We start from the raw sequence: 56,304 nt of genomic DNA on the forward strand, positions 1-56,304 counted from the left end.
GCCTGCTGCTGGCGACCGGCAACGTGGCGTGGAACTACGGGCTGGCGGCGGCGGGGACCTTTATCACCACGCTGACGCTGCTGCGCCTGCCGCTGCTGCCACCTCCGCCGCAGCCGCGCGAGCATCCGCTAAAATCGCTGATGGCCGCGATTCGTTTCCTGTTCAGCAACCCGCTGATTGGCGGGATTGCGCTGCTCGGCGGCCTGCTGACGATGGCGAGCGCCGTGCGCGTGCTCTACCCGGCATTAGCGGGAGAGTGGCAGATGAGCGCCTCGGAGATTGGCATTCTCTACGCCGCCATTCCGCTCGGCGCGGCGTGCGGGGCGCTGACCAGCGGGAACCTGGCGCAGAGCGCGCGTCCGGGGCTGATTATGCTGCTTGCCACGCTGGCGTCGTTTATCGCCATCGGCTTCTTCAGCCTGATGCCGGTGTGGGCGCTGGGCGTGTTGTGCCTGGTGATTTTCGGCTGGCTGAGCGCTATCAGCTCGCTGCTGCAGTACACCCTGATCCAGACCCAGACGCCGGAAGGCATGCTCGGGCGCATTAACGGCCTGTGGACGGCGCAGAACGTCACGGGGGATGCAATTGGCGCGGCGATCCTCGGTGGGCTGGGGGCGATGATGACCCCGGCGGCCTCGGCGAGCAGCAGCGGGTTTGTACTGGCAATTATTGGCGTGGTTTTATTAATGTCGTTGGCAGAATTGCGCCGATTCAGGCAGGAGAGCGTCTTGACCTTGTAGGTCGGGTAAGGCGTAGCCGCCACCCGACAAAACGCCCGGTGGCGCTGCGCTTACCGGGCCTACGGGGAACGTGCCGCTTATTTAAAAATTGAATTTAAACGCTGCAACACCAACATCGCGCTGTAATAATCCAGGCGGAAAGTCTCGGTTCCCAATGCCCAGACCCGTTTGTTTTTCACCGACGGCAAATGCGCCAGCAGCGGGTTGGCGTAAATTGCATCCACGTCTTTCTGGTCGCCGGCAAACACAAACAGCCCTTCGCCGTTCAGCCCCGTCGCCAGGTTTTCCCCTCCCAGCTGAATAATGTCGTGGCGTTTGCCCTGGCTTTTGGAGGTCTGCAGCCCGGCGGGCATCTCCGCCAGCGTAAAGCCCAGCTGGTGCAGCAGCTTGCCCTGTGCGGATTCCGCGGTCCACAGGTTGGCGCTGTGCGCGGCGGCGGTGTAGACGATGGCGTTCACCGGCTGCGGCGGCAGCTTCATCTGCTCTTTCACCTGCGCGAGCTGTTTATCAAACGCGGCAATGCGCTCTGCGGCCTGTTTTTCCTGCCCGGTGAGGGTGCCCAGCTGCGTCAGCAGTTCCTGCCAGCTCTTGTCGTCGTAGTTGATGATAAGCGTTGGGGCGATGGCGGAGAGCTGATCGTAAAGCGCCAGCGCGGAATCCCCGCCGGTGGCGCTAATCAAAATCAGATCCGGCATCTGGGCGGCAACCGCTTCGGCGCTCGGCTCGCCTATGTACAGTCGTACAACCTTGCGCTGTTTCGCAATATCACCCCACTGACGCAAAAAGCCCTGCGCATCCGCCACGCGGTTGTTCGGCGTGGTCGCGCCGCTGGCAACGACCGGTGCGTCAATCGCCAGCAGGGAGCCGGTTAAGGTCACGCTGGTGGAGACAATGCGCGTCGGTTTGCTCTCAAGCGTGTGAACGCCGCGGCTGTCGGTCACCTGACGCGGCCAGTCGGCGGCAGCGGCTGAGGCAAGTCCTAAAACAAAAAGTCCAGGTAAAAGCAGGGTATTACGGAATAGGGCAGGGAATTTCACAGCGCGACATCCTGTTTTTGTTGAAGATAATGCTTCTCATTTTCATAGCTACCGCGAAGGGATGCAAGCTTTTGTCGCATAAGTTATTTGTCCGACGGTTGACAGCGAAGCGATGTGGGATTAGGTTAGCCGACGAAAATATAAATGATAATCATTATTGCTTCTTTTATCATTTTGAGGAGGATGATATGGATACGTCCCTGGCTGAGGAAGTTCAGCACACCGCAACCACGCTCGAATCAGACCGCTTTTTCTTTATGTCGCCCTACCGCAGCTTTACCACGTCCGGCTGCTTTGCCCGCTTCAGTGAGCCCGCCGTTGGCGGCGACGATCCGGCGGGACACTTCCAGCAGAAATTAGCCCAGGCGTTCCGGAATGCAAAAGCCAGCGGCATCGCCCATCCGGTGATGGTAGGGGCTATCCCGTTCGATACCCGCAAGCCGTCTTCGCTGTTTATTCCCGAACGCTGGCAGACGTTTTCTCGCCCGGCGCGTCAGCAGTCTTCACGCTATTTTTCCGGCTTGCAGGCGCTGAAGGTGGAACAACGCACCGAGATCCCGCCGCAGCCCGTGTTCGAAGAGATGGTCGCCCGCGCCGCGTCGCTCACCGCCACGCCGCAGGTGAACAAGGTCGTGCTGTCGCGCCTGATTGATATCGCGACCGACAAACACATCGATAGCGGTGCGCTGATGGAGCGGCTGATCGCCCAGAACCCGGCAAGCTTTAACTTCCACGTGCCGCTGGAAGACGGTGGGGTGCTGCTCGGCGCAAGTCCGGAACTGCTGCTTCGCAAAGAGGGCGCGCACTTTAGCTCGCTGCCGCTGGCAGGCTCGGCGCGCCGTCAGCCGGACAACGTGCTGGATCGCGAAGCGGGCAATAAGCTGCTGGCCTCCGAAAAAGACCGTCACGAGCACGACCTGGTGACCCAGGCGATGAAGGCCATTCTGGCACCGCGCAGCCACCGTCTCAGCATGCCGGATTCTCCTCAGCTGATTACCACGCCGACGCTGTGGCATCTGGCAACGCCGGTAGAAGGCGAGGCGCGTGAAAATGAAAACGCCCTGACGCTGGCCTGCCTGCTGCACCCGACGCCTGCGCTGAGCGGCTTCCCGCATGAGGCGGCGAAAGAACTGATCGCCGAGCTGGAGCCGTTCGATCGCGAGCTGTTCGGCGGCATCGTCGGCTGGTGCGACAGCGAAGGCAACGGCGAGTGGGTGGTGACCATCCGCTGCGCGCGTCTGCAAAAAAATACCGTTCGCCTGTTTGCCGGCGCGGGCATTGTGCCTGCCTCTTCGCCGGTGGGCGAGTGGCGCGAAACGGGCGTGAAGCTCTCCACCATGCTCAACGTGTTTGGCTTGCACTAAGGATCGCTCATGACCATTCCCTTTACCCGCTGGCCTGAGGAATTCGCCCGCCGCTACCGCGAAAAAGGCTACTGGCAGGATCTGCCGCTGACCCACATCCTGACGGATCGCGCTGATAGCGATGCCGTGGCGATTATCGACGGCGAGCGGCACATCACCTACCGCGCGTTTAATCAGGCGGTGAACAACCTGGCTTCGGCCCTTCAGGCACGCGGGCTGCAGCGCGGCGAGACGGCGCTGGTGCAGCTTGGCAACGTGGCCGAGTTCTACATCACCTTCTTCGCGCTGCTGCAAATCGGCGTCGCGCCGGTGAACGCGCTCTTTAGCCATCAGCGCAGCGAGCTGAACGCCTACGCCCTACAAATTAAACCCGCCGTGCTGATTGCCGATCGCGACCACGCGCTGTTTGCGGGCGATGATTTCCTCAACGCCTTTGTGGATGCGCACCGCTCGGTTCGCGTCGTGCTCCTGCGCGGCGATAAGGACGAACACGCCCTGGAAGCGGCGATTGCGCGTCGGGCGGACAACTTCATCCCGAACCCGACGCCCGCTGACGAAGTGGCGTTTTTCCAGCTTTCCGGCGGCAGCACCGGCACGCCGAAGCTGATCCCGCGCACGCACAACGATTACGACTACAGCATTCGCCGCAGCAACGAGATTTGCGGCATCACCGCCGAAACGCGTTACCTGAACGCGCTGCCCGCGGCGCATAACTACGCCATGAGCTCGCCGGGATCGTTAGGCGTCTTCACCGCGGGCGGCTGCGTGGTGCTGGCGAACGATCCGAGCGCGACCCTCTGCTTCCCGCTGATTGCACAGCATCAGATCAACGTCACCTCGCTGGTTCCTCCGACGGTGAGCCTCTGGCTGCAGGCGATTGCCGACGGCGCGGGCAACGCGCAGCTCACATCCCTCAGGCTGCTGCAGGTGGGGGGCGCACGCCTCTCCGCCACGCTCGCGGCGCGCATTCCGGCGGAAATCGGCTGCCAGCTTCAGCAGGTGTTCGGCATGGCGGAAGGGCTGGTGAACTACACCGCGCTCGACGACGCGCCGGAGCGCATCATCAACACCCAGGGCCGCCCGATGTGCCCGGACGACGAAGTGTGGGTAGCGGACGAGCACGGTAACCCGCTGCCGCGCGGTGAGGTCGGGCGTCTGATGACGCGCGGGCCGTATACCTTCCGCGGCTATTTCAACAGCCCGGAACACAACGCCAGCGCCTTTGACGCCAACGGCTTTTACTGCTCCGGCGATCTGATTGCCATTGACGAGCAGGGCTACATCACCGTGCAGGGGCGCGAGAAAGATCAGATCAACCGCGGCGGCGAGAAGATTGCCGCCGAAGAGATCGAAAACCTGCTGCTGCGCCACGAGGCGGTGATCCACGCCGCGCTGGTGAGCATGGAGGACAGCCTGCTGGGCGAAAAAAGCTGCGCGTATCTGGTGGTGAAACAGCCTCTGCGCGCGGTTGAAGTGCGTCGCTTCCTGCGCGAGCAGGGCGTTGCCGAATTCAAGCTACCGGACCGCGTGGAGAGCGTGGATGCGCTCCCGCTGACGCCGGTCGGCAAAGTCGATAAAAAACAGTTGCGCCTGTGGCTTGCTAAACGCGCCCGGGGCTGAGGAACAGAGTATGGCCATTCCAAAATTAACCGCTTACGCGCTGCCGACCGCCGAAGAGCTGCCGACCAGTAAAGTGAACTGGGCGTTTGAGCCTGAACGTGCCGCGCTGTTGATCCACGATATGCAGGAGTATTTCCTGAACTTCTGGGGTGAAAACAGCGCGATGATGCAGCAGGTGGTGGCGAATATCGCTAAACTGCGCGCTTACTGCAAAGCGCACAATATCCCGGTGTACTACACCGCGCAGCCCAAAGACCAGAGCGACGAAGACCGCGCCCTGCTGAACGACATGTGGGGACCGGGCCTGACCCGCTCGCCGGAGCAGCAGCGTATCGTCGCTGAACTGACGCCGGACGAAGCGGACACGGTGCTGGTGAAGTGGCGCTACAGCGCGTTTCACCGCTCGCCGCTGGAGCAGATGCTGAAAGAGACGGGCCGCAACCAGCTGCTGATTACCGGCGTGTACGCCCACATCGGCTGCATGACCACCGCTACCGATGCCTTTATGCGCGACATCAAGCCGTTCTTTATTGCCGACGCGCTGGCGGATTTCACCCGCGACGAGCACCTGATGTCGCTCAACTACGTGGCCGGACGCTCGGGCCGCGTGGTGATGACCGACGAGCTGCTGCCGTCCGTTCCGGCGACTAAAGCCGCGCTGCGCGAGCTGATCCTGCCGCTGCTGGACGAGTCCGACGAGCCGATGGATGACGAAAACCTGATCGACTACGGCCTGGACTCGGTGCGCATGATGGCGCTGGCCGCCCGCTGGCGCAAAGTGCACGGCGATATCGACTTCGTGATGCTGGCAAAAAATCCAACCATCGACGCCTGGTGGGCGCTGCTCTCCCGCGAGGTGAAGTGATGGCTCTGGATTTTACCGGTAAAACCGTCTGGGTGACGGGCGCGGGTAAGGGGATTGGCTACGCGACGGCGCTGGCCTTTGTGGAGGCAGGCGCGCAGGTGACCGGCTTCGATCTGGCGTTTCCGCTGGGGGATTATCCGTTCGCCACTGAAACCCTGGACGTGGCGGATGCCGCGCAGGTGCATGAAGTGTGCGGGCGCGCGCTGGCGTCGCTTGAGCGGCTGGACGTGCTGGTCAACGCGGCGGGCATTCTGCGCATGGGGGCGACGGAACAGCTTTCGCAGGAGGACTGGCAGCAGACCTTCGCGGTCAACGTCGGCGGCGCGTTCAACCTGTTCCAGCAGACGATGGGCCAGTTCCGCCGTCAGCAGGGTGGGGCGATAGTCACCGTGGCGTCCGACGCGGCGCACACGCCGCGCATCGGCATGAGCGCCTACGGTGCCTCGAAGGCGGCGCTGAAAAGCCTGGCTATGACCGTCGGGCTGGAGCTGGCGGGCAGCGGCGTGCGCTGTAACCTGGTGTCGCCGGGCTCAACGGACACCGACATGCAGCGCACCCTGTGGAAAAGCGACGACGCGGAGCAGCAGCGCATTCGCGGCTTTGGCGAGCAGTTCAAGCTCGGCATTCCGCTGGGCAAAATCGCTCGTCCGCAGGAGATAGCCAGCACGGTGCTGTTCCTGGCGTCCGATGCCGCCAGCCATATCACCCTGCAGGATATCGTGGTGGACGGCGGCTCCACGCTGGGAGCGTAAGATGATCTGGAAACGTCATTTACCGCTCGAGGAGCTGAACGCAACCAGCCTGAACACCCTGGTGGCGCATCTCGGCATTGTCTATACCCGTATCGGTGACGACACGCTGGAAGCGGAGATGCCGGTGGATGCGCGCACCCATCAGCCGTTTGGCCTGCTGCACGGCGGCGCGTCTGCGGCGCTGGCGGAAACGCTGGGCTCAATGGCAGGTTTTCTGATGACCCGCGACGGGCAGAGCGTGGTGGGGACGGAGCTTAACGCCACGCACCATCGTGCGGTCTCTCACGGTAAGGTGCGCGGCGTTTGCCAGCCGCTGCATCTGGGGCGGTCGAGCCAGAGCTGGGAGATTGTGGTATTCGACGAGCAGGGGCGGCGGTGCTGTACCTGTCGGTTGAGTACGATGGTGCTGGGCTAAGCCAGGCAGATCAAAGTGATCGGCTTAACACTGTGGTGTAAATCTCTGGTTTGACCACGCATTATTGCGTTTCAAAGTTGTTAAATTTTTCCGGTTGTTCTAGAAACAAAATGTAACATCTCACTGTTTCACAACAACGGACAACAACTATGAACAACTCAGGGAAATACCTTATATGGGCAGGGCTCTCCGTTGTGGGAGCCTTTGCCCTGGGCTATATCGCCCTCAACCGGGGGGAACAGATCAATGCGCTCTGGATCGTCGTCGCCTCCGTCTGCATTTATCTGATCGCGTACCGTTTTTATGGCCGCTATATCGCGAAGAACGTTCTGGGCGTTGACGCTACGCGCATGACGCCTGCCGTCCGCCATAACGACGGGCTGGACTACGTGCCGACCGACAAAAAAGTGCTGTTCGGTCACCATTTTGCGGCGATTGCCGGAGCGGGGCCGCTGGTGGGGCCGGTGCTGGCGGCGCAGATGGGCTACCTGCCGGGGATGATCTGGATCCTCGCAGGCGTGGTGCTGGCGGGCGCGGTGCAGGACTTTATGGTGCTGTTCGTGTCGACCCGCCGCGACGGGCGTTCGCTGGGCGAGCTGGTGAAAGAGGAGATGGGGGCAACCGCCGGGGTGATTGCGCTGGTGGCGACCTTTATGATCATGGTGATCATCCTCGCGGTGCTGGCGATGATCGTGGTGAAAGCGCTGACCCACAGCCCGTGGGGGACCTATACCGTTGCCTTCACCATTCCGCTGGCGCTGTTTATGGGGATCTATATTCGCTACCTGCGCCCCGGCCGCATTGGTGAGGTGTCGGTAATTGGCCTGGTATTCCTGGTGTTCGCCATTATTTCCGGCGGCTGGGTGGCGGAAAGCCCGACCTGGGCGCCGTTCTTCGACTTTACCGGCGTGCAGCTGACCTGGATGCTGGTGGGCTACGGCTTTGTGGCGGCGGTGCTGCCGGTATGGCTGCTGCTGGCTCCGCGTGACTATCTTTCTACGTTTCTGAAAATCGGCACCATCGTCGGGCTGGCGATCGGTATTCTGATTATGCGTCCGACCCTGACCATGCCTGCGTTAACCAAATTCATCGACGGTACCGGCCCGGTCTGGACCGGCAATCTGTTCCCGTTCCTGTTTATCACCATTGCCTGCGGCGCGGTGTCGGGCTTCCACGCGCTGATTGCCTCGGGGACCACGCCGAAGATGCTGGCGAACGAAAATCAGGCCTGCCTGATCGGCTACGGCGGCATGCTGATGGAATCCTTTGTCGCCATCATGGCGCTGGTCTCTGCCTGTATCATCGACCCGGGCGTGTATTTCGCGATGAACAGCCCGATGGCGGTACTGGCACCGGCTGGCACCGTTGACGTGGTGGCGTCCGCCGCGCAGGTGGTGAGCGGCTGGGGCTTTGCGATAACCCCTGATACGCTGACGAGCATCGCCAGTGAAGTGGGCGAGCAGTCGATTATCTCCCGTGCGGGCGGTGCGCCGACGCTGGCGGTCGGCATGGCGTATATTCTTCACGGCGCGCTGGGCGGGCTGATGGACGTCTCCTTCTGGTATCACTTCGCCATCCTGTTCGAGGCGCTGTTTATCCTGACGGCGGTGGATGCGGGAACCCGTGCGGCGCGCTTTATGCTGCAGGACCTGCTGGGGGTGATCTCCCCGCACCTGAAGCGTACCGATTCGCTCCCGGCTAACCTGCTGGCGACGGCGCTGTGCGTGCTGGCGTGGGGCTACTTCCTGCACCAGGGCGTGGTCGATCCGCTGGGCGGGATTAACACCCTGTGGCCGCTGTTCGGTATCGCCAACCAGATGCTGGCAGGCATGGCGCTGATGCTCTGCGCGGTGGTGCTGTTCAAGATGAAGCGCCAGCGTTACGCGTGGGTGGCATTAGTGCCAACCGCGTGGCTGCTGATCTGTACCCTGACGGCGGGCTGGCAGAAGGCCTTCAGCCCGGACAACAAGGTGGGCTTCCTGGCAATCGCCAACAAGTTCCAGGCGATGATCGACAGCGGCAAGATCCCGGCGCAGTACACGGAGTCCCAGCTGTCGCAGCTGGTGTTTAACAACCGTCTGGACGCCGGGCTGACCATCTTCTTTATGGTGGTGGTCGTGGTGCTGGCGTTGTATTCTCTCAAGACCGCGCTGGCGGCGTTGAAAAACGATCAGCCAACGGCGAAAGAGACGCCGTACGAGCCAATGCCTGAAAACCTGGAAGAGATTGTGACCCAGGCGAAAGGGGCGCATTAACCTGTGTGCCGGGTGGCGGCTTCGCCTTACCCGGCCTACATTTCTTATCCGGCCTCTCCCTCCGGGAGAGAGCCGGAGACAAACGAGAAACTGATTATGTTCGACACCCTTTCCAAAGCAGGTAAGTACCTGGGCCAGGCCGCCAAAATGATGATTGGCGTGCCGGACTACGACAACTACGTCGAGCATATGCGCGTCAACCATCCGGACCAGACGCCCATGACCTATGAAGAATTTTTCCGCGACCGCCAGGACGCCCGCTACGGTGGCAAGGGCGGGGCGAAGTGCTGTTAACCCTCTTTCGGTAAATAGAGGCTGATCTGCTCCTGCTTGCAGCCGTAGATAGCTGCCAGCTTTTCGCGGGTGCGCTTTTGCGGACGGGAGTCGAGCGCTTCCAGCTGTGACACGGCGGACTGGGTGATGCCGAGTTTCTCCGCCACCTCCTGCTGGGACATGCCGCGCAGGATACGCCACGCGGCCTGCAGGCTGACGTTCTCGTTATGCATGACGTCGCATACTTCTCCAGGTAATCCTACGTCATCATAACAATCGTGTTCGACTTCAATATCCTCTAGATCATCATCGGTTTCGTCGTCGATTTCTGCCATCTGTAAGCACATACGAAAGTATTCATCATAGGGAATAACGACGTACTGCGCTTTTCCGTCATCGTCCTTAATTAGCTGAACAGCCATAGGGGGCTTTCTCCTCGTGAAGGTAGGTCGTTGATGTTCTGCGCTTGACGGCCAAAACATAACAATGGTTATCGGGATCGTCCCGAAGTGTAATCAGAATGCGGTAATCGCCAACGCGTAGCCGGAAATGATTTTCTGTTGCCGATATTTTTTTGATATCGGGCCGGGGAGCTGAGCGATCGTCCAGCTCAGCAAGTTTTGCTTTGATCCTTCGCTGATATCGGCCATCGATTTTGGAAAACTCTTTCTTTGCATTCTTTGACCAGACAATCTTCATCCGTACCTCCACTGTACGCCCACACAAAGTATAAGGAAATAATAAGGCTATTAGATAAATTCCGAATTTCTAATGGGATACTGTAGAGCGGAGAAAAAACGGGAGAAAGCGGCAAAACGCGAACCGTCGAGGGCGCTCGGAAACGCCTCTGCCGGACGACAGAGGCTTGCAGGGAGATTGCGATCAGGCGTTCAAACCGCCGTCCACGTCGAGGCCGGTACCGGAGATCTGTCCGGCCGCCGGGCTGGCAAGAAACGTGACCGCCGCCGCGACGTCTTCCGGCTGACCGTAATGACCCAAAGCAATAAGCTGACGCTGAGAGTCAGCCTGTTCGCCGTCTTCCGGGTTCATATCGCTGTTGGTGGGGCCGGGGTGGACCAGGTTAACGGTAATGCCGCGCGGCCCTAAATCACGGGCCAGCCCGCGGGTGAGGGAGTTAAGGGCCGATTTGGTCATCGAGTAAACCGCGATCCCCGGCTGCGCCACGCGGTTCGCCAGACAGCTGCCGATGTTGATAATGCGCCCGCCGTCGGACATGTGCACCAGCGCTTCCTGAATGGCGATCACCACGCCGCGAATGTTGACGTTGATTAGGGCGTCAATATCCGCCAGCGTCATGGACTCCAGCGGGCCGCCGCGCGCGATCCCGGCGTTGTTGACCAGAATGTCCAGCCCGCCAAGAGAACGCGCCGCATGGGTGACGGCATCCTGAATCGCCTGCGCGCTGGCGCTGTCCGCCTGCACGGCTTCGCTGTGTCGTCCCAGCGCCTTAATCTCATCGGCGACCGCCTGGGCTTTATCGGCAGATTTTTCATACGTAATAATCACATCCGCACCGGCGCGCGCCAGCGATAGGGCAATCGCACGACCCAATCCGCGGCTGGCACCGGTAACCAGCGCCTTTTTACCTGTTAAATCGATCTGCATGATGACCTCGTTACGAGAGTGGTAAGAATCATCATTAGGTATAGCCTGTCGGGGCGATTAACGGCTGAAGGATTCCACTTTCTCAAACGCGGCGCGCAGAACGTCAGGCGTTAACGCAACCTGCAGATAGTGAATCGACTCCACCGGGCGCAGGGTGTGGGCAATGACCTTATCCAGCGCTTCCCGGTTATTAATGTCGACGTCCAGCTCGCGAAGCGTGGTCGGCAGGTTAAAGCGCTGGTACGCCGTCACCAGCTGCGCCAGCACGTCGTCCTGGCCGAGCAGGGCGCTCTGCACCAGAATGCCGTAGGCTACCTTGGTGCCGTGCAGATATTTTTCCGTCTGCGGCAGCACGGTTAAGCCGTTGTGCACCGCATGCGCCGCCGCCACGCGCGTATAGCGTTCGCCCAGGCCGCCGACCATCCCGCCGCCGGCGATAATCGCATCCACCACGTCCCGGAACGCCTGCGTCTGTTCGCCGCGCTGCTGGTCGGCCAGCGCTTCCTCACTGTGTTCAAGCAGCACGTCGCGGATTGCCAGCGCGCCGTTGATGCCCAGCCGCACGGTTAGCGGAAGGTTCTCCGGCTCAGGTGCCAACACCACCGCTTCGTACCACTTCGCCAGCGTATCGCCGATGCCCGCCAGCAGATATTCCGCAGGGGCGTTGAGGACGATCTGCGGCTCCACCAGCACCAGGAAGTTGGCGTCGTCGAAGATCTCAAAATGCAGCGCCTGACCGGCATCGTTGTACCAGACGGAGAGCGGGGTCCACGCCGCGCAGGTAGCGGCAATGGTGGGGATGCCCACGAACGGCAACCCTAATCGGCGCGCCACGGCCTTGACGGTATCCATCACCGCGCCGCCGCCGACGCCAATCACCACGCTGGCGTCGCTGCCGGATTCATTCACCAGATGGGTGACGTCGCGCTCGCTGCAGTGGCCTTTAAAGAGCAGGCGTTTCGCCCCCGGCGCGTTAAAGCTCTCCGGCAGGAAAGGGCGCGCGCCTTCGATAGCGCGCTCGCCGTAGATCCACACCGCGCGGGAAAGCTGTTCCGGAGTAAAGAAGTCATCCAGATGCGCAAGGCTTCCGGGATGAGAGAAATAGTTCGCCGGGCCAGGCACGACGCGGATATCGGTGTTGCTCATGGTGTTGTCCTTTTTTAGCAAGCGCTAACCCGATGTTATGTCTGGACATCCGGATGGCTAATAATATTTCGCTTTAACTTATGCCTTTTCCGTCGTTGTCAGTCAACCGGAGCTGTGAAAAATTCGATAAATCAGAAGAGTAATGAAGGATTTACGCGGATGGTTTCCAGTCGCCTTGAGATGCGCGGTATCAGCCTGGCCTTTTCCGGCTTTCAGGCGCTGTCGCGCGTGAATTTCACCTTAACCGGCGGATCCGTACACGCGTTGACCGGCGCCAACGGCGCGGGGAAATCAACCCTGATGGCGGTGCTGTGCGGCACGCACGACCACTATGAGGGCGAGATCAGCATCAACAACCAGCCGGTGAGCATCCGCGAACCGCTTGACGCCAAACGGCTGGGGATCCACCTCGTGCAGCAGGAGGTGGACGTGGCGCTGATCCCGGGGTTAAGCATTGCCGAGAACATCATGCTCGACCAGCTGGCGCAGCCGGGGCATCGCTTCAGCTGGCGTGCGATCCGCCAGCAGGCGAGACAGGCGCTGGCGCAGCTCGACGTGACGCTGGACGTTCGCCGTTCCATCGACAGCTGTTCGCTGGCCGAAAAGCAGCAGATTTTGCTGGCGCGTGCGCTGTCCCACCACTGCCGTTTTTTGATTCTTGATGAGCCCACCGCGCCGCTGGACGCGCATGAGAGCGAGCGCCTGTTTGCGGTGGTGAGACGCTTAAAGCAGCAGGGCATCGGCGTGGTGTTTATCTCCCACCGCATTCACGAGCTGAAGGCCATCTGCGACACCCTGACGGTGCTGCGCGACGGCAAGCTGATTGAGTCCGGCCCGATGGCCGATCTTAGCGGCGAAGCGATCGTCGAGAAGATGCTTGGACACGTGCTGAGCGATATCTATCCGCCCGCGCGTCCGCCGCACGGCGAAGAGACGCTGCTGCGCGTTGAGGGGTTACACGACGACGCGCTGCTGAAAGATATCTCCCTACACCTGCGCAAAGGCGAAATCCTCGGGATTGCCGGGCTGGCGGGCGCGGGAAAAACCGAACTCTGCAAGGCGCTGTTTGGCGCCACCAAAAGCCGCGTGGCGCGCGGCGAGCTGAACCATCAATCCTGGCAGCCGCGCGACCCGGCCGACTCCGTGCTGCGCGGTCTGGCGCTGGTGCCGGAGGAGCGGCGGAAAGAGGGTATTTTTATCGACGAGCCGGTGAGCATGAATCTTGCCGTGTGCGCCGATAGCAGCTTCTCGCGCTGGAGCCTGTTTGGCCATCGTCAGGCGTGGCGCTGGGCGGAAGAGGTCATCGCCCGCGTCGGCGTGCGCGCCCGTGGGCCGGGGCAGGTGCTGCGCCGCTTATCAGGCGGCAACCAGCAGAAGGTCGCCATCGGTAAATGGCTGCGCAATGACGCCAGCGTGCTGATATTCGACGAGCCAACCAAAGGCGTGGACGTGAAGGCCAAAACCGACCTCTTCCAGCTGATTGACGGCCTGGCGCGCGAGGGCAAAGGGGTGATTTACGCCTCGGGCGAGTTTGCCGAGCTGGTCGGGCTGTGCGACCGCATCTGCGTGCTGTGGGACGGACGCATCGTGGCGGAAATCGCCGGGGCCGAGGCCCGCGAAGAGACACTACTTTATTATTCAACCGGAGGAACGGCGTCGTGAGCAAGGCCCTTTCAGTGAACGCGGCGGCGTCTGGCCGCCAGCAGATTTTCGATTTTCTCTACAGGTGGGGCATGCTGTTAACCGTCGTCGCGCTGGTGGCCGTCTTTGGCCTGGCGTCGGACAGCTTCCTCGATCCGAACAACATCATCAACATTCTGCGCTCGATTGCCATCGTGACGGTGATTGCCATTGGCGTGTCGATCTCGTTGACCATCGGCGGGTTCGATCTCTCTGTCGGATCCACCGCCTCGCTGGCGAACGCGCTGGTGATTTCTCTTTTCGTCTGGCACGGCTTTGGTACCACCGAGTCGATTCTGATCACCCTCGCGCTCTGCACGCTGGTGGGGCTGTTTAATGCCTTTCTGATCGTCATCCTGCGTATTCCGGACATGCTCGCGACGCTTGCAAGCCTGTTCGTCATCCAGGGTGTGGCGATGACCTACAGCTACGGCGGGTCGATTACCGAGAACATGGTGCTGCCGAGCGGTGACATGGCGGAAGGCACGATTCCGGCGGCGTTCAGCCTGCTGGGGCAGGTGCCGACCATCGTGATCGTCATGCTGGTGGTGACCGTGCTGGCGCAGCTGGGCCTCTCGTTGACCACTCACGGGCGCCGGATGTACGCCATCGGCGGCAACCCCGAAGCCGCGCGTCTCTCCGGTATTCGCACCACGCGCTACAAGGTGGCGGCCTACGTGATCGCCTCGCTGCTGGCGGGACTGGGCGGAATTTTGCTGGCTTCGCGTATCGGTTCGTCGCAGGTGAATGCGGGCGGCGGATACCTGATGGATGCGGTGGCGGCGGCGTGGATTGGCTTCTCGCTGGCAGGCTCCGGCAAGCCGAACGCGCTGGGAACCCTGGTCGGGGCGGTCATTCTCGGCGTGCTGTCGAACGGGCTGGTGATGCTCTCCGTGCCGTATTACGCCATGGACATTATAAAAGGGCTGGTGCTCGCGGTAGCGCTGGCGATTACCTACATACAAAAACGCTGACAACACAACGGGATAAAAAATGAAAAAGATTGCACTCTCTTTGGTAGCACTTGGGTTGTTTACGGCTCTGCCAGGCTTCGCGGCTACGCCCGCGCCGCTTCCGGCGGCCATTGCGAACCATGACGGCCCGATCCGCATCGCGGTGATCCGTAACCTCGGCTCAGACGACAACACCACGCAATTTATTGCCGGAGCAATTCAGGAAGGGAAAAAGCTCGGCTTTAAGGTCAGCACCTTTTTAAGCAACGGGGACGACGCCAAATTCCAGGACTTCGTGAACCAGGCCATCAGCCAGAAATATGACGGGATTATTCTCTCTCAGGGGCGCGATCCGTACTCCACCGCGCTGGTGAAGAAAGCGGTGGATGCCGGTATCAAAGTCGCCGTCTTTGATACCGCCGTTAACGGCGAGATCCCGGGCGTGACCGTCACCCAGCAGGACGATGCCTCGCTGACGAACCTCTCCTTCGGCCAGCTGGCGAAAGATTTCAACGGCAAGGCCAATATCGTCAAGCTGTGGGTCGCGGGCTTCCCGCCGATGGAGCGTCGTCAGGCAGCCTATAAAGAGCTGCAAAAGCAGTATCCGGACATCAAAGAGCTGGAGTCCATCGGCGCCGTCTCCTCTGACGTGCAGGGCGATACCGCCAACAAGGTGGGTGCGATACTCGCGAAATACCCGAAAGGCAAGATCGACGCCATCTGGGGCACGTGGGACGCCTTCAGCCAGGGCGCGTATAAGGCGCTGAAAGAGAACGGCCGCACCGAGATCAAGCTCTACAGCATCGACATCTCCAACCAGGATCTGCAGCTGATGCGCGAGCCGGGCAGCCCGTGGAAGGTGAGCGTGGCGGTGGATCCGAAGCTGATTGGCGCGACGAACGTGCGCCTGGTGGCGAACAAGATTGCCGGGGAAGCGACGCCTGCGACCTACGATTTCAAAGCGGCGGCCATTCCACAGGCGCTGCTGACCGCCCAGCCGGGCCCGGTGAACGTGGCGTCTCTGGGGAAAATCATTCCGGGCTGGGGCCAGACGGAAGATTTTATCGCGCCGTGGTTTGCGACGCTGGAAGCCAGGTCAAAATAATGCCCGGTGGCGCTTCGCTTACCGGGCCTACGGTGTTGTAGGCCGGATAAGGCGCAGCCGCCATCCGGCGAAAGGACTCCACTATGTCTGCATTACCTCAACCCGAATACAGCCGCAATATGCGGCTGATTGGCCACAGCGACCAGGGCAGTCGTCCGGACGGCGTGCAGCTGATGGTGCATCGCGGTTTCGCCTATATCGGCCATATGGTGTCGCAGGGCTTTTCGATTGTCGACGTGCGCGACCCGAAGAACCCGAAAGCGGCAGGCTACGTGCCCGCGCCGCCCGGCACCTGGAACGTGCACCTGCAGGCGCATGACGACCTGCTGCTTGTGATTAACGCCCGGGATCTGTTTGCCGATGCCCGCTTTGCCGACGAGAAGGTCTACTACACCCGGCAGGTGGGGGAGACCGTCAGCGACGTGCAGGACAAAGGCTGGAGCGCCGGGCTGCGCGTGTTTGATATCTCCACGCCGGACAGGCCGCGCGAAATCGGCTTTCTGTCGCTGCGCGGCATCGGCATTCACCGCATCTGGTACGTCGGCGGCCGCTGGGCCTACGTGTCTGCGCTGATCGACGGCTTTACCGACTACATCTTCCTGACCATCGATCTGGCCGATCCGCGCAAGCCCGAAGTGGCGGGGCGCTGGTGGCTGCCGGGGATGAACCAGGCCGAAGGGGAGAAGCCGAACTGGCCGGAAGGGAAACGCTACGCGCTGCACCACGCGATTATCGCGGGGGATACCGCCTACGGCAGCTGGCGCGACGGCGGCCTGACGCTGCTGGACGTGAAGGACCGCACCCGGCCGAAGCTGATTAGCCACCGCAACTGGAGCCCGCCGTTTGGCGGAGGAACGCACACCGCGCTGCCGCTGCCGGACCGCGATTTGCTGGTGGTGCTGGACGAAGCGGTGCTGGATAACCAGGAGGACGGCGAGAAGCTGATCTGGCTGTTTGATATCCGCGAGCCGTCGAACCCGGTGAGCATCTCGACCTTCCCGCAGCCGGATGAAATCGACTACGTGGCGAAAGGGGCGCACTTCGGGCCGCATAATCTGCATGAGAACCGGCCGGGAAGCTTTGTTAGCTCAACGCTAATTTTTGCCACGTACCAGAATGCAGGCGTGCGCGCGTACGACATTTCCAATCCGTATCGTCCGGTGGAAACCGGGGCGCTGGTGCCCGCCGCGCCGGAGAGAATGATGGACACGCGGCCAAATCGCCCGCAGGTCATCCAGTCGTGCGACGTGTTTGTGGATGCGCAGGGGATTATTTACAGCACGGATTATAACGGCGGGCTGTCGGTGATTGAGTATTTGGGGTAAGTGCGGTTTGATGCCCTCACCCCGGCCCTCTCCCACAGGGAGAGGGAGAAAATCAGGATCGTAGGCCGGGTAAGGCGAAGCCGCCACCCGGCAAAAGCACTCAGCTGTACTGCCGCACTCGTGCCACCAGATCTTCCGCGCTGTCGATGCGGTCGGCAATCACAATCAGCGCTTTACCGAGCGTAATGGCGTGGCGCAGGCACTCGTGGCGCATCGCCTCGTCCTGAATGGTGTCGATATCCGCGACGTGGGAAAGCCCGACGCTGCGGCGAATGAGCTCGGTTCCGCAGAAGCCGATGGCGTCATGCCAGACCTTTTTCAGGAACGCGGAGGCATAGCCCGGCGCGCCGAGCGCGGCGTCGCGCGTTTTCTCGTTTGCCAGCGCCTGGAAGCGCTCCGCGAAGGTGTTCCACAGCTCCTGGATATCGGTCAGGCGCTGTTCGCGCGCGGCGGCGGCATCGCGAATGCCCAGGTGCCCCGGCAGGCCGCAGAAGTTCAGCAGCAGGTTGCCGATGGCGGTACCGACGTCAAAGCCAATCGGGCCAAAGTAGCCGAACTCGGCGTCGATGGCCTTCAGGCTGCCGTCGGCCACAAAAATCGAGCCGCTGTGAATATCGCCGTGCAGGAGCGCTTCGGCGTGCGAGAAGAAGCGGTGCTTCAGGGAGGCCACGACAATTTTAAGCTGGGCGTCGTCGCGCAGGGCCGCGACGTCATTTTCCAGCTCGGCCGGGTAGCTGTTGCGCTCGTGGATCTGGTACGGATCGTTGAAGAACAGATCTTCGGTGATCTCGCACATCTCCGGGTTAATGAATTTCGCTACCTGCGCTTTTTTCTCGTGCGGGTGCAGGTAGAAATCGCTGGTGTGGAACAGCGCGTGCGCGAGGTATTCGCCCAGCTGCTGCGCCGCCTGCGGGTAGTAAATATTGTTAATAAGCTCGCCGCGCCAGATGCGATGGCTGGAGAGATCTTCCATCACCATCACCGCCAGCTCCGGGTCAAAGTGGTGGATTTTCACGGTGTGCTGCGGGCTATGCTGGTAGTGCTCGACCAGGGTTTGCGCTTCAAGACGGGCGCGGTCCAGCGTCAGCGGCCAGGACTCGCCGACGCATCGCACGTAGGGCAGCGCCTGCTTAACGACGATGCGGCTCACGCCCGCGCCGTCGAAAATTTTAAATACCAGATTGAGGTTGCCGTCGCCTACCTCCTGCGCCTCTACCAGCGATGAAGGATCGTCAAGTCCGCCAAACTGCCTGGCATACTCCACGGCGTCCTGAGCGGTAAAGGTACGGTATTGCGACATGGCCTGCTCCTTACGAGTTTTCTAATTAAGACATGTAGACGTCTATACATCTGGATTTCATCCTGACACAATGTGCTACAACAACGCAACAGGGAATTAACGACATGCAGACATTACAGACGACCAGCCTGCGGGTGGCGGATAATCAGCTCTTTATTCTCGACCAGCAGGCGCTTCCGCAGGAGAAACGCTGGCTGGATGCTTCGACGGTCGAGGCGCTGGTTGGGCACATTCATGCCCTACGGGTGCGCGGCGCGCCGCTGATTGGTCTCTCTGCAAGCCTGCTGCTGGCGCTGCTGGCGGAAAACGGTAAAAGCCGCGACGAGCTGGCGGCGGCGCTGGAAACTCTGCGCGCATCCCGCCCGACGGCGGTGAACCTGATGAACAATCTTGACCGCATGAAGATTGCGCTGCGGCAGGAAGATTATGTACCGGCGCTGGTGGCCGAAGCGCTGCGGCTGATTGACGAAGACAAACGGCTTTGCGACGCGATTGCGAAAGCCGGCAGCGCGCTGGTTAAGCCCGGGAGCCGTCTGCTGACCCACTGCAACACCGGCGGGCTGGCAACGGCGGGCGTTGGCACCGCATTGGGCGTAATTGCCCGCGCGCATCAGGACGGTAACGTCAGCTGCGTCTGGGTGGATGAAACCCGTCCGCTGCTGCAGGGCGGTAGACTGACCGCGTGGGAGCTTGGCGAGCTGGGCGTGCCGTATCGGCTGATTACCGACTCCATGGCCGCCAGCCTGATGGCAAAAGGGGAAGTGGACGCCGTGTGGGTGGGCGCAGACCGTATTGCCGCCAACGGCGACGTGGCGAACAAGATCGGCACCTATTCTCTGGCGGTGCTGGCGAAATTCCACGGCATTCCGTTCTTCGTTGCTGCCCCGCAAACGACCCTCGACCCGGACTGCCCGAACGGGGACGCGATCCCGATTGAGCAGCGCGCCGCCAGCGAGGTGACGGGCGTGGCCGGAAGCTTTGGCGCGGTGCAGTGGGCGCCGGAAAACGCGCAGGTCTATAACCCGGCGTTTGACGTTACGCCTGCCTCACTCATTAGCGGCTGGGTGCTGGATACGGGCGTGGTCACGCCGGAAGCGGTGGCAAACGGGAAATTCGCCTGAGTCCGGCTATCCTTTAAGGGGTTCCCCTGAGAGGACAACATCGTGACGCTCGATCCTGAAACAGACTTAAAACTGGAGCGCGTGGTGGACGCACCGCGCGACCTGCTGTGGCTCTGCTGGACCACGCCGGAACATATCAAAAACTTCTTCATTCCTGCTCCCCATAAGGTGACCGAATGCGACCTCGACCTGCGCGTGGGCGGGCGGTTCAACACCGTGTTTGAGGTGGACGGGCAGCGGATGGATAACCGGGGCGTATTTCTTGAAATCGACCCGGGTAAAAAGCTGGTCTTTACCGACGGCTATACCGAAGGCTGGAAACCGGCCGAGAAGCCGTTTATGACGGCGATCCTGCTGCTTGAAGATGTGGGTGAGGGCAAAACCCGCTACACGGCGATTGCGCGCCATCCGACGAAGGAAATCCGCGAGCAGCACGAGCAGATGGGCTTCCACGAAGGGTGGGGGATTGTGCTGGATCAGCTGGTGGGGTATGTGAAGGGGTTAAAACTGTAGTGCTCTTAGACCCCCTCTCCCTTGAGGGAGAGGGATGGGGTGAGGGGGGGGAAATCATTGATCAAGTCGAAGAAAGGTTTCTCTTTTTGCTATTCCTCATCTGACGAAATATTGGCTCTCCCTTTTCATCAAAATATCTTTCCGGCCATATCACATCGGGCGGAATGTCTAGCGCCTGTGCGATAAGCAATTCACCTTTGGGCCATGGTCGGGTAAGCGCGTTAGCCAGTGTGGATGAGGAAAGGCCAGCCTTTCGGGACAACGCAGCCAGGCTTGTTCCGTGTTTCTTAAGTGCGGCGATGATATCGGCAGGATGCCAGTTCTGATGACGCATTGTGTCCTCCTTACATGTATTTGTTACGCACTTAATTATCCTGTTTTGGGATAAAAACACAATGGGAGGATATTCGATTTCAGGATATTTGTATGGAATCGGAACAATGGCCTCAGTTTACTCGGATGAATACCAGCGTGTTATCAATGCGTTGAAGAAAGCTCGTAAGGAGAAGGGGATTACTCAGGCGCAGCTTGCTGAGGCCCTGGGGAAACCCCAATCGTTTATTGCTAAAGTGGAAAGTGGTGAACGCAGGTTAGATGTGGTGGAGTTTGTGCATCTCGCGCATATGATAGGATTAGAACCATCAACTGTGATTAACAGTATAAAATCCCATGATTAAAATGTGAGGTTTTATGATTGAGAAAGCTTCTGAGTTGTTAGAACGATTTATAGAAATCGAAAGAAGTGAACTTTTTAAAGTAGAAATGCCTCACATGCCAACACTTGGTTCTGCTTATGAAGAAATTACTAAGCAAAGCATTGATCAGAATTTTATTATCCCCAAGGGGTTAAGCCTAAAAGTAGTCTCGGGGTTTATTTCTATCAATGATAAAATATTATCTAACCAAATTGATGGGATGCTTGTTCATGGTGAAGGGAAACGCTATGGTCGGACTAGTGATTTTATTTATCCCATAGACCAAGTTTTATGTATATTTGAAGTTAAGAAGACTTTGAATAAATCAGATTACGCCGATGCTTTTGACCATCTTAGATTAATTAGAAAAGAATTCGCTAAATATTTTGAGCTTAAACTTAAAGACCCTTCATTTAATCCAGATGTTTCTATCCCTGGTAAGCATTTTTCTCAAATAACAGGAAGAGAGGCTCCTGCTTTTTACAGAGATATTCATTCTTTATCCAGAACAGACGCTATTCTTTTTTATGCTTTAGTACAAGAAAGTCTAGCCCCATCAAGTATTATTCATGGGTATGGTGGATATTCAACTAAATATGGAATGCGAAATGCCTTTTTTGATATCTTAACTGAGAAAAGCAAATTATCTGGAGAAGGCTTTGGAGTGCCCAGTTTTCCTACATTAGTGACAACTAATAATATCAGTATTGTTAAGGCTCATGGCATGCCTTTTCTTGGTATCAATAAAAATCAGCAATGGGCGGCTTTGGTGTCAATGAGAGATAATGCTGCAAGAATTATGTTAGAAATTATCTGGTCAAAAATAGCATTCTATTTTGATGTAAAAATGCCGTGGGGAAATGATCCCAAAAATGAAATTTTGGCTCCATTCTTGTATGCCATACCTGTGCATCAAGACGGGAGAACTGGTTGGAAATTTAGATATGTTGAAATGAAAGAAAGCGAACTGAAAAAAAGAGAATTTCTAATAGATTGGGAACCGGAACGTATAGATGAAAAAGTGTTGGCGGTATTTAATTGCATGTTAATAAATGGTGGTTATATCCATGAGGTTGATTTAGCTTCGATAGCTGAAGATCATAATGTTTCACAAAAAGATTTAATAAAAGATATTATGAGTCTATTTCTATTTAAAAAAATCAACCAATACATTCGGCCGATTTCATCAAGTGTTTTTCTTGCTACCGATGCTAATGGTTTTAGCTATTTAACTTCAAATCGAGAGAATTTGGATATATGGTGCGATAAAAAAGGGTTGGCAAAAGATTATATTCATTTGATGATTATAGAGTAATGTTTTTTATGACTTCAGTCACAACATTCAACACAGTAATGGGATGACTGAAGTACTAGTAGAATGTTTAATCTAATCGCGGATACGCATCCGCAATCCCATCGCCCGTAAACTGCGCCACCCAGCCTTCCGGGTTATCGAAAATACGAATGGCGGTAAAATTCGGCTCTGAGCCCATATCAAACCAGTGCGGCGTGCCCGCAGGAACGGAAATCAGATCGTTTTTCTCGCACAGCACCTGATACACCTCATCGCCAATGTGCAGGCAGAACAGCCCCGCGCCTTCCACGAAGAAGCGCACTTCGTCTTCGCCGTGGGTGTGTTCGTTCAGGAACTTCGCGCGCAGCGCCTCTTTCTGTGGGTTGTCGGCGCGCAGGCTGATCACGTCCCAGCTCTGATAGCCTTTTTCCGCCACCAGCTTGTCGATCGCATGCTGATACGCCTCGATCACGGCTTCGGGCGCGGGATCGTGTCCTAAATCGCGATCCGCAGCCCAGCGTTCAAACCGCACGCCTTTGGCGTTGAGCTGTTGGGCGATCTCGGCGGCGTCGGTGCTGTACCACTGGTGTTGACTGGCGTCTTTATCGGAATAAATGGTCAATGCGCTCATGAAGGGATCTGCTCCGGATTAATCTCGTCAAACTGGTGGACCTGATGGTGATGGCTTGCGCCGTCATCATCACCGCGAATTAGCTGCAGGGTGCGAAATCCTGCCTGTTCAGCCGCGTCCAGCTCCTGATGGATATCCGACAGGAACAGGATCTGCGACGGGGCGATGCCCGTTTGCGTCGCAATGTTTTGATAAGACTGCACCTCGCGCTTGGCGCCGATGTGGGTATCAAAATAGCCGCTGAACAGATGAGTAATATCACCTTCGTCACTGTAGCCAAATAACAGTTTCTGCGCGGCGACGGAGCCAGAGGAATAAACATAGAGATCAATCCCTTGCGCTTTCCACTTTTCCAGCGCAGGCAGCACGTCCGGGTAGAGATGGCCGGTAAAGTCGCCGTTCACGTAGCCGTCATGCCAGATGATCCCCTGCAGGGCTTTGAGCGCCGTGGATTTGCGGTCTTCATCCATAAAGGCAAGCAGGGCGTCGATAAGCTCGCTGACGCTGGCGTGCGGGTTACCGATTTCATCACGCAGGTTGTCCAGAATGGATTTGACCGGCTCGGCGTACTGCTGCGCGGTCACGAAGGCCGCCAGCCGCTCACGCGCGTAGGGGAACAAAACGTCATGGACAAAACGGATATCGCTGGTGGTGCCTTCAATATCCGTCACAATCGCGCGAATCATACTCTCTCCAGTTGTCGTAAACGCATTTCGCATTCAAATAAGAATTCTAATCCTTCCAGATGACGGCGGGCCTCGGCCACGTCGCGTCCCCAGCAGGTTAAGCCATGACCGCGCAGAAGAAAACCATAATTAAGCGGGCGTTCCTGCGCGTAATGGGCGATTCGGGAGGCGAGGGCGTCGATGTCCTGGTCATTATCAAAGACCGGGATAGCCACCGTATCCAGATGCGTGGTCTGCCCGGTGAGGGATTTTTGCATTTCAAAGCCGCTGATGTTGAGCTCGGCTTCTTTCACCAGACGCGACAGCACCGTGGCGTTGACGGTATGAACGTGCAGGACGGCGTTGGCTTCCGGGAACAGGCGATAAATAAGGGTGTGTAGCCCCGTTTCGGCTGATGGCTTACGACCAGACGGCGCGCGGTTGGTGGCGATTTCAACCTGCAGAAAATCCTCCGTCGTCAGGCTGCCTTTATCTTTGCCGGACTCGCTGAGCCAGCAGAGGCGTTCGTCCTGACGCACCGACATGTTGCCGCCGGTGGCGGGGGCCCAGCCTTTGGCGCCAATCCAGCGGCAGGCGTCGACAAGGTGTGTGAGTTGCAGGTTGTCTGTCATTTCCTTTTACCCTCGCGGCCAGGAATATTCATATGGTTTAGACGTCTAAGCGTCTTGATTGCCAAAGACTAACATCGTGTTATAGTGGCAGCAACATAAGTATTACAAGCAGGCATGACACAATGAGCAATAACGCATTGATTCCGCAGAGTAAACTTCCCAATCTCGGTACTACCATCTTTACGCAGATGAGCGCCCTGGCGCAGCAGCACAACGCCATTAACCTTTCCCAAGGGTTCCCGGATTTCGATGGCCCGACGTACCTGCAGGAGCGTCTGGCGTACCACGTGGCGCAGGGGGCGAATCAGTATGCGCCGATGACGGGCGTGCAGGCGCTGCGGGAAGCCATTGCGGATAAAACGGCGGAGCTGTACGGCCATAAGCCCGATGCGAACACCGACATTACGGTGACGGCAGGGGCGACCGAAGCGCTGTATGCGGCGATTACCGCGCTGGTGCGTGCGGGCGATGAAGTTATCTGCTTTGATCCGAGCTACGACAGCTATGCGCCTGCGGTTGAACTCTCCGGCGGCGTGGTGAAGCGCGTGGCGCTCCAGCCGCCGCATTTTCGTCCTGACTGGCAGGCGTTCGCCGCGCTGCTGAGCGACAAAACCCGCCTGGTGATCCTGAATACGCCGCACAACCCGTCGGCGACGGTGTGGCAGAAAGCCGATTTCGCCGCGCTGTGGCAGGCGATTGCGGAACGTGAAATTTACGTGCTGAGCGATGAGGTATACGAACACATCTGCTTTGCAGAAGAGGGGCACGCCAGCGTGCTGGCCCATCCGCAGCTTCGCGAGCGCGCCATCGCCGTCTCGTCATTCGGTAAGACCTACCATATGACCGGCTGGAAAGTGGGTTACTGCGTTGCACCGGCGGCTATCAGCGCTGAGCTGCGCAAGGTGCACCAGTACCTGACCTTTGCCGTGAACACGCCGGCTCAGCTGGCGCTGGCGGATATGCTGCGCGCCGAGCCGGAGCACTATCGCGAGCTGCCGCACTTCTATCGTGAACGTCGGGATCTGTTTGTGGCGGCGTTAAGTAAAAGCCGTCTGGAAATTTTGCCCTCAGAAGGGACCTATTTCCTGCTCGCCGACTACAGCGCGATATCGGACCTGGACGACGTGAGCTTCTGCCAGTGGCTGACGAAAGAGGTGGGCGTGGCCGCCATTCCGCTGTCGGTATTCTGCGCCGATCCCTTCCCGCATAAGCTGATTCGTCTTTGCTTTGCGAAGCAGGAATCGACGCTGCTGGCGGCGGCAGGGCGTCTCAACACGCTCTGATTATTTCACCGTCCAGGCTTCTGAATAACGGCGGTCTGCAAACAGCTCCAGCAGACCGTTGATTTGCTTGAGGCGCAAGACTTCATCGCTGTCCATTCCCAGCTCCTTGCTTATTCTCTCGTCATTCCAGCCAAGCTGCACCAGCTCGCGAACGATCTCCGACATGGCGTTAATCTGGTGCCGACCCCGTGCCCGGTTGTGACGAATAGTGGCAGCCATACGGTCATGTTTATCCTGTCGGTCCTGTCGCAGGAAGGTGACGGGGAGATAGCCCTTGAGCTGGTGCTTCAGTGCCGCCCGATTTTTACCAATTTCATGGCGATGAAAACCATCCACAATTTCGTAGTGTTTCGGTTCACTCTCTGTCACAACGATAGGTTGAGTGAATCCATCAAGTTCCAGCGACTTACTAAGCAGCCGTTTTTCTGGTGGAGCAACGTTATTGGGGTTGTAGTCGTTAGCGGTAATAGCGTCCTGTCTGATCCAGAGAACGCAGTCTATCGGTTGCTCACGAAACGGACTGTTTTTATGGATCGCTTCGCGAAAAGCATTTATGGCCTCAATACGATCCTCTTCGGAAAGTGACTGAAGGTATGTCTCCATCTCGGTGATTAGTCTTTGTCGCATAATATGCCCCACTCCTTGCGTTTCGCCTTCACTCTGTCGCTGTAGCGCTGATAATGTTTGGGTTTATTTGGGCTGAACGATAGCGCCCTGCACCAATAGTCGTTATTCAGGAGAACCTTACAAATACGGCGCCATGAGGGAATATCTTTGGCACCGATATCACCGTCCTGCGTATCGGGAATATCCTCTATGCCTCTCTTCTGATACCAGTGCAGATAAATGGCGATTTTATTGCGGTAATGCTCAGCCGTATTTTGCGGCATGCTGTCGAGGAGCAGCATGGCATATTCGCGCCAGCACAGGTGTTCGGGTTTCAGAATTTTTCGGTGACCATAAAAATGGTTATCGTGTCCGGCGTACATCCCCCCGCTGCGCGCACCGCTCACGCGCTCACACATGGCCGCCCAGCGATCGGGCTCAACAACGTGGTAGAGCCATAATCCCTGGCGCTGCTCCGGACCAAAGGGTTCACAAATCCGCATGTAGCGTAGCGGCACGCCGGCCTGAAACATCAGATCATAGAGTGGGTTATAGCAACACCCTGATTTGGCGAACCAGGTCCATATATCGGCGGTTTTCCAGTCGTAGAGGGGATAAACATACCAGGCATGCCCTCCCGGTGCGACTGTCGTCCAGGGCTTATCGTCGGCAAAGCGCTGTTTACGCGCCGACGCGACAGCCAGAAAACGGTTGTATGACTCATCGGCGCGGATGCCAATCAGTACCGCCGCCGGGCGATTGCGAGAGAACCAGTCGGAGAAACCGCGGACAAAGGTTTCAAACGTCATGCCTGGCTGGTAGAAGGGAAAAAAAGCGGGATCGGTTATCGCATCGTCAGGAGGCTGGCGGACCCATCGGGTACCGGGTTCCCAGCATTGCCATTCCGGCTGGAATTGCGACAGCGAATTTTGCGTTGTCAGGGGCAGCGCAATCCACCAGAAATGGTCGATGACATCGCTGTACAACTCGCGCATATGTTCTACGTGGGTAATGGTATGGGAAAATTGCGCTTCCCAGTCGATAAAGAGCACATCTATTTTGATTTTCATCAGTCGCGCCTGTTGGGCAACCAGATGCAACATGACGGTGGAGTCTTTACCTCCTGAAAAAGAAACACAGATTTTGGGTAAATTTTCGAGCGTCCATTTTATTCGCTCCCGAGCAGCAGAAAGAACATCCTGGTTTAAAGGGTGTTTATAAATTGACATGCTTATTCTCATCCTGAGGAATAAATACCTGACTGTAGCGTCAATACTAATGAGATGATTATATCAGTCAATAATTAATTGGCTATGTAACGGTTATGCCGCGTAATTATATAACGGTGGTGTATGTTTTAACGGTGTGGTTCCCATTTTGTGCGAGAACCACAGCAATATCTCACGGTAAGGATATCTCTTCAATAAAACTCGCGAATGCCGAGCTATTGAGCGCGGAACGATTGTACATCATGTAAATATCAATGCTCGGGAATTGAATGTCAGTTTCCACTTTTCGCAGGTTGAGGGCTGGCCCATATTGTTCGAAGGCCGGCGCGGGAACTAATCCTATGAGGTCGGACGAACCGATCACCGACAGAAGGGATATAAAAGAGTCGCTACGATAGACAATATTTCTTTTGCTTAACAGGCTTTCGGCCTTTTCCTGATAGTCTTTGAAGCTGTTCTCATCGTTCAGGTAGGCGGTGAAGTTTTCATTCAGAATCTCTTCACGCGTGGGATTTTCGCTGAGGCGGGGATGGCCCTCCCGACAAACGAGAACGAAAGGAAGTTTATGGTAAAGGCTACAGGCGACGGAATGACTGTTAGAGGACGAAAACGAAAATATCAGGTCGGCTCTTCTGTAGGCTAAGAGATCTTCCGCTGAATCAGATGACAGAAAAACATCGTGTAATTCAATTGAATAGTTATGGTTATCCATCAGCAGTTTTATAGGGTCAAGCGTTGCTTTCGTACTCATAAAATGCGGGCAATAAATGACAAAGTTCTTCTTCAACCCGCTGCTGTGCATGATATTGATAGTCTGCTCCAGCTGGTTCAGGTTCTGTTCCAGATGATGATGCAAATTGACGCCGACGGTCGTGGGCGTGATCCCTTTACCGGAACGGATAAACAGAGGATCGTTGAGTTGTCCTCTCAGGCGTTGCAGTGACTGGCTGACGGCAGAGGGTGTGATATACAGCGTCTCGGCGGCTTTACTGATACTAAGGTGCTGGTAAATGCACTCGAAAATGACTAACAGATTAAGATCGAATTTTTTAAGGTCATACAGGTTTGCCATGTTTCGTCCTGAGGGTGCTGCGTTTGCTGTGGTTATCATATAACTGATAACAATAGTTTGAGGCTAACCATTTATAATTCTTTCGGTTAAATCTCTTAGTTTTAAATTAAAAGCATCTTAATGTATCACGGCGGCAGATTATTGAAAGAGCGCTTCAAAGGCGTGTAGGATAATTTTATCTTAAAAGAGGGGGTAATCGTTTTAAATGACAATTGTCATCTATATATTGTGATAGTTTTATAATAAAAATAAATTTATAACGCTCCGGAATGATGTTCGACACAGCCTATCACAGCCATAGGCAGGAATGCCTCTCTTATGGATTGCTCAATCCCTGCGCGGGTGGTGTAATCAAAAGGCTGTTACCGCCTTGATATAAAGGGTTGTAGAGCGCAACGCAACGCCAGTTTCGGCTGGCACTGAATGTACCTGCGGGGAATTCAGGTATCAGGGCCGCCCGTTGAGGCGGCCTTTTTACTTTCAGGCTTTCCTGTAAAAGGTTCACCTTGTTGTCTTGTCGACGTTGTAAGGTTTGGCTGATTGATTTGATAAAGCATACGCATTAGCCCCGACGAATAAAGTTGGTTACCTTACATCTCAACGAAAACACGGAGGAAGTACAGATGTCTTTGATTAATACCAAAATTAAACCTTTCAAAAACCAGGCGTTCAAAAACGGTGAGTTCATCGAAGTTACCGAGAAAGATACCGAAGGCCGCTGGAGCGTCTTCTTCTTCTATCCGGCTGACTTTACCTTCGTTTGCCCGACTGAACTGGGTGACGTTGCAGACCATTACGACGAACTGCAGAAGCTGGGCGTAGACGTTTACTCCGTCTCTACCGATACCCACTTCACCCACAAAGCATGGCACAGCAGCTCTGAAACCATCGCGAAAATCAAATACGCGATGATCGGCGACCCGACTGGCGCCCTGACCCGTAACTTCGACAACATGCGTGAAGATGAAGGCCTGGCTGACCGCGCCACCTTCGTTGTTGACCCGCAGGGCATTATCCAGGCTATCGAAGTTACCGCTGAAGGTATCGGCCGTGATGCTTCTGACCTGCTGCGTAAAGTGAAAGCCGCTCAGTACGTGGCTTCTCACCCAGGCGAAGTATGCCCGGCGAAATGGAAAGAAGGCGAAGCGACGCTGGCTCCATCCCTGGACCTGGTCGGCAAGATCTAAGTCTGTAAAGCCTGGCGACGCTGCGCTTGCACAGGCCTACAGTATCGTAGGCCGGGTAAACGAAGTGCCACCCGGCAATCAATGGGCGCCCCCCGCGCCCATTTCATTCCAGCACCATGATGCAAGTTGCATTCAGGCCGCCCGTATAAGGCAGCTTGCATGATGACGTCTTAAGAGAGGGAAGAACAATGCTCGACACTAATATGAAAACCCAGCTCAAGGCCTACCTTGAGAAACTGACCAAACCCGTTGAGCTGATTGCCACGCTGGACGACAGCGCCAAATCGGCAGAGATCAAGGAACTGCTGGCGGAGATCGCCGAGCTGTCGCCGAAAGTGACCTTCAAAGAAGACAACGCGCTGCCGGTCCGTAAGCCCTCTTTCCTGATTACCAACCCAGGCTCAGACCAGGGACCGCGCTTTGCCGGTTCTCCGCTGGGTCACGAATTTACCTCTCTTGTGCTGGCGCTGCTGTGGACCGGTGGTCATCCGTCAAAAGAAGCGCAGGCGCTGCTGGAGCAGATCCGCGATATCGACGGTGATTTCGAGTTTGAAACCTATTACTCGCTCTCCTGCCACAACTGCCCGGACGTGGTGCAGGCGCTGAACCTGATGTCGGTCCTGAACCCGCGCATCAAGCACACGGCGATTGACGGCGGTACCTTCCAGAATGAAATCACCGATCGCAACGTGATGGGCGTTCCGGCGGTCTTCATGAACGGTAAAGAGTTCGGCCAGGGCCGCATGACGCTGACCGAAATCGTTGCCAAAGTGGATACCGGCGCTGAAAAACGTGCGGCGGAAGAGCTGAACAAACGCGATGCCTACGACGTGCTGATCGTCGGTTCCGGCCCTGCGGGCGCGGCGGCAGCGGTGTACTCCGCGCGTAAAGGCATTCGTACCGGCCTGATGGGCGAACGCTTCGGCGGCCAGGTGCTGGATACCGTGGACATCGAAAACTACATTTCCGTGCCGAAGACCGAAGGCCAGAAGCTGGCGGGGGCGTTGAAGGCGCACGTCAGCGACTACGACGTGGACGTGATCGACAGCCAGAGCGCCAGCAAGCTGGTTCCGGCAGCGGTCGAGGGTGGTTTACACCAGATTGAAACCGCCTCCGGCGCGGTGCTGAAAGCGCGCAGCATTATCATTGCCACCGGCGCGAAATGGCGCAACATGAATGTTCCGGGCGAAGATCAGTACCGCACCAAAGGCGTGACCTACTGTCCGCACTGCGACGGCCCGCTGTTTAAAGGTAAACGCGTGGCGGTGATCGGCGGCGGTAACTCCGGCGTGGAAGCGGCTATCGACCTGGCGGGGATTGTTGAACACGTTACGCTTCTGGAGTTCGCGCCAGAGATGAAGGCCGACCAGGTTCTGCAGGATAAAGTTCGCAGCCTGAAAAACGTCGACATCGTACTGAACGCGCAGACCACGGAAGTGAAGGGCGACGGCAGCAAAGTGACCGGCCTGGAATACCGCGACCGCGTGAGCGGCGACGTGCACAGCGTTCAGCTGTCAGGGATCTTCGTGCAGATTGGTCTGCTGCCAAATACCACCTGGCTGGAAGGCGCGATTGAGCGCAACCGCATGGGCGAAATCATCATCGATGCGAAATGTGAAACCAGCGTGAAGGGCGTGTTTGCGGCGGGCGACTGCACCACCGTGCCGTACAAACAGATCATTATCGCCACGGGCGAAGGGGCGAAGGCGTCTCTGAGTTCCTTTGACTACCTGATTCGCACCAAAACCGCATAACAGAAGAAAGTAAGGCTACACCTGCAATAGCGAGAGGCCACCGGAAGGTGGCCTCTTTTTTTACCTTACGACCATCACCGGTATATGGGTGTGGCGGATCACGCTGGAGGCGTTAGAGCCCAGCAGATGCGTGGTAATGGAAGGGTTACGCGAACCGATGACCACCACGTCTGCTTTCAGTTCGTTCGCCAGTTCGTTTACCGCATCGCGTACGCTGCCGAATCTGACGTGCGTTTTGATGCGCGAAGGGTCGATGCTGAAGTGGCTGACCATGGTTTGCAGGCGAGTTTCCGCTTCATGCTGCAAATGCTCCTCGAAGCGACGCACGTCGGCGGCAAAGCGGTGCAGGCTCAGGCTGGCGGAGCCAGGCAGTACGTGCAAAAGATGGATGACACCGTCCTGCTGCGCCAGGAACTCCGCATGGCGAACGGCCTTGTCGCTCAGCTCCATCTCAAAAACATCAACCGGCATAATGATTCTCTGATACATACCCGTTTCTCCTTGTTTATAAACGCTGAACTCATTTAACCATAAAATATTAATGGTTTCTGTAAGCGTCCCGTCAGTTTTCTTATCTCGCCAGGATAAATCTCAAAAGGCTCGTATTCCAGGGCAGACCTTGAGGGGTAGCTACCCTTATACACTTACCTGGAACCTTTCGGAGGTCGCATGAAAGCACTTACGTATCACGGTCCGCACCATGTTCGCGTCGAGAATGTCCCCGATCCCATTATCGAACAGCCCGACGATATCATTCTGCGCGTCACGGCCACGGCAATCTGCGGCTCCGATTTGCATCTCTATCGCGGAAAGATCCCTAAGGTGCAGCACGGCGACATTTTTGGCCATGAGTTTATGGGGGAAATCGTCGAGTGCGGCGCAGAGGTGAAGAATTTGCAAAAAGGCGATCGCGTGGTGATCCCCTTTGTCATCGCCTGCGGGGACTGTTTCTTCTGCCGTCTGCAGCAATACGCGGCCTGTGAGAATACCAATGCCGGGCAGGGCGCCGCGCTGAACAAAAAGCAAATCCCCGCGCCGGCCGCGCTGTTTGGCTACAGCCATCTCTACGGCGGCGTGCCGGGGGGGCAGGCTGAATATGTCCGCGTGCCAAAAGGCAACGTCGGGCCGTTTAAGGTCCCGCAACTCCTTTCCGATGATAAGGCGCTGTTCCTGTCCGATATTTTGCCCACGGCCTGGCAGGCGGCAAAAAATGCGCAGATTGAAAAAGGCTCAAGCGTAGCGGTTTTCGGCGCCGGGCCGGTGGGGCTACTGACTATTGCCTGCGCGCGGCTGTTAGGGGCTGAGCAGATCTTTGTTATCGATCACCACCCGTACCGTTTGCGATTTGCCGAGGCGCGTTACGGCGCAATCCCCATCAACTTTGATGATGATAACGACGCAGCGGAAAAAATCATCGAGCAGACCGCTGGCCAGCGCGGCGTTGACGCCGTGATTGATGCGGTAGGGTTTGAAGCGAAAGGCAGCACCACCGAAACGATCCTCAGCAATCTTAAGATTGAAGGCAGCAGCGGCAAAGCGCTGCGGCAGTGCATTGCTGCCGTTCGACGCGGTGGCGTGGTTAGCGTACCCGGCGTGTACGCCGGGTTTATTCATGGCTTCCTGTTTGGCGATGCCTTTGATAAGGGGCTGACGTTTAAGATGGGCCAGACGCACGTCCATGCCTGGCTGGGCGAGCTGCTACCGCTGATCGAAAAAGGGCTGCTTACCCCGGAAGAGATCGTGACCCATTATCTTCCTCTTGCTGATGCGGAACGCGCCTATAAGGTATTCGAAAAACGGGAGGAGGAGTGCCGGAAGGTGATTCTGGTCCCTGGTGCAGAAACGCCCGAGGCCGCAGAGCAGAAAGTTAAGGGCCTGGTGAATGCTTTCCCCGGTGGGGTTGCATGAATACTCGCCTAGCTGTGGCGTTCAAGATAAAGCACGGCCATGACGATAATAGCCGCAATAATCAGAAAAATAAGTGTGATAGCCAGTATCTCACTCATGACCGTCCCCACGGTACCAAAACAGATTAAGCGTGGATTAAGGACTTTTTGCGCGATATAAGAAAATGGGGTGAATTTACGGAAAGAGGATGCGGCTGCATCCTCTGTGCAAAGCGGGTGGTCGCTTGTTCAGAAGTGGTTAACGCAGGTAATCGCCCGCGGCTTCTGGCTGGTAGAGCAACGCCAGCACTTCAAGATGGGCAGAGGCGCCGCCCGGCAATTCCCAGTGGATGGTATCGCCCGTGCGCAGGCCCAGCAGTGCGGCACCCACAGGCGCAAGAACAGAAAGCTGTGCGCTGCTGTCGGTCATCTGAGCCGGGTAAACCAGCGTGCGGGTCAGCTCTTCACCGGTGGTCAGGTTGCGGAATTTTACCTGGCTGTTCATGGTGACCACGTCATGCGGCATTGTCTCAGGCGTGCACATCTGCGCCCGGTCGAGCTCCTCATTCAGGGCGTCGGCCACGGGAAGTGAGGCAAACTCTGCTTTTTCCAGCAGCCTGTCGATACGTTCTGCGTCGAGCTCGTTGATGATAATTGTAGGTCTGGACATTTTTACTCCATGTCGTTAATGCTGCGTGTAACGCAGAAACCAATCCAAAAGAAAACCCTCGCCGTCTGGCAGCGAGGGTTTAACTCTCCCGATGATACTGGCTGAGCGCGCAAGTTTGAAGTGATGAAGGTCACATTCATGGTCCATATGAATTTTCGCTGAAATTTATTCAGTCTTCATTCCGGTCGGAATACGTTACGCTGAGTGTCCTGAACCCGGGCGTTGCGCGAAGCGCAATTCGCGTCAGCCCACCAACGAGAGAGAATTATGTACTTCTACCAACCGTCTCAGGGTCACGGCCTGCCGCACGATCCGCTGAACGCCATTATTGGTCCACGTCCGATCGGCTGGATCTCCTCATGCGATAAGGCCGGTCAGCTGAATCTAGCGCCGTATAGCTTCTTCAACTGCTTTAACTATCGCCCGCCGATCATCGGCTTTTCCAGCAACGGCTGGAAGGACAGCGTGCGTAATATTACCGAAACAAAGGAATTTGTCTGGAACCTGGCGACGCGCGATCTCGCGCAGGCGATGAACCAAACCTCTGCAATGCTTCCCCACGATCGGGATGAATTTAGCTTTGCCGGGCTAACGCCAGCGGCGAGCCAGCTGGTCAATGCGCCCCGCGTCGCCGAAAGCCCGGTGAACTTTGAGTGCCGCCTGTCGCAGTGCATTCAGCTTACCGGTGCCGACGGCACGCCGGTTGATACGTGGCTGGTGCTGGGCGAGGTGGTCGGTATCCATATTGCCGAAACGCTGCTGGAAGAGGGTATATACCAGACGGCGAAAGCGCAGCCCATCCTGCGTGCGGGTGGGCCGACGGCGTACTATGGCATTAGTGACGAAAACCGGTTTGATATGGTTCGCCCGACTGTGGGTCAGTAACCGGCTTTATCAATTACGAACTGTTTTGCGCAGTTACCTGGATGTGGCTGCGGTGCAAATGACGCCGATGAAAGCGGGTTGTTAATGGTGTCCGCCTTCAGCGAAATCTGCATCTCGGTCAGATACGCCGGATTGCCGTTGCAGGTCAGTTTGATCGCTTTGATGTTCTCCTTGCCCCAGCTTTTGGCAACGGCACTGTCAAAATCGCTGCGATTGACGGTTTTCCCGTAATTATCGGCGAGGAATTTACCGACCGCGCTGTTTTTAACTTCCTGATTCATCCGCACCATCGTGCCGAAATAGGCATCCGGATCGAAACCAAAGCAGACGCCATGTTTGGCATATTCGTAGCGTTCCAGGCAGGAGTTTCCGCCCGCACCCGGCATGACGTCGTTGAGCTTAGCGGCAGCGGAAAGCGACAGTCCGGTTTCGGCGGCATCGCATTTGCGGCTGGCCTTCACTTCCGGCATGTTCGGAATCGGGCGCGTGGCGCAGCCAAAACGCATCCATCGACGTTCATCCACGCCGCGCGCGGCAATAGATTTCGGCAGGCCGGGCCATAGCCCGTGAACGGTCAGAAAATCGGCTTTATTCTCGCGCTCTTTTTGCAGGCGACATTCGTCAGGTTCATTGCGGTTGCGCTCGACCATGCTCTGGCAAAACCCGGTTTGCCAGGACAGAGCCAGCACATAACGATCGAAATCGCCATACTGTGTTGCCTTCAGCGGTTCCGCCTGTGCGGAGAAGAGACAGAGAGAAAGCGCCACTGCGCCAGACGGGATGACGATATCCTTCCTGAACATATGATTTCCTGATCGAATGAGCACGATTTATTTCTGGAAGTTATTAAAGCACAAAAAGCGCCCGCAGGCGCTTTTTGGATACCCATAATTTAGCTTAGGCTGCGCCGGGTACCAGCACTTCCGTGGCGATAATCACGATAATCAGGCCAACTATAACGGGCACTGAGGTGCGTTTGACGACTTCGAATGGCGAGATTTTCGCCATCCCGGCAACGGCAACGACCACGCCCGAAACCGGTGAAATGGTCCGGCCCAGGTTTGACGCCTGCAGCATGGGAATGGAGAGATAGGCCGGGTTAATACCGGAGGAGTGAGCCAGTTTCGGGATCATCTCAACGAAGGCGTAGAAAGGCGCATTACCGGAACCGGTGGTCATTGCCGCCAGCATGGTGAGCACCACCAGAACCAGCATCAGGATAATACTGGCCGAGCCGAACGAGGTGGCGATAGAAATCAGGCTCTGGATAAAGCCGATTGTGCTCAGACCCTGGGCAAAAACGCCTGCTGCAACCAGCAGCATCACCACGCCAGCGAAGGCATCCGCCATACCGCGATATGCCACTTCCAGACCCGAGAATACTTTTTGCGTGTTAAAACCGCGCACAAACTCCAGCACGGCGGCCAGCAGCATACAGATGACCAGAATGGTGATGATGTGCAGCTGTGGACCCCATTTGCCGTCAAAAATCAGCACCCCGATGATTGGGGTGAACGGCAGAATGGAATAGAACGCGGGAGCTGTGGTGGTGATTTCACTCACGTCCATCATTTCATGGCTGATGTTTTCTTTCTTATCGAGATAGCGCTGCCAGAAGAAATGCGCGATCCCCATGCCCACAATGGCAACAATCGAGATCGGTAACGTGGTTTTAAAGGCGAAGTCGATGAGTGACATCTCCGCTGCCTTTGCCGCCAGCACAACGTCGCCGGAGGTCGGGGAGAGAATAATCGCTGCCGGAGACGCGCAAATTGCCGCGGCCGCGCCACGGCTGATACCGACGTTCACCATGACCGGGAACAGCGTCGCCATGAGCAGTACGCCAAGTCCGGTAGCTGACGAAACGGCCAGCGACATGAGGCAGGCGAGGAAATAGGCGGCGACCATCAGCAGATACGGCGAGTTGATGTATTGCAGGGGTTTGGAGGCAAGCTTAACCACCATGTCGTTGGCGCCGATGTGGGTCATGTAGGCTGCAAAACCGCACAGCATCATGATCATCATACCCAGGTCACCGCCGCGGCTCATGAGCAATATTTTAATGTATTCAACAATATCTGTAGCGGTGTAACCGGTGCTGGCCGCGCTGGCAGGTAACACCTGGTGCCCCATTATTGCGCTGATAATCAGCAGCGTTAAACCGCCGACAAATAATACGCCCGTGGCCGAGTAGCCTTTAATGATGTAGCGTGCGACGCCGACAATGACGACGACTCCAATAAGGAGTTCGAATAACGTAAGCATGATTTCCCCTGTATCTCTGCTGCTTTGGAGCACAAAAAATCAATAAAAAAAAGAAGGATGAAAATGTGCCGAATAATTGGCCTGTTCTTGCTGATTAAAATCAATAAACAGACGACTAGAGAACCGAACAACCGTGTTTTGCCATGGCCCGTACATTTATGTCATACGGCCCTTGACCGTCAGAAATAGCACAATACGCTCTATTAATGATAACAAATTGTTAATGTTTTGTGTGGTTTTGCATGTTGCTGATTAACAAAGAGTAATGTGAGAAGTCACACCCCTTGTGGGCTTATTTGCACGTATCTCTCGCTTTCTTTAAGAATATTCCCGGAAAGAGCCCGAATAATTAGGAATAACGCTGATGCCGTTAAGCCTTGATTCAACTATTTTATGGTAAACTTTGCCTCGAATACTAAGAATGGTAATTGCATTGTGATCGTACGTAATACATTTTTCTCTATTTTGTTGTTTATTTTTGGGCAGTTAACGTTTTCTTCTGTTGCACAGGCAGAAGGCAACGCGACGGGAAAAGGCTGGTTCTCAACCTTTACGGACAATGTTTCCCAAACCTGGACGGCACCTGAACATTATGATCTCTATGTTCCTGCAATAACGTGGCATGCGCGTTTTGCTTATGACAAAGAGAAAACCGATAAATACAACGAGCGTCCGTGGGGCGCGGGTTTTGGCCAGTCGCGCTGGGATGAAAAGGGAAACTGGCATGGCATCTATCTGATGGCCTTCAAAGACTCGTTTAATAAATGGGAGCCGATTGGGGGGTATGGTTGGGAGAAAACCTGGCGTCCGCTATCGGACGAGAACTTCCACGTCGGTCTGGGCTATACCGCCGGGGTCACTGCACGTGACAACTGGAACTACATTCCGATCCCGGTCCTGCTGCCTCTGGCCTCTATTGGCTATGGTCCCGCGACGTTCCAGATGACCTACATCCCGGGTACATACAACAACGGTAACGTTTACTTCGCCTGGATGCGTTTTCAGTTTTAACTGACAAAACGTTACATGCTGGTGATAAAACGCGCAGGTGTTGATTCATAAGCGATAAAAATCTGTCAGTGAAAATTAACGCGACTTTAGTCACTTTTTATCAAAGATCCGCTGGACAAAAGGTCCCACAATTGATGTACTGATAACCGACACAGCATTTGTGTCGTTTTTTAATGTAAAGGTAATTTTGATGTCTAAGATTAAAGGTAACGTTAAGTGGTTTAATGAGTCCAAAGGATTCGGTTTCATTACTCCTGAAGATGGCAGCAAAGACGTGTTCGTACACTTCTCTGCAATCCAGTCTAATGGTTTCAAAACTCTGGCTGAAGGTCAGCGTGTAGAGTTCGAAATCACTAACGGTGCCAAAGGCCCTTCTGCTGCTAACGTAATCGCTCTGTAATTCAGACGCGTCAGCAAGAATTTCAAAACCCGCTCACTGAGCGGGTTTTTTTCGTTTTGAATCAGCCAAGCAGATACATTTTCAGGAAGCTGGCTACGATCAGCACGCTCAACAACACCATTCCTGCGCTCATCAGACTCTGTTTCATTCTGTCACCCTCGTTCAGTATTGCATCCAGAGTGACAGAGAAAAATTAAGCCAACATTAACGGTTCGGCTGTTAATGCGCGCTTGCGGAAGAAAATAGCCAAAATGCGATCCCCGTCATTGCAAACGAGCCGAACATATTGATAGCCATATTCATCAGCGCCCAGCCGATACGGCCTTCCTGAAAGAGAAAAACCGTTTCCGCAGAAAAGGTTGAGAAGGTGGTTAACCCACCGCAGAATCCGGTGGTAATCAATACCTTCCACATTGGGTCGATGTGCGTCATTCGGTTAAACCAGGCCAGCCCCATGCCAATGATAAAGGCACCAATCAGGTTAGCGGCAAGCGTCCCCATGGGAATCGCCTGATGCAGGGGGTTAAACCGCATACTCAGAAACCATCGCGCAACGCTACCCGTTCCCCCACCAATAAAAACGGCTAAAAGTAGTTGTAACACGCTAAATACCTGCTATTTGATGTGTAAGAGAAGCGAGTTTAACGCCGTTTATGATGAGGGGACAAATATGTATGTTGCGGTAGGGCAATTTGTGGTCACGCCTGACTGGCGTGAAAATGCGCGCACGTGCGTCGAACTGATGAAGCAGGCCCGGCAGAAAGGCGCGTCGCTGTTGGTTCTCCCCGAGGCGCTGCTGGCCAGGGATGATAATGACCCGGATTTATCCGTGAAGTCCGCGCAGCCGCTGGACGGCGAATTTTTGCAGCAGCTGCTTGCCCAAAGCGCGGGCAATACGATGACGACGATTTTAACGATCCATATTCCCTCAACGCCGGCTCGCGCAGTCAATACGCTGGTGGCGATTCGTGACGGGGCCATCGTCGCACGCTACGCCAAGCTTCATCTCTATGATGCGTTCAGCATTCAGGAGTCGCGTCGCGTTGACCCCGGAGACGATATCCCACCGCTGCTGGAGATTGACGGATTTAAGATCGGGCTGATGACGTGCTATGACCTGCGTTTTCCCGAGCTGGCGCTGCATCTGGCGCTGCAGGGGGCGGACGCACTGGTGCTGCCTGCCGCGTGGGTCAGAGGGCCGTTAAAAGAGCACCACTGGGCAACGCTGCTTGCGGCGCGCGCGCTGGATACAACCTGCTATGTCGTTGCAGCAGGGGAATGTGGCACAAAAAACGTCGGGCAAAGCAGGGTGGTTGATCCGCTGGGGGTGACGATCGCCGCCGCCGCTGAAGCCCCGCATTTGCTGGTGGCGGAGATAAACTTAGAGAGAATTGCGCTTGCGCGTCAGCAATTACCCGTTCTTCGCAATCGTCGGTTTGCGCCACCGCAATTATTGTGATGTTTTTTTCAACAATGCTTGATTCACCTTGTTACAGATTGCTATTGTGTGCACGCGCTAAATGACCGTTAATACAGTCAGGTTTTGGCGCTGAATGCAGCCTGTTTTAAGTAAAGAAGGTATCTATGGGTGAGATTAGTATTACCAAACTGCTGGTGGTTGCCGCACTGGTCGTCCTGCTGTTTGGTACCAAGAAGTTACGCACGCTGGGTGGTGACCTGGGGGCTGCCATCAAAGGCTTTAAGAAAGCGATGAACGATGATGATGCAGCGGCGAAGAAAAGCGCCGAGGATGACGTCCCGGCAGACAAGCTTTCTCACAAAGAGTGACAGCAACGCCTGAGGGCTTGCGAAAAAAAACCGGCTCATGAGGCCGGTTTTTTTGTATTACTGTAAATGAATATTACAGCATTATTTGACTTCTTCGCCTTTAGCCTGCATATCGGCATGGTATGAGGAGCGAACGAATGGGCCGCAGGCAGCGTGGGTGAAGCCCATCGCCATCGCTTCGGCTTTCATTTCGTCGAATTCGTCCGGGCTCACGTAGCGCTGTACCGGCAGGTGGTGACGGCTTGGCTGCAGATACTGTCCCAGGGTCAACATGGTCACACCGTGGCGGCGAAGATCGCGCATCACCTCGATGATTTCCTCATTGGTTTCACCCAGACCCACCATCAGACCAGACTTGGTCGGAATATGCGGATGCGCTTCTTTGAAACGCTCCAGCAGTTTCAGGGACCAGTTATAGTCAGCGCCCGGGCGGACCTGACGGTAGATACGCGGCACGTTCTCCAGGTTATGGTTAAACACATCTGGCGGCGTTGCGGTCAGGATATCCAGCGCGCGGTCCATACGGCCACGGAAGTCAGGCACCAGCGTCTCGATTTTGATGTTTGGGCTTTTCTCGCGAATGGCCGTAATGCAGTCGGCGAAGTGCTGAGCACCACCGTCACGCAGGTCGTCACGGTCAACGGACGTGATAACCACATAACGCAGCGCCATGTCGGCGATGGTCTGCGCCAGCTTCTGGGGTTCGTTAGCATCAGGCGCGACTGGACGGCCATGAGCAACATCGCAGAACGGGCAGCGGCGGGTACAGATAGCACCCAGAATCATAAACGTCGCGGTACCATGATTGAAACATTCAGCAAGGTTCGGACAAGAGGCTTCTTCACAGACGGAGTGAAGGCCATTCTTGCGCATCGCCGCTTTGATCCCCTGGATACGCGAAGAGTCGGCCGGAAGTTTGATTTTCATCCATTCCGGTTTTCTTAACAGCGCCTCGCGCTCTGTAGCCACGTTTTTAACCGGGATAAGGGCCATTTTATCGGCATCGCGGTATTTAACACCGCGTTCCATCACAATGGGTTTACTCATAGCGTGCGTGTTCCAGTTGCGAATATCGAAGGAAAGCGTTTCAATTCAAGGGAATGTTGTATTTATCAACTATTTTTGAACGAACGACAGGCAGTATATCATTGAAACGGTCGTTAAAGCAGCCTGCCAGATCGCCAATTTGTAAAATAGTTGTTGTTTTGTGTCTTTTGCCCTGCGGCTTGCAGGGACTTGTGCTGGCTACACCTGTCAGAAGGCCTGACGGATAATGCGGATGACGTTTTCCAGGACCGGATCGCGCAAACTCAGCTTGTTGTAATGCAGTGAAATCTCGATAGATTCAGCATTAAGCTGACCGAGCGGGATGCTTTCCAGCGGCCAGCATTTTTGTAGCAGGCTGTACAGGCGTGATGGCATAACGCACAGCATGTCGCTGCTGCCGATCAGGGATGCGGTGGTAAACATATTGTAACTGCTGAAGCTGATCTGACGTTCCGGGAAAATTTCATCAATACGCTGACGAAGCGCATGATTAGACTGCCCTTCGGTCATGAAAGACGAGTGGTCGTAGTTGCGCAGGTTTTCGATGGTCAACGGCTCGCTAAGAGCGGGGTGCTGCTGGCGGCAAACCAGTACCAGGTTATCCGCATAAAGCACATTTTGCCCCAGCGCTCTGGCACTGAAGCTGCCGCTTTCAATAATCAGGTCCGTCTGGAACTGGGCAAGCTGAATGTCAGGTTCATTAAGAGGGACATTGCGAAGCAGGAGCTGCGGAGCATGTTCTTTCACGGCCTGGAAGATCGCCGGCATCACCAGCACCCCCACAGAAGGGGAACAGCCGATGGTGATGGTTCGCTGCTTATCATAGCTCCCGGTTAAATCCAGTGCGCCCAGAATCGACTCCAGCCCCTGGCTGATGTACTCATGGAGATGCGTGGCGTAAGCCGTCGGCGTTACCCCCTGGCCCTTGCGGATAAATAATGGGTCAGGAAATATAGCGCGAAGCTTTTGGATTGACTGGCTTATTGCTGATGGCGTGAGATTAAGAATTTTCGCAGCATTAACGATACCCTTATGGACATATACCGCCTCAAAAATAGTCAGTAAATTGAGATCAATATTACGTAAAGTCCGAAAAATTTGTGGCTTGTCTTCGCCACCGGGTTCATTCAGTCGTTTGGCTGGTAAATTATTATACTCCACGCTTTCACTCCGTATACATTCACAATATGAATGATAGTTGAATTTATTTATTATGCTTGTAGAGATTCGTAAAGTGTTGGTTTTGTTTCACTTGTTTATCAAAAGCAAACAGTTGAGTGATTATTGCTCACGTTACTTATGCCGTGTTTGCCGTGCTTGCTGGAGGCTAAATAATATGTAGCGGTAATATTCGGGCGCTTCGAAAATATAGAATCTATGGATTATTGTAAAGTGCAAAAGCGGTAAATAAACAGTGGCCCGCCAAATTATCGAGCCCTGTTGTATGATGTATTAAGCAGGGATATATTCGTGTGGTGGATTGTTAAGTAGTGCTAAAACGTTTCTCAAAAGCACTGGACGAATAGTTTCTGGCGTTGCGGTTTCAACCCACTGGCGTACCTGCGTCATTTCCATGCCGGCATAGCCGCAGGGGTTAATGCGCTGGAAAGGCGCGAGGTCCATATTAATATTCAAGGCCAGGCCATGGAATGAGCAGCCTTTACGAATACGCAGCCCCAGGGAGCAGATCTTCATTTCCCCAACGTAAACGCCCGGCGCATCGGCGCGTGGATGCGCGTCAATACCATATTCCGCCAGCGTGTTGACGACAGTTTGTTCCAGTAAGGTAACCAGCTCACGTACGCCAAGCTTTCTGCGTTTCAGATTGAGCAGGACGTACATCACCTGCTGTCCGGGACCATGATAAGTGACCTGACCACCGCGATCGCTCTGAATAACCGGAATATCTCCTGTCATTAGCAAATGTTCTGCTTTACCCGCCTGGCCCTGCGTAAATACCGGAAGGTGTTCGACCAGCCAGATTTCATCCGGGGTGCTGTCATCGCGTGAATCGGTGAAGTCATGCATAGCCTGGGAGACAGGCTCATAAGGTTGCAGGCCGAGGTGACGGACCAGAATTTTATCCTGAAACAAAACTGCGTCTCCGAAGACGAGGGACAAAAGGTTGGGGGAGTATATCACAGCGGGGAGAGGGGTTACCCGGCAAACCGGGTAACCGCAAAGGGACTACAGCACCATACGAACAATTTCGATATTGCCGAGCTCTTCGTACAGCGTTTCCACCTGCTCAATGTGTGTCGCAGTGATGGTAATAGAGACAGAGTGGTAGTTGCCCTTGCTGCTTGGTTTTACTGACGGAGAGTAGTCACCCGGCGCATGGCGCTGTACCACTTCAACCACCTGATCAACCAGCTCAGGTTTCGCCAGACCCATTACTTTGTAGGTAAATGAGGTTGGGAATTCAAGCAGTTCGTTAAGTTTGGTTTTCATGTCAGCTCCGGCGTAACGTCAAAAAATAATAACTCCCACGTCAGGTGGGAGTTATCAGGATACTTAGTATATGGGGATCAAAATCACACTTTCAAGTGTTCAATTTTCAACCAAACCAGTGGTGGAACATCAATTTAATGTAATCAATGATTTTGCCGAAGAAATTGCCTTCAGGAATTTCTTGCAGGACAACCAGCGGACGCTGATCGATCGTTTTTCCATCCAGCTGGAAGTTGATCGTGCCCACAACCTGGTTTTTCTGCAGCGGGGCATGCAGCTCGGTACTGTTCAGCACGTAGCTGGCTTTCAGATCCTTCATACGACCGCGTGGAATGGTCAGGTAGAGATCTTTATCAACGCCGAGTGAAGCACGGTCGTTGTCGCCGAACCAGACGGGTTCAGACGCAAACTCTTTGCCTGCTTTCAGTGGGTTCACGGTTTCGAAGAAGCGGAAGCCCCAAGTCAGCAGTTTCTTGCTTTCTGTTTCACGACCTTTAAAGGTGCGGCCGCCCATCACGGCAGAGATCAGACGCATCTGACCTTCAGTGGCAGAGGCCACCAGGTTGTAGCCCGCTTTGTCGGTGTGGCCAGTTTTGATGCCGTCAACGTTCAGGCTGTTATCCCACAGCAGGCCGTTACGGTTGGTCTGACGAATACCGTTGAAGGTGAACTCTTTCTCTTTATAGATAGAGTATTCATTAGGGACATCGCGGATCAGCGCCTGACCAATCAGGGCCATATCACGTGCGGAGCTGTACTGACCGTCAGCGTCCAGGCCGTGTACTGTCTGGAAATGGCTGTTTTTCAGACCCAGCGCGGTAACGTAGCTGTTCATCAGACCCACAAAGGCATCCTGGCTACCGGCGGCGAAATCGGCCATCGCCACGCAGGCATCGTTACCAGACTGCAGGTTGATACCACGAATCAGCTGGGAAACAGGAACCTGCATACCCGGCTTCAGGAACATCAGAGAGGAACCTTTGAAAACAGGGTTCCCGGTTGCCCAAGCATCGTTACCGATGGTGACCAGATCCGATTCTTTGAATTTACCTGCCTTCATCGCCTGGCCGATAACGTAGCTGGTCATCATTTTGGTCAAGCTGGCCGGGTCACGGCGGGCATCGGCATTCTGTTCTGCCAGCACTTTGCCAGAGTTGTAATCGATCAGGATGTAGGATTCCGCGTCGATTTGCGGAACGCCAGGGATCATGGTCTTGATATTCAGGTCATCGGCGTGAGCTGCAGAGAGCGCAGCAGCGCAAAGGGCCGTGGTCAGCGCCATGCGCTGCACAAAACGAGCAGAAAAAGTGGTCTTCATGGTCAGAACTACGACATCCGTGATGGAATTAAAAAAAGTGCCTTACTATAGCAAATGCTATTCAGGCAGGCATCCGACTTTAAGCATGAGTTTGTGAATGTGTTTTACACTAACTGACAATTCGGATACCGCCGGTTAATTATTTCGCAACAGCGATAAATGACTGAAGTTGAGCTTCATTCTGCAGACGCTGCTGCAGGGATGCGGCCTGCGATTTGCTGGCAAACGGCCCCATCTGAATGCGCCAGACCGCACCGTTCTGCTCAACGCGTCCTGGTACGCCAAACTGCTGGCTCAGACGCTGTTGATACTGTTTGGCCCGCGCCTGATCGCTCACTGCGCCTACCTGAACCACATAGCTGCCGCTGGCCGCTGCTGGAGCCGCCGCCGCACTTTGCGTGGCCGCTGGCGCCGTTACGGGAGTCGGCTGGGTTGCAGGTGCCGCAACGGGAGCAGGGGCCGGAGTCGGCTCACTACCTTCCAGCACGCCCGAGGCTAAGGTCGTCGGTGCGCCAAGAAAGCCGCTACTCTTTACCGGCGCGCCGGTAGAATCCTCGCTTTGCAGCGTGTCATTGCTGATCGGGCGTATTTCTCCCCCCGGCTGAGCTGGCTCTGCCGGAGACGAGACGCTTCCCATTCCGCCGTCAAGATTTGGGCGGTCAGGAAGGGCATAGGTCTGTTTTGCCACCGTGGTACACGCGGTACCTGGCCCGGAGAGCGAACCATCCTGTGCGACGATAATCGGATCAATACGGACTTTGGTGTTGTTCGAGGTGTTCAGGCGATCGGCAGACGCGCGCGACAGGGAGATCACCCGGTCATTTCCGTAAGGACCACGGTCGTTGATACGCACGACGATCATGCGGCCATTCGCCAGGTTGGTGATACGGGCGTAGCTCGGGATCGGCAGCGTCGGGTGTGCCGCCGTCAGCTGCATTGGGTCGAACGCTTCCCCGGAAGCCGTCAGGTTACTGCCTGGCTCGGCATCATAAATGGCGGCAAAGCCCGCCTGACTGAAACGGGAAGGATCCTGAACAATTTTATAGCTTTTGCCGTCGCGCTCGTAATCCTGATTGGCACTGGCATTCAGCGGTTCATAAACGGGATCGGCACCGCTGATTTCAACGATTGGGCCATTACACACCGCAGGCTGCGGCGGCGCGACGGTTGCCTGTTGCTGACCATCATCACTTGTGCAGGCCGCAAGTAAACTTGCCGCAATGCAGATCCCCAGCCACTGCTTACGCATTCCGATCCCCTTATTTTTATACGCTTTTTGACAACATTTTTCTGTGGGTATGGATCGACATCACGATACCAAACCCGGCCATCAACACGATCAGTGCCGAGCCTCCGTAACTCACCAGCGGCAGCGGTACGCCTACCACCGGCAGAATACCACTCACCATACCAATATTTACGAAGACATAAACGAATAAAATCAGCATCAACCCGCCGGCCATAACGCGACCAAAGGTGGTTTGCGCGCGTGCTGCAATCCACAATCCCCGCATGATCAGCAGGACGTACAGCGCCAGCAATATTAAGATGCCAACCAGCCCCAGCTCTTCCGCCAGTACCGCAAAAATAAAGTCGGTGTGACGTTCCGGTAAAAACTCCAGCTGCGACTGCGTGCCGTGCAGCCAGCCTTTACCGCGCAGGCCGCCGGAGCCAATCGCAATCTTGGACTGAATAATATGATAGCCCGCGCCCAGCGGATCGGTTTCCGGATCGAGCAGCATCATGACGCGCTGGCGCTGGTAGTCATGCATCAGGAAGAACCAGAGGATAGGAATGAACGCTGCAATCAGCACCACCGCGATACCAATCAGGCGCCAGCTCAGTCCCGACAGGAAAAGAACAAACAGGCCGGAGAGGGCAATAAGAATTGAGGTGCCAAGGTCAGGCTGCGCCGCAACCAGCAGCGTCGGCAGGAAAATCAGCACCAGCGCGATGGCGGTATTTTTCAGCGACGGCGGACAGACGTCGCGGTTGATAAAGCGTGCCACCATCAATGGAACGGCGATTTTGGCGATTTCTGAGGGCTGGAAGCGGACAACGCCCAGATCCAGCCAGCGCTGCGCCCCTTTAGAAATAGCGCCAAACGCATCTACCGCAACCAGCAAAATAATACAGAAGATGTAGAGATAGGGCGCCCAGCCTTCGTAGACGCGCGGCGGGATTTGCGCCATCACTACCATGATGATCAGACCCATGGCGATCTGGCCGATTTTGCGCTCCATCATGCCGATGTCCTGGCCGCTGGCGCTCCAGATAACCAGGGCGCTGTACACCAGCAGAGCCAGCAGGATCAGCAGCATGGCTGGGTCGATGTGGATTTTATCCCACAGCGATTTTTTATTTGGATTATCCGTCATGATTATTGGTCCTCCGCCGCAGCGGCGGCCGGGTTTTCAGCCGGCAGTTCGGTGTTGTTATCACCCAGCATAATGTGGTCAAGGATCTGGCGCATGATGGTCCCTACTGCTGGCCCGGCGCCGCCGTTCTCCAGAATCATCGCCACCGCGACCTGCGGGTTATCATAAGGGGCAAACGCCGTCATCAGCTTATGGTCACGCAGACGTTCAGCAATGCGGTGCGCGTTATAGGTTTCATTGGCTTTCAAACCAAACACCTGGGCAGTACCGGACTTTGCGGCCACTTTGTACGGCGTACCGGCGAAGTACTTGTGCGCGGTACCGTTCGGGCGGTTTGCCACGCCGTACATACCGTCTTTCGCAATTTCCCAGAAGCCGGAATGAATGTCACCCACCGGGGCCTCGTGCGGCTGGTTCCACGGCACTTTTTTGCCGTCTTCAACCGTGCTCTGTAACAGATGAGGCACTTTTACCACGCCGTCATTGATGAGGATCATCATGGCTTTGTTCATCTGAATCGGCGTCGCCGTCCAGTAGCCCTGGCCGATACCCACCGGAATGGTGTCACCCTGATACCACGGTTTTTTAAAGCGCTTCAGCTTCCATTCACGCGTTGGCATGTTGCCAGAACGTTCTTCTGAAAGGTCAACGCCGGTGTAATGCCCGTAGCCGAATTTGCTCATCCACTCTGACAGGCGGTCGATACCCATGTCATACGCCACCTGATAGAAGAAGGTATCCGCAGACTCCTCCAGCGATTTGGTGACGTTCAGATGACCGTGGCCCCATTTTTTCCAGTCACGATAGCGCTTATCTGAACCCGGCAGCTGCCACCAGCCCGGGTCAAACAGGCTGGTGTTACGGTTGATGACGCCGGCACTCAGCGCAGAGACCGCCACGTACGGTTTAACCGTTGATGCTGGCGGATAAACCCCTTGCGTCGCGCGGTTCACCAGCGGCGTGTTCGGGTCATTCAGCAGACCGGAATAGTCTTTACTGGAAATGCCGTCAACAAAGAGGTTCGGGTCATAGCTAGGCATGGAGACCATCGCCAGGATGCCGCCGGTACGAGGATCGGTGACCACAACGGCTGCTCGGCTGCCCGCCAGCAGGGTTTCGATATACTGCTGAAGCTTGAGGTCGAGCGTGAGATAGACGTCATGCCCCGCCTGGGGCGGCACTTCTTTCAGCTGGCGGATCACGCGGCCGCGGTTGTTAACTTCAACTTCTTCATAGCCGGTTTGCCCGTGCAGAACGTCTTCGTAGTAACGTTCGATCCCCAGCTTACCGATATCGTGCGTAGCAGCGTAGTTGGCCAGCTTGCCGTCTTTATCAAGGCGGTCGACGTCTTTGTCGTTAATCTTGGAAACGTAGCCAATCACATGCGTCAGCGCGGAGCCGTAGGGATAGTAGCGACGCTTATATCCCTTCACTTCCACGCCGGGGAAACGGTACTGGTTCACCGCAAAGCGGGCCACCTGTACTTCCGTAAGATTGGTTTTAACCGGGATCGAGGTGAAGCGGTGAGAGCGGGCGCGCTCTTTTTTGAAGGCCGCGATATCGTCATCGTTAAGGTCGACAACGCTTTTCAGCGCTTCCAGAGTATCCTGAACATTATCGACTTTTTCCGGCATCATCTCGATTTGATAGATGGTGCGGTTCAACGCCAGCGGGGTGCCGTTACGATCGTAAATAATGCCGCGGCTGGGTGCGATAGGCACCAGCTTAATGCGGTTTTCGTTTGAACGCGTCTGGTAGTCGGTAAAGCGGACAATTTGCAGATTATAGAGGTTGGCGATCAGCACGCCGGTAAGCAGCAAAATCCCGGTAAAGGCGACCAGCGCCCGGCGCACAAACAGCGCGGACTCAGCCGTATAGTCGCGAAAAGAATTCTGTAGTTTCATCCGCTGCTTAATCTACCCTGGTCAGTCATTACTCGCGGTGATAGGGGTGGTTGGTAGTAATGCTCCACGCGCGATACAGGCTTTCTGCCACCAGTACCCGAACGAGCGGGTGGGGAAGCGTCAGCGCGGAGAGAGACCAACTTTGTTCAGCCGCCGCTTTGCAGGCAGGGGATAACCCTTCTGGTCCGCCAATCAACAGACTGACGTCACGACCATCCTGCTTCCAGCGCTCCAGTTCGTGCGCCAGCTGCGGTGTATCCCAGGGTTTACCTGGAATATCGAGGGTGACGATGCGGTTTTTGCCTGCGGCAGCCAGCATCAGTTCGCCCTCTTTATCGAGAATACGTTTGATATCGGCGTTCTTGCCGCGCTTACCGGCGGGAATTTCCACCAGCTCGAACGGCATGTCTTTTGGAAAACGACGCAGATATTCAGTAAAACCGGTTTGTACCCAGTCCGGCATTTTGGTGCCGACGGCGACCAGCTGTAACTTCACGCATTAACCCCAGAGTTTTTCCAGCTCATACAGGCGACGGCTCTCGTCCTGCATGACGTGGACAATCACATCGCCGAGGTCGACTACCACCCAGTCAGCCGTCGCTTCACCTTCAACACCCAGCGGCAACAGCCCTGCTGCACGCGATTCCTGAACCACGTGATCGGCAATTGAAACAACATGACGCGTCGATGTACCGGTGCAGATGATCATGCAGTCGGTAATACTGGATTTACCCTTAACGTCGATAGCGATGATGTCCTGACCTTTCAGGTCATCAATTTTGTCAATAACAAAATCCTGGAGTGCTTTACCCTGCAAGTTTTCCCCCTGGGGTGAATGAGATTGTAAAACTTAGAATTCGTAGCCAGACAGTATACCTGAACTCACGCCTGCGTCGGGACAAATGTCTCCGGCCGGGCTTTTGAAGGCGGGTATCATCCCACCCTCCGCCTGAGATTGCATTGCCATTTTTGTAAAACAATTTCTGTAAAGCAATGATCGGCGGGAAAGTCTGGCTGCGGAGAATAACAGTATGGCTTACCCTGTCAAGGCAGGATAAACAATAAGCCGCTTTTTATGCTCTCCGGCTATTCATCTGCGCTTTTCTGATACAAACCGTGCGCATGGATATAGGCCAGCACCGGGGTTGGCAGCAGATCGTCACACGCTAAACCCTGCTGCAAACGCTCGCGAATGAGAGTCGCAGAGATGTCGAACCACGGCGTTTCCGCCAGATAGATCTTCCCGGCAGGCTGGTTGTGAAGATCTTCAACATTATCGGTGAGATGGTCTTCCAGCCACTGCTGGTACTGCTCTTCGCGCATGGTCAGCGGATAGCCAGGACGGCGGCAGACGAGCAGGTGGCTGTTCTCCAGAATGGTTTCATACTGATGCCACGTAGGGAAATTCAGCAGTGAATCCTGGCCGATGATAAAAGCCAGCGGCTGCTCTGGTCCTTGTTCGGCGCGCCACTCCTGAAGCGTCTGAGACGTCCAGGAGGGCGTGTCGCGACGCAGCTCACGCTCGTCAAGTCGGAAGAGCGGTTTATCTGCGATGGCAAGGGCAAGCATCTCTTTTCGCTGCTCGCTGGTCGCCTCGGGCTGTGGACGATGGGGCGGGACATTGTTGGGCATGATGGTGACGCGCTGAAGTCCGATCAGATTCGCCAGAATTTCAACCGGCTTCAGATGTCCGTAATGTACCGGATCGAAGGTGCCGCCATATAAGGCCTGTAAAGAATGCATGCTATCCATCAATAAAAACGTCTGCCAGCGCCTTGTGGCAGAGCAGGAGAGAAAGGCTTTCCAGCTCCGCCCAGACCGACTGGCCGTAATCTTGTTTTAACGTGAGCTCTGCGCGCATCAGAAGCTGTACAGCCTGACGAAGCTGTTCATGACTCAGGCGGTTGACGGCCTCGGTGGTCAAAGCGCGGCGATTTTGCCACACGCGGTGTTTATCAAACAGCGAACGCAGCGGCGTATGGGCCGACTGACGCTTGAGCGTAATCAGCAGCAGCAATTCGCGCTGCAGCGTACGCAGCAGAATAACCGCTTCGCTCCCTTCGAGACGCAGCTGCTGCAGAATATGCAGGGCGCGTTTGCTCTTCGCCGACAGCAGCGCGTCCACCCAGTGGAACGGCGTGAAGTGCGCCGCGTCGTTAACGGCCTGCTCGACGCGCGGCAAGGTCAGCTTGCCATCCGGCCAGAGCAGGGAGAGTCTGTCCAGCGCCTGCGCCAGGGCCAGCAGGTTACCTTCATAGCAGTAGCAGAGCAGTTGGTTCGCCGCATCATCAAGCTGAAGGTTGTTCTGCTTTGCTCTCGCTGCCACCCATTTTGGCAGATGCGCCTGTTCAGGCGTCTGGCAGGTGACCTGCACCGCGTGGGCTGCGAGCTGGGTAAACCACGCCGCATTTTCCTGCGCTTTGGTGAGCTTGTTGCCGCGCACAATCAGCAGCAGATCGCTGTGAAGCAGGCTGACCAGCGTCGCCAGCTGTTCATTGATGGCCGCGTTAGGGCCGTTCTCAGGCAGCAGGATCTGAATAGTCTGGCGCGACGCAAAAAGGCTCATCGCCTGACAGAGTGAGAAGAGGGCATTCCAGTCGGTGTTGTTATCCAGCTGGACGGTGTGGTGTTCATCGAAGCCCTGAGAGGCGGCCTCATGCCGCACGGCATCCAGGCTTTCCTGAAGCAATAACGGATCGTTTCCAAGAAGCAGATACGCCGCGCGCAGCCCTTCTTTGAGCTGCGCGCGGAGTTGTTCAGGATACAGCCTGATCATCATTTACCCAGAGAGTTAGCAGCAGGAAGCGTGCCGGCAACCGGTTTTTCAACGATGTCAGATCCTTGTTTAGTCGACGCTGCGATAGCTGGCAGTTTGCGGATCAGCTGTTCTGCCACCTTGTCGTACATTTCGTTGATGATAATCTGCTGTTCGGCATCTTTTGCCAGCGCCGTCTGCGGGTTATCGAAGAACGAACGGTACACTTTAGCGCTGATTGGGTAGATGTCTTTACCCGGGATCAGAACGGCTGCGTTGACCGTCATAACCATCTGGTATTCTGCGGTTCGACCATCCTGGAAGATAGAGGCCGTATCTCTCGACAGACCACTTCCTGTAACGCGCAGAGACGGTACATCCTGGCGCAGCGTTTGTTTCTCAACAAGCTCAACGCCGTTCAGACGCAGCTGATTACGAATTGCCCGGCTGAGTGGACCATTCGGATCGGATGAGTCGAAAATCATCGTTTTCATCTCAGCAGGCACCGCCGTGGTATTGCGCAGGTGCCAGCCACAGCCGGCGGTGACAAGCACCGCTAGTGATAAGAGTATTGTTGCCAGTTGTCGCACGTTTCCTCCCGCGCTTAGCCAACGACCAGATTGAGCAGTTTACCCGGTACGTAGATCGCTTTACGTACGGTAACGCCCTCAAGATATTTTGCGACCAGAGGTTCCTGGCCCGCGCGCTCGCGAACCTGTTCTTCGGTTGCATCGACCGCCACGGTAATTTTACCGCGGACTTTGCCGTTTACCTGGACCACAACCAGCGTCGTGTTTTCCACCATCGCTGATTCGTCAGCCTGCGGCCACGGCGCGTTGTCGATATCGCCTTCGCCTTTCAGCTCCTGCCACAGGGTGAAGCTGACGTGCGGAGTGAACGGGTTCAGCATGCGAACGACGGCCAGCAGCGCTTCACGCATGAGGGCACGATCCTGCTCGCCGTCCTGCGGAGCCTTCGCCAGCTTGTTCATCAGTTCCATAATAGCCGCAATTGCGGTATTGAAGGTCTGACGACGACCAATATCATCGGTCACTTTCGCAATTGTTTTATGAACATCGCGACGCAGCGCCTGCTGATCTTCAGTCAGTGCGGCGGCGTTCAGCGCCGGGGCATCGCCCAGTGCAGTGTGTTCGTAAACCAGTTTCCAGACGCGTTTCAGGAAGCGGTTCGCGCCTTCCACGCCGGACTCCTGCCATTCCAGGGTCATGTCGGCCGGAGAGGCAAACATCATGAACAGACGCACGGTATCCGCACCGTAACGCTCAACCATTACCTGTGGATCGATGCCGTTGTTTTTCGACTTGGACATCTTGCTCATGCCGGTGTAGACCAGTTCATGACCTTCGGCGTCTTTCGCCTTAACGATACGGCCCTTCTCGTCGCGCTCAACGATCGCATCAACCGGAGAAACCCAGTTACGCTCGCCGTTGGCACCGACGTAATAGAACGCATCTGCCAGTACCATGCCCTGACACAGCAGCTGTTTTGCTGGTTCGTCAGAGTTCACCATGCCAGCATCGCGCATCAGTTTGTGGAAGAAGCGGAAGTAGAGCAGGTGCATGATGGCGTGTTCGATGCCGCCGATGTAGATATCTACCGGCAGCCAGTAGTTTGCCGCATCGGAATCGAGCATACCGTCCTGATACTGCGGGCAGGTGTAGCGCGCATAGTACCAGGATGACTCCATAAAGGTGTCAAAGGTGTCGGTTTCACGCAGCGCAGGCTGACCGTTAACGGTGGTTTTTGCCCACTCAGGATCGGCTTTGATGGGGCTGGTGATACCGTCCATGACCACGTCTTCCGGCAGGATCACCGGCAGCTGATCTTCCGGGGTTGGCATCACGGTGCCATCTTCCAGCGTCACCATCGGGATTGGCGCACCCCAGTAACGCTGACGGGAGACGCCCCAGTCGCGCAGACGGAAGTTAACTTTACGCTCGCCCACGCCCAGAGAGGCCAGCTTATCGGCGATGGCGTTGAAGCCCTCTTCGAAGCTCAGGCCGCTAAATTCACCAGAGTTGAACAGGGTGCCTTTTTCAGTCAGCGCGTGTTCAGACAGGTCTGGTTCTGAACCGTCAGCCGCCAGGATAACAGGCTTGATGGTCAGGCCATATTTGGTGGCAAATTCGTAGTCGCGCTGGTCGTGACCCGGAACAGCCATCACGGCGCCTGTGCCGTACTCCATCAGAACGAAGTTGGCGGCCCAGACAGGGATTGCTTCGCCAGTGAGTGGGTGAATGGCTTTAAAGCCGGTATCAACCCCTTTTTTCTCCATCGTCGCCATGTCGGCTTCGGCCACTTTGGTGTTGCGGCACTCGTCGATGAAGGTAGCCAGCTCCGGATTGTTTTCCGCCGCTTTCTGCGCCAGCGGGTGACCTGCGGCCACCGCCAGGTAGGTCGCGCCCATGAAGGTGTCCGGACGGGTGGTGTAGACCGTCAGGGTCTGGTCGTAGTTCTCAACGTTGAAGGTAATCTCCACGCCTTCAGAACGGCCGATCCAGTTGCGCTGCATGGTCTTAACGGTATCTGGCCAGTGATCCAGGTTATCCAGATCGTTCAGCAGCTCATCAGCGTAAGCGGTGATTTTAATAAACCACTGTGGAATCTCTTTACGCTCAACTTTGGTGTCACAGCGCCAGCAGCAGCCGTCGATAACCTGTTCGTTCGCGAGAACGGTCTGGTCGTTCGGACACCAGTTAACGGCAGAGGTCTTCTTATACACCAGGCCTTTTTTGTACAGCTCGGTGAAGAACTTCTGCTCCCAGCGATAGTATTCCGGGGTACAGGTTGCCAGCTCGCGGCTCCAGTCATAGCCAAAGCCCAGCATTTTGAGCTGGTTTTTCATGTACGCGATGTTGTCGTACGTCCACGGTGCCGGAGCGGTGTTGTTTTTGACCGCCGCGCCTTCCGCAGGCAGACCGAACGCATCCCAGCCGATAGGCTGCAGAACGTTTTTGCCCAGCATGCGCTGGTAGCGTGCAATCACATCGCCGATGGTGTAGTTACGCACATGGCCCATGTGTAGTCGACCAGAAGGATAGGGAAGCATCGACAGGCAGTAATACTTCTCTTTGCTCTCGTCTTCGGTTACTTCAAAGGTGCGCTTCTCGTCCCAGTGTTGCTGGACTTTTGATTCTATCTCTTCCGGGCGGTATTGCTCTTGCATGGCAGCCAGTGGTCCTGTTTTCAATACAGCTACAAATGTAGCCAATGGATGTGGTAACTCAGATCCGCATAGCATAGCCCAAACGCCCGCGTCAAAACAGCCTTTCGCACAAATGCGCTTTGCAGGAATTTACCGGGTCTGTGCTTCACCTGACAAAGCGGCGATGAAATAAGGTCTATTATTAGAAATAGTTACTTACCCGGGAGGCAAAATGATGAACAAGGTTGCTCAATTTTACCGCGAACTGGTGGCGACACTGACGGAACGGCTGCGTAACGGCGAGCGAGATATCGACGCGCTGGTGGAGCAAGCGCGTGCCCGCGTGACGCAAACGGGTGAGTTAACGCGAACCGAAGTGGAAGAGGTAACGCGTGCCGTGCGTCGCGATCTGGAAGAGTTCGCGCGCAGCTATCAGGAGAGCCAGGAGGAAGTTACGGACAGCGTTTTTATGCGGGTGATTAAAGAGAGCCTGTGGCAGGAGCTGGCCGATATCACGGATAAAACGCAGCTGGAGTGGCGCGAGGTCTTTCAGGATTTGAACCATCACGGTGTGTATCACAGTGGTGAGGTGGTCGGGTTGGGAAATCTGGTATGTGAGAATTGCCACCACCATATTGCGGTGTATACGCCGGATGTCCTGCCGCTGTGTCCGAAATGCGGCCACGATCAGTTCCAGCGTCGGCCGTTTGAGCCCTAGGTAAAAGCAAAGCTGTTTGCACCCTCTCCCCATGGGAGAGGGCCGGGGTGAGGGCATCAGGCCGCAAAAGGTAAAAGCAAAACGGCAACCCCGTTGCCGTTTTTAGTGTTTGCTCCCTCTCCCCGTGGGAGAGGGTTGGGGTGAGGGCATCAGACCGCACAATAGTAAGCCAGCCTTTCCGCCAGCAAATCCACAAACGCCTCCCGGTCGATGTCCACCATCACCGTGGTGTTCGGCTTATTCCCCGTCAGCGAGTAGTAATCCACCACCGTCATTCCCTGGGTGTATTTTCCCTGCGTCTCAACACCAACCCATCTGTCCACGGTGGTGAACATCTCCGGCTTCAGTAGCCAGGCAATGGTGCACGGGTCGTGCAGCGGCGCGCCGTGGAATCCCCACTTCTCGGCTTTGTGATATTCCATAAAGAAGTCGAGCAGCTCGGCCACGGTTGTCGCGACCTTATTACCCACCGAGCGGAAACGCTCAATATCGTCCGCCATAATCTGCGCGCGGTGGGTAACGTC

General features: G+C 55.9%; 60 protein-coding genes (1 of these 60 only partly in view). 26 read left to right on the plus strand and 34 right to left on the minus strand.

The window, feature by feature from the left end:
- The coding region (entS, locus tag P346_RS07200; protein ID WP_032661008.1) for an enterobactin transporter EntS at positions 1–740 on the plus strand (740 nt) is incomplete at its 5' end.
- A 77-nt stretch (positions 741–817) separates the two neighbouring features.
- On the opposite strand, the gene fepB is transcribed toward entS, so the two are convergent.
- Complete coding sequence (gene fepB, locus P346_RS07195) at positions 818–1,777, minus strand: Fe2+-enterobactin ABC transporter substrate-binding protein (protein WP_032661010.1); 960 nt, start codon at positions 1,775–1,777, stop codon at positions 818–820.
- Positions 1,778–1,965: 188 nt separating this feature from the next.
- Here fepB and entC point away from each other — a divergent pair, with 188 nt between their 5' ends.
- From entC to P346_RS07160, 7 genes are all read left to right on the plus strand, one after another.
- Positions 1,966–3,141, plus strand: a complete 1,176-nt coding sequence (gene entC / locus P346_RS07190; protein WP_032661013.1) for an isochorismate synthase EntC — start codon at positions 1,966–1,968, stop codon at positions 3,139–3,141.
- 9 nt (positions 3,142–3,150) lie between these two features.
- Positions 3,151–4,761 carry a (2,3-dihydroxybenzoyl)adenylate synthase EntE gene (entE, locus tag P346_RS07185; protein WP_032661015.1) on the plus strand — a complete coding sequence of 537 codons (1,611 nt, stop codon included), beginning with the start codon at positions 3,151–3,153 and terminating at the stop codon, positions 4,759–4,761.
- A gap of 10 nt (positions 4,762–4,771) precedes the next feature.
- On the plus strand, positions 4,772–5,626 hold the full coding sequence (locus P346_RS07180; RefSeq protein ID WP_032661017.1) for an isochorismatase: 855 nt from the start codon (positions 4,772–4,774) through the stop codon (positions 5,624–5,626).
- Entirely contained in the window at positions 5,623–6,378 is a 756-nt protein-coding gene (gene entA, locus P346_RS07175) for a 2,3-dihydro-2,3-dihydroxybenzoate dehydrogenase EntA (RefSeq protein WP_071995980.1), read from the plus strand. Before P346_RS07180 ends, entA begins: the two co-directional genes overlap by 4 nt.
- 1 nt (position 6,379) lies before the next feature.
- Positions 6,380–6,793 carry a proofreading thioesterase EntH gene (gene entH, locus P346_RS07170; RefSeq protein WP_029740111.1) on the plus strand — a complete coding sequence of 138 codons (414 nt, stop codon included), beginning with the start codon at positions 6,380–6,382 and terminating at the stop codon, positions 6,791–6,793.
- A gap of 149 nt (positions 6,794–6,942) precedes the next feature.
- Positions 6,943–9,048 carry a pyruvate/proton symporter CstA gene (gene cstA / locus P346_RS07165; protein ID WP_032661022.1) on the plus strand — a complete coding sequence of 702 codons (2,106 nt, stop codon included), beginning with the start codon at positions 6,943–6,945 and terminating at the stop codon, positions 9,046–9,048.
- Positions 9,049–9,144: 96 nt separating this feature from the next.
- On the plus strand, positions 9,145–9,342 hold the full coding sequence (locus tag P346_RS07160) for a YbdD/YjiX family protein (protein ID WP_006809671.1): 198 nt from the start codon (positions 9,145–9,147) through the stop codon (positions 9,340–9,342).
- On the opposite strand, the gene P346_RS07155 is transcribed toward P346_RS07160, so the two are convergent.
- The 4 genes from P346_RS07155 to P346_RS07145 form a co-directional block, all read right to left on the minus strand.
- Positions 9,339–9,743, minus strand: coding sequence for a helix-turn-helix domain-containing protein (locus tag P346_RS07155; RefSeq protein ID WP_032661025.1), 405 nt, complete (start codon positions 9,741–9,743; stop codon positions 9,339–9,341). The genes P346_RS07160 and P346_RS07155 overlap by 4 nt on opposite strands.
- Positions 9,724–10,020 carry a type II toxin-antitoxin system RelE family toxin gene (locus tag P346_RS0121815; RefSeq protein ID WP_023303272.1) on the minus strand — a complete coding sequence of 99 codons (297 nt, stop codon included), beginning with the start codon at positions 10,018–10,020 and terminating at the stop codon, positions 9,724–9,726. The genes P346_RS07155 and P346_RS0121815 overlap by 20 nt, the downstream gene beginning before the upstream one ends.
- Positions 10,021–10,203: 183 nt before the next feature.
- Positions 10,204–10,947, minus strand: coding sequence for an SDR family NAD(P)-dependent oxidoreductase (locus P346_RS07150; RefSeq protein WP_032661029.1), 744 nt, complete (start codon positions 10,945–10,947; stop codon positions 10,204–10,206).
- 57 nt (positions 10,948–11,004) lie between these two features.
- Entirely contained in the window at positions 11,005–12,093 is a 1,089-nt protein-coding gene (locus tag P346_RS07145) for an oxidoreductase (RefSeq protein WP_032661032.1), read from the minus strand.
- A gap of 159 nt (positions 12,094–12,252) precedes the next feature.
- On the opposite strand from P346_RS07145, the gene P346_RS07140 reads away from it, so the two are divergent.
- From P346_RS07140 to P346_RS07125, 4 genes are all read left to right on the plus strand, one after another.
- Positions 12,253–13,755 carry a sugar ABC transporter ATP-binding protein gene (locus P346_RS07140; RefSeq protein ID WP_032661033.1) on the plus strand — a complete coding sequence of 501 codons (1,503 nt, stop codon included), beginning with the start codon at positions 12,253–12,255 and terminating at the stop codon, positions 13,753–13,755.
- Positions 13,752–14,747 (plus strand): ABC transporter permease, encoded by a 996-nt coding sequence (locus P346_RS07135; RefSeq protein ID WP_023334863.1) that lies wholly within the window; start codon positions 13,752–13,754, stop codon positions 14,745–14,747. The genes P346_RS07140 and P346_RS07135 overlap by 4 nt, the downstream gene beginning before the upstream one ends.
- Positions 14,748–14,766: 19 nt before the next feature.
- Entirely contained in the window at positions 14,767–15,831 is a 1,065-nt protein-coding gene (locus P346_RS07130; RefSeq protein ID WP_032661035.1) for a sugar ABC transporter substrate-binding protein, read from the plus strand.
- Between the two features lie 83 nt (positions 15,832–15,914).
- Complete coding sequence (locus P346_RS07125) at positions 15,915–17,156, plus strand: LVIVD repeat-containing protein (protein ID WP_032661038.1); 1,242 nt, start codon at positions 15,915–15,917, stop codon at positions 17,154–17,156.
- A 100-nt stretch (positions 17,157–17,256) separates the two neighbouring features.
- Here P346_RS07125 and mtnK read toward each other — a convergent pair whose 3' ends face one another.
- The gene (gene mtnK / locus P346_RS07120; RefSeq protein ID WP_032661041.1) at positions 17,257–18,456 is read right to left on the minus strand and encodes an S-methyl-5-thioribose kinase; all 1,200 of its coding nucleotides are present in this window, start codon (positions 18,454–18,456) and stop codon (positions 17,257–17,259) included.
- Between the two features lie 104 nt (positions 18,457–18,560).
- Between mtnK and mtnA the strand changes: the two genes are divergently transcribed.
- Together mtnA and P346_RS07110 are read left to right on the plus strand one after the other, a co-directional pair.
- Positions 18,561–19,577: an S-methyl-5-thioribose-1-phosphate isomerase gene (gene mtnA, locus P346_RS07115; protein ID WP_032661044.1), complete on the plus strand. Its 1,017-nt coding sequence runs from the start codon at positions 18,561–18,563 to the stop codon at positions 19,575–19,577.
- 42 nt (positions 19,578–19,619) lie between these two features.
- Positions 19,620–20,090: an SRPBCC family protein gene (locus tag P346_RS07110; RefSeq protein ID WP_032661046.1), complete on the plus strand. Its 471-nt coding sequence runs from the start codon at positions 19,620–19,622 to the stop codon at positions 20,088–20,090.
- Between the two features lie 61 nt (positions 20,091–20,151).
- On the opposite strand, the gene P346_RS07105 is transcribed toward P346_RS07110, so the two are convergent.
- On the minus strand, positions 20,152–20,424 hold the full coding sequence (locus tag P346_RS07105; RefSeq protein WP_032661048.1) for a helix-turn-helix domain-containing protein: 273 nt from the start codon (positions 20,422–20,424) through the stop codon (positions 20,152–20,154).
- Between the two features lie 106 nt (positions 20,425–20,530).
- Between P346_RS07105 and P346_RS07100 the strand changes: the two genes are divergently transcribed.
- On the plus strand, positions 20,531–20,767 hold the full coding sequence (locus tag P346_RS07100) for a helix-turn-helix domain-containing protein (RefSeq protein WP_032661050.1): 237 nt from the start codon (positions 20,531–20,533) through the stop codon (positions 20,765–20,767).
- Between the two features lie 13 nt (positions 20,768–20,780).
- Complete coding sequence (locus tag P346_RS07095; RefSeq protein ID WP_032661052.1) at positions 20,781–22,100, plus strand: DUF6602 domain-containing protein; 1,320 nt, start codon at positions 20,781–20,783, stop codon at positions 22,098–22,100.
- 67 nt (positions 22,101–22,167) lie between these two features.
- Here the strand turns inward: P346_RS07095 and P346_RS07090 are convergent, their stop codons facing one another.
- From P346_RS07090 to P346_RS07080, 3 genes are read right to left on the minus strand one after another with little or no spacing between them, the layout of a single operon-like run.
- A complete protein-coding gene (locus P346_RS07090) occupies positions 22,168–22,710 on the minus strand; it encodes a 1,2-dihydroxy-3-keto-5-methylthiopentene dioxygenase (protein ID WP_032661055.1) in 543 nt (180 codons plus the stop codon).
- A complete protein-coding gene (gene mtnC, locus P346_RS07085; RefSeq protein WP_032661058.1) occupies positions 22,707–23,396 on the minus strand; it encodes an acireductone synthase in 690 nt (229 codons plus the stop codon). Before mtnC ends, P346_RS07090 begins: the two co-directional genes overlap by 4 nt.
- Entirely contained in the window at positions 23,393–24,007 is a 615-nt protein-coding gene (locus P346_RS07080; protein WP_024906998.1) for a methylthioribulose 1-phosphate dehydratase, read from the minus strand. The genes mtnC and P346_RS07080 overlap by 4 nt, the downstream gene beginning before the upstream one ends.
- A 122-nt stretch (positions 24,008–24,129) precedes the next feature.
- On the opposite strand from P346_RS07080, the gene P346_RS07075 reads away from it, so the two are divergent.
- Entirely contained in the window at positions 24,130–25,290 is a 1,161-nt protein-coding gene (locus tag P346_RS07075) for a pyridoxal phosphate-dependent aminotransferase (protein WP_032661061.1), read from the plus strand.
- Here P346_RS07075 and P346_RS07070 read toward each other — a convergent pair whose 3' ends face one another.
- The 3 genes from P346_RS07070 to citR form a co-directional block, all read right to left on the minus strand.
- Positions 25,291–25,917, minus strand: a complete 627-nt coding sequence (locus P346_RS07070; RefSeq protein ID WP_032661063.1) for an IbrB-like domain-containing protein — start codon at positions 25,915–25,917, stop codon at positions 25,291–25,293.
- A complete protein-coding gene (locus tag P346_RS07065) occupies positions 25,902–27,125 on the minus strand; it encodes a phosphoadenosine phosphosulfate reductase (RefSeq protein ID WP_032661066.1) in 1,224 nt (407 codons plus the stop codon). The genes P346_RS07070 and P346_RS07065 overlap by 16 nt, the downstream gene beginning before the upstream one ends.
- Before the next feature lie 172 nt (positions 27,126–27,297).
- Positions 27,298–28,197, minus strand: a complete 900-nt coding sequence (citR, locus tag P346_RS07060) for a DNA-binding transcriptional repressor CitR (protein ID WP_032661068.1) — start codon at positions 28,195–28,197, stop codon at positions 27,298–27,300.
- 623 nt (positions 28,198–28,820) lie between these two features.
- Between citR and ahpC the strand changes: the two genes are divergently transcribed.
- Both ahpC and ahpF read left to right on the plus strand, forming a co-directional pair.
- Positions 28,821–29,384 (plus strand): alkyl hydroperoxide reductase subunit C, encoded by a 564-nt coding sequence (gene ahpC / locus P346_RS07055; RefSeq protein ID WP_008501015.1) that lies wholly within the window; start codon positions 28,821–28,823, stop codon positions 29,382–29,384.
- A 188-nt stretch (positions 29,385–29,572) separates the two neighbouring features.
- Positions 29,573–31,138 (plus strand): alkyl hydroperoxide reductase subunit F, encoded by a 1,566-nt coding sequence (ahpF, locus tag P346_RS07050; protein WP_032661070.1) that lies wholly within the window; start codon positions 29,573–29,575, stop codon positions 31,136–31,138.
- A 60-nt stretch (positions 31,139–31,198) separates the two neighbouring features.
- Here ahpF and uspG read toward each other — a convergent pair whose 3' ends face one another.
- Positions 31,199–31,627, minus strand: a complete 429-nt coding sequence (gene uspG / locus P346_RS07045) for a universal stress protein UspG (protein WP_023310731.1) — start codon at positions 31,625–31,627, stop codon at positions 31,199–31,201.
- A 180-nt stretch (positions 31,628–31,807) separates the two neighbouring features.
- Here uspG and P346_RS07040 point away from each other — a divergent pair, with 180 nt between their 5' ends.
- Positions 31,808–33,046 carry a zinc-dependent alcohol dehydrogenase gene (locus P346_RS07040; protein WP_032661072.1) on the plus strand — a complete coding sequence of 413 codons (1,239 nt, stop codon included), beginning with the start codon at positions 31,808–31,810 and terminating at the stop codon, positions 33,044–33,046.
- An 8-nt stretch (positions 33,047–33,054) separates the two neighbouring features.
- On the opposite strand, the gene yldA is transcribed toward P346_RS07040, so the two are convergent.
- Positions 33,055–33,144 (minus strand): small membrane protein YldA, encoded by a 90-nt coding sequence (yldA, locus tag P346_RS23665; protein WP_274518173.1) that lies wholly within the window; start codon positions 33,142–33,144, stop codon positions 33,055–33,057.
- Between the two features lie 139 nt (positions 33,145–33,283).
- A complete protein-coding gene (gene rnk / locus P346_RS07035) occupies positions 33,284–33,694 on the minus strand; it encodes a nucleoside diphosphate kinase regulator (protein ID WP_023310734.1) in 411 nt (136 codons plus the stop codon).
- Between the two features lie 267 nt (positions 33,695–33,961).
- Between rnk and P346_RS07030 the strand changes: the two genes are divergently transcribed.
- Positions 33,962–34,579, plus strand: a complete 618-nt coding sequence (locus tag P346_RS07030; protein WP_032661075.1) for a flavin reductase family protein — start codon at positions 33,962–33,964, stop codon at positions 34,577–34,579.
- Here P346_RS07030 and rna read toward each other — a convergent pair.
- The gene (gene rna, locus P346_RS07025; protein ID WP_032661077.1) at positions 34,573–35,382 is read right to left on the minus strand and encodes a ribonuclease I; all 810 of its coding nucleotides are present in this window, start codon (positions 35,380–35,382) and stop codon (positions 34,573–34,575) included. The two genes, P346_RS07030 and rna, sit on opposite strands and share 7 nt — an antisense overlap.
- Positions 35,383–35,476: 94 nt before the next feature.
- Positions 35,477–36,844 (minus strand): anaerobic C4-dicarboxylate transporter DcuC, encoded by a 1,368-nt coding sequence (gene dcuC / locus P346_RS07020; RefSeq protein WP_032661079.1) that lies wholly within the window; start codon positions 36,842–36,844, stop codon positions 35,477–35,479.
- Positions 36,845–37,237: 393 nt separating this feature from the next.
- Here dcuC and pagP point away from each other — a divergent pair, with 393 nt between their 5' ends.
- A complete protein-coding gene (pagP, locus tag P346_RS07015) occupies positions 37,238–37,855 on the plus strand; it encodes a lipid IV(A) palmitoyltransferase PagP (protein ID WP_084492162.1) in 618 nt (205 codons plus the stop codon).
- 190 nt (positions 37,856–38,045) lie between these two features.
- Positions 38,046–38,255, plus strand: coding sequence for a transcription antiterminator/RNA stability regulator CspE (gene cspE, locus P346_RS07010; protein WP_002439184.1), 210 nt, complete (start codon positions 38,046–38,048; stop codon positions 38,253–38,255).
- A 219-nt stretch (positions 38,256–38,474) separates the two neighbouring features.
- On the opposite strand, the gene crcB is transcribed toward cspE, so the two are convergent.
- A complete protein-coding gene (gene crcB / locus P346_RS07005) occupies positions 38,475–38,858 on the minus strand; it encodes a fluoride efflux transporter CrcB (protein WP_023310740.1) in 384 nt (127 codons plus the stop codon).
- A 67-nt stretch (positions 38,859–38,925) separates the two neighbouring features.
- Here crcB and P346_RS07000 point away from each other — a divergent pair, with 67 nt between their 5' ends.
- Together P346_RS07000 and tatE are read left to right on the plus strand one after the other, a co-directional pair.
- Positions 38,926–39,714 carry a deaminated glutathione amidase gene (locus tag P346_RS07000; RefSeq protein ID WP_032661084.1) on the plus strand — a complete coding sequence of 263 codons (789 nt, stop codon included), beginning with the start codon at positions 38,926–38,928 and terminating at the stop codon, positions 39,712–39,714.
- A 125-nt stretch (positions 39,715–39,839) separates the two neighbouring features.
- Positions 39,840–40,043 carry a twin-arginine translocase subunit TatE gene (gene tatE, locus P346_RS06995; protein ID WP_023310742.1) on the plus strand — a complete coding sequence of 68 codons (204 nt, stop codon included), beginning with the start codon at positions 39,840–39,842 and terminating at the stop codon, positions 40,041–40,043.
- 81 nt (positions 40,044–40,124) lie between these two features.
- Here tatE and lipA read toward each other — a convergent pair whose 3' ends face one another.
- The 14 genes from lipA to leuS form a co-directional block, all read right to left on the minus strand.
- Complete coding sequence (gene lipA, locus P346_RS06990; protein ID WP_023334887.1) at positions 40,125–41,090, minus strand: lipoyl synthase; 966 nt, start codon at positions 41,088–41,090, stop codon at positions 40,125–40,127.
- Positions 41,091–41,297: 207 nt separating this feature from the next.
- Positions 41,298–42,251: a YbeF family transcriptional regulator gene (locus P346_RS06985; RefSeq protein ID WP_032661085.1), complete on the minus strand. Its 954-nt coding sequence runs from the start codon at positions 42,249–42,251 to the stop codon at positions 41,298–41,300.
- Between the two features lie 291 nt (positions 42,252–42,542).
- Positions 42,543–43,184 carry a lipoyl(octanoyl) transferase LipB gene (lipB, locus tag P346_RS06980; protein ID WP_032661088.1) on the minus strand — a complete coding sequence of 214 codons (642 nt, stop codon included), beginning with the start codon at positions 43,182–43,184 and terminating at the stop codon, positions 42,543–42,545.
- Between the two features lie 93 nt (positions 43,185–43,277).
- A complete protein-coding gene (ybeD, locus tag P346_RS06975; RefSeq protein ID WP_006177135.1) occupies positions 43,278–43,541 on the minus strand; it encodes a DUF493 family protein YbeD in 264 nt (87 codons plus the stop codon).
- A 106-nt stretch (positions 43,542–43,647) separates the two neighbouring features.
- The gene (gene dacA, locus P346_RS06970; protein WP_014069323.1) at positions 43,648–44,859 is read right to left on the minus strand and encodes a D-alanyl-D-alanine carboxypeptidase DacA; all 1,212 of its coding nucleotides are present in this window, start codon (positions 44,857–44,859) and stop codon (positions 43,648–43,650) included.
- A gap of 139 nt (positions 44,860–44,998) precedes the next feature.
- Positions 44,999–46,108: an endolytic peptidoglycan transglycosylase RlpA gene (gene rlpA, locus P346_RS06965; protein ID WP_032661090.1), complete on the minus strand. Its 1,110-nt coding sequence runs from the start codon at positions 46,106–46,108 to the stop codon at positions 44,999–45,001.
- 16 nt (positions 46,109–46,124) lie between these two features.
- Positions 46,125–47,237, minus strand: coding sequence for a peptidoglycan glycosyltransferase MrdB (gene mrdB, locus P346_RS06960; protein ID WP_023310746.1), 1,113 nt, complete (start codon positions 47,235–47,237; stop codon positions 46,125–46,127).
- 2 nt (positions 47,238–47,239) lie between these two features.
- Positions 47,240–49,141: a peptidoglycan DD-transpeptidase MrdA gene (gene mrdA / locus P346_RS06955; protein WP_023310747.1), complete on the minus strand. Its 1,902-nt coding sequence runs from the start codon at positions 49,139–49,141 to the stop codon at positions 47,240–47,242.
- Between the two features lie 28 nt (positions 49,142–49,169).
- Positions 49,170–49,637 carry a 23S rRNA (pseudouridine(1915)-N(3))-methyltransferase RlmH gene (gene rlmH / locus P346_RS06950; protein ID WP_003858701.1) on the minus strand — a complete coding sequence of 156 codons (468 nt, stop codon included), beginning with the start codon at positions 49,635–49,637 and terminating at the stop codon, positions 49,170–49,172.
- A gap of 3 nt (positions 49,638–49,640) precedes the next feature.
- Complete coding sequence (gene rsfS, locus P346_RS06945) at positions 49,641–49,958, minus strand: ribosome silencing factor (RefSeq protein ID WP_023334893.1); 318 nt, start codon at positions 49,956–49,958, stop codon at positions 49,641–49,643.
- A gap of 269 nt (positions 49,959–50,227) precedes the next feature.
- Positions 50,228–50,893, minus strand: a complete 666-nt coding sequence (nadD, locus tag P346_RS06940) for a nicotinate-nucleotide adenylyltransferase (protein ID WP_032661093.1) — start codon at positions 50,891–50,893, stop codon at positions 50,228–50,230.
- Positions 50,886–51,917 carry a DNA polymerase III subunit delta gene (holA, locus tag P346_RS06935; RefSeq protein WP_032661095.1) on the minus strand — a complete coding sequence of 344 codons (1,032 nt, stop codon included), beginning with the start codon at positions 51,915–51,917 and terminating at the stop codon, positions 50,886–50,888. Before holA ends, nadD begins: the two co-directional genes overlap by 8 nt.
- Positions 51,917–52,486 (minus strand): LPS assembly lipoprotein LptE, encoded by a 570-nt coding sequence (gene lptE, locus P346_RS06930; RefSeq protein WP_032661098.1) that lies wholly within the window; start codon positions 52,484–52,486, stop codon positions 51,917–51,919. The genes holA and lptE overlap by 1 nt, the downstream gene beginning before the upstream one ends.
- Positions 52,487–52,500: 14 nt before the next feature.
- The gene (gene leuS / locus P346_RS06925) at positions 52,501–55,083 is read right to left on the minus strand and encodes a leucine--tRNA ligase (RefSeq protein WP_032661101.1); all 2,583 of its coding nucleotides are present in this window, start codon (positions 55,081–55,083) and stop codon (positions 52,501–52,503) included.
- A gap of 214 nt (positions 55,084–55,297) precedes the next feature.
- Between leuS and P346_RS06920 the strand changes: the two genes are divergently transcribed.
- Entirely contained in the window at positions 55,298–55,780 is a 483-nt protein-coding gene (locus tag P346_RS06920; RefSeq protein ID WP_032661386.1) for a zinc ribbon-containing protein, read from the plus strand.
- Between the two features lie 149 nt (positions 55,781–55,929).
- Here the strand turns inward: P346_RS06920 and rihA are convergent, their stop codons facing one another.
- Positions 55,930–56,304, minus strand: the 3' portion of a protein-coding gene (gene rihA, locus P346_RS06915; protein WP_032661104.1) for a pyrimidine-specific ribonucleoside hydrolase RihA. Its footprint extends 567 nt past the window's final position; the window shows 375 of its 942 coding nt (coding positions 568–942); its start codon lies beyond the right edge, outside the window — the gene reads right to left on this strand; its stop codon occupies positions 55,930–55,932.

Origin of the sequence: Enterobacter sp. DC1 (genome assembly GCF_000568075.1) — a bacterium.
Lineage (GTDB): Bacteria > Pseudomonadota > Gammaproteobacteria > Enterobacterales > Enterobacteriaceae > Enterobacter > Enterobacter asburiae.

Excerpts from the sequence above, each read along its gene's own strand:
- pagP (WP_084492162.1), top strand. The coding sequence starts at position 37,238 with ATGGTAAACTTTGCCTCGAATACTAAGAATGGTAATTGCATTGTGATC.
- P346_RS07180 (WP_032661017.1), top strand. The coding sequence starts at position 4,772 with ATGGCCATTCCAAAATTAACCGCTTACGCGCTGCCGACCGCCGAAGAG.
- mtnC (WP_032661058.1), bottom strand. The coding sequence starts at position 23,396 with ATGATTCGCGCGATTGTGACGGATATTGAAGGCACCACCAGCGATATC.
- uspG (WP_023310731.1), bottom strand. The coding sequence starts at position 31,627 with ATGTATCAGAGAATCATTATGCCGGTTGATGTTTTTGAGATGGAGCTG.
- mtnK (WP_032661041.1), bottom strand. The coding sequence starts at position 18,456 with ATGTCGCAATACCGTACCTTTACCGCTCAGGACGCCGTGGAGTATGCC.
- entC (WP_032661013.1), top strand. The coding sequence starts at position 1,966 with ATGGATACGTCCCTGGCTGAGGAAGTTCAGCACACCGCAACCACGCTC.
- P346_RS07040 (WP_032661072.1), top strand. The coding sequence starts at position 31,808 with ATGAAAGCACTTACGTATCACGGTCCGCACCATGTTCGCGTCGAGAAT.
- ahpC (WP_008501015.1), top strand. The coding sequence starts at position 28,821 with ATGTCTTTGATTAATACCAAAATTAAACCTTTCAAAAACCAGGCGTTC.
- P346_RS07090 (WP_032661055.1), bottom strand. The coding sequence starts at position 22,710 with ATGAGCGCATTGACCATTTATTCCGATAAAGACGCCAGTCAACACCAG.
- P346_RS07000 (WP_032661084.1), top strand. The coding sequence starts at position 38,926 with ATGTATGTTGCGGTAGGGCAATTTGTGGTCACGCCTGACTGGCGTGAA.
- dcuC (WP_032661079.1), bottom strand. The coding sequence starts at position 36,844 with ATGCTTACGTTATTCGAACTCCTTATTGGAGTCGTCGTCATTGTCGGC.
- P346_RS07150 (WP_032661029.1), bottom strand. The coding sequence starts at position 10,947 with ATGCAGATCGATTTAACAGGTAAAAAGGCGCTGGTTACCGGTGCCAGC.
- P346_RS07155 (WP_032661025.1), bottom strand. The coding sequence starts at position 9,743 with ATGGCTGTTCAGCTAATTAAGGACGATGACGGAAAAGCGCAGTACGTC.
- P346_RS07145 (WP_032661032.1), bottom strand. The coding sequence starts at position 12,093 with ATGAGCAACACCGATATCCGCGTCGTGCCTGGCCCGGCGAACTATTTC.
- lipA (WP_023334887.1), bottom strand. The coding sequence starts at position 41,090 with ATGAGTAAACCCATTGTGATGGAACGCGGTGTTAAATACCGCGATGCC.
- tatE (WP_023310742.1), top strand. The coding sequence starts at position 39,840 with ATGGGTGAGATTAGTATTACCAAACTGCTGGTGGTTGCCGCACTGGTC.
- P346_RS07100 (WP_032661050.1), top strand. The coding sequence starts at position 20,531 with ATGGCCTCAGTTTACTCGGATGAATACCAGCGTGTTATCAATGCGTTG.
- rnk (WP_023310734.1), bottom strand. The coding sequence starts at position 33,694 with ATGTCCAGACCTACAATTATCATCAACGAGCTCGACGCAGAACGTATC.
- leuS (WP_032661101.1), bottom strand. The coding sequence starts at position 55,083 with ATGCAAGAGCAATACCGCCCGGAAGAGATAGAATCAAAAGTCCAGCAA.
- ybeD (WP_006177135.1), bottom strand. The coding sequence starts at position 43,541 with ATGAAAACCAAACTTAACGAACTGCTTGAATTCCCAACCTCATTTACC.
- rlpA (WP_032661090.1), bottom strand. The coding sequence starts at position 46,108 with ATGCGTAAGCAGTGGCTGGGGATCTGCATTGCGGCAAGTTTACTTGCG.
- entE (WP_032661015.1), top strand. The coding sequence starts at position 3,151 with ATGACCATTCCCTTTACCCGCTGGCCTGAGGAATTCGCCCGCCGCTAC.
- dacA (WP_014069323.1), bottom strand. The coding sequence starts at position 44,859 with ATGAAGACCACTTTTTCTGCTCGTTTTGTGCAGCGCATGGCGCTGACC.
- P346_RS07095 (WP_032661052.1), top strand. The coding sequence starts at position 20,781 with ATGATTGAGAAAGCTTCTGAGTTGTTAGAACGATTTATAGAAATCGAA.
- ahpF (WP_032661070.1), top strand. The coding sequence starts at position 29,573 with ATGCTCGACACTAATATGAAAACCCAGCTCAAGGCCTACCTTGAGAAA.
- mrdA (WP_023310747.1), bottom strand. The coding sequence starts at position 49,141 with ATGAAACTACAGAATTCTTTTCGCGACTATACGGCTGAGTCCGCGCTG.
- P346_RS0121815 (WP_023303272.1), bottom strand. The coding sequence starts at position 10,020 with ATGAAGATTGTCTGGTCAAAGAATGCAAAGAAAGAGTTTTCCAAAATC.
- rna (WP_032661077.1), bottom strand. The coding sequence starts at position 35,382 with ATGTTCAGGAAGGATATCGTCATCCCGTCTGGCGCAGTGGCGCTTTCT.
- P346_RS07140 (WP_032661033.1), top strand. The coding sequence starts at position 12,253 with ATGGTTTCCAGTCGCCTTGAGATGCGCGGTATCAGCCTGGCCTTTTCC.
- cspE (WP_002439184.1), top strand. The coding sequence starts at position 38,046 with ATGTCTAAGATTAAAGGTAACGTTAAGTGGTTTAATGAGTCCAAAGGA.
- entH (WP_029740111.1), top strand. The coding sequence starts at position 6,380 with ATGATCTGGAAACGTCATTTACCGCTCGAGGAGCTGAACGCAACCAGC.
- nadD (WP_032661093.1), bottom strand. The coding sequence starts at position 50,893 with ATGGATAGCATGCATTCTTTACAGGCCTTATATGGCGGCACCTTCGAT.
- P346_RS07130 (WP_032661035.1), top strand. The coding sequence starts at position 14,767 with ATGAAAAAGATTGCACTCTCTTTGGTAGCACTTGGGTTGTTTACGGCT.
- P346_RS07030 (WP_032661075.1), top strand. The coding sequence starts at position 33,962 with ATGTACTTCTACCAACCGTCTCAGGGTCACGGCCTGCCGCACGATCCG.
- mtnA (WP_032661044.1), top strand. The coding sequence starts at position 18,561 with ATGCAGACATTACAGACGACCAGCCTGCGGGTGGCGGATAATCAGCTC.
- yldA (WP_274518173.1), bottom strand. The coding sequence starts at position 33,144 with ATGAGTGAGATACTGGCTATCACACTTATTTTTCTGATTATTGCGGCT.
- cstA (WP_032661022.1), top strand. The coding sequence starts at position 6,943 with ATGAACAACTCAGGGAAATACCTTATATGGGCAGGGCTCTCCGTTGTG.
- holA (WP_032661095.1), bottom strand. The coding sequence starts at position 51,917 with ATGATCAGGCTGTATCCTGAACAACTCCGCGCGCAGCTCAAAGAAGGG.
- P346_RS06920 (WP_032661386.1), top strand. The coding sequence starts at position 55,298 with ATGAACAAGGTTGCTCAATTTTACCGCGAACTGGTGGCGACACTGACG.
- citR (WP_032661068.1), bottom strand. The coding sequence starts at position 28,197 with ATGGCAAACCTGTATGACCTTAAAAAATTCGATCTTAATCTGTTAGTC.
- P346_RS07125 (WP_032661038.1), top strand. The coding sequence starts at position 15,915 with ATGTCTGCATTACCTCAACCCGAATACAGCCGCAATATGCGGCTGATT.
- P346_RS07080 (WP_024906998.1), bottom strand. The coding sequence starts at position 24,007 with ATGACAGACAACCTGCAACTCACACACCTTGTCGACGCCTGCCGCTGG.
- mrdB (WP_023310746.1), bottom strand. The coding sequence starts at position 47,237 with ATGACGGATAATCCAAATAAAAAATCGCTGTGGGATAAAATCCACATC.
- P346_RS07070 (WP_032661063.1), bottom strand. The coding sequence starts at position 25,917 with ATGCGACAAAGACTAATCACCGAGATGGAGACATACCTTCAGTCACTT.
- P346_RS07075 (WP_032661061.1), top strand. The coding sequence starts at position 24,130 with ATGAGCAATAACGCATTGATTCCGCAGAGTAAACTTCCCAATCTCGGT.
- P346_RS07065 (WP_032661066.1), bottom strand. The coding sequence starts at position 27,125 with ATGTCAATTTATAAACACCCTTTAAACCAGGATGTTCTTTCTGCTGCT.
- P346_RS07105 (WP_032661048.1), bottom strand. The coding sequence starts at position 20,424 with ATGCGTCATCAGAACTGGCATCCTGCCGATATCATCGCCGCACTTAAG.
- P346_RS07160 (WP_006809671.1), top strand. The coding sequence starts at position 9,145 with ATGTTCGACACCCTTTCCAAAGCAGGTAAGTACCTGGGCCAGGCCGCC.